The organism is Paracoccus spongiarum, from assembly GCF_030732095.1.
Lineage (GTDB): Bacteria > Pseudomonadota > Alphaproteobacteria > Rhodobacterales > Rhodobacteraceae > Paracoccus > Paracoccus spongiarum.
In genome coordinates this window covers 1-54,634 of the sequence record NZ_JAVAMQ010000015.1, presented here as the reverse complement: position 1 = coordinate 54,634, position 54,634 = coordinate 1, and the positions used below count along the sequence as shown (strand labels likewise).

At 70.4% G+C, this 54,634-nt stretch carries 52 protein-coding genes, 1 tRNA gene and 1 pseudogene (1 of these 54 cut by a window edge); 26 read left to right on the top strand and 28 right to left on the bottom strand.

The genetic code is table 11. The annotated features are described in order from the left end of the window. Positions 1-997, bottom strand: the 5' portion of a protein-coding gene (locus Q5Y72_RS14835) for an extracellular solute-binding protein (RefSeq protein WP_305964205.1). 449 nt of this gene lie to the left of the window's left edge; the window shows 997 of its 1,446 coding nt (coding positions 1-997); its start codon is at positions 995-997; its stop codon lies off the left edge, out of view. Positions 998-1,205: 208 nt separating this feature from the next. On the opposite strand from Q5Y72_RS14835, the gene Q5Y72_RS14830 reads away from it, so the two are divergent. The 7 genes from Q5Y72_RS14830 to Q5Y72_RS14800 are packed head-to-tail and all read left to right on the top strand — an operon-like array spanning position 1,206 to position 7,685. Continuing rightward, positions 1,206-2,210, top strand: coding sequence for a sugar-binding transcriptional regulator (locus Q5Y72_RS14830; RefSeq protein WP_305964204.1), 1,005 nt, complete (start codon positions 1,206-1,208; stop codon positions 2,208-2,210). Next, positions 2,207-3,091, top strand: coding sequence for a sugar phosphate isomerase/epimerase family protein (locus tag Q5Y72_RS14825; RefSeq protein ID WP_305964203.1), 885 nt, complete (start codon positions 2,207-2,209; stop codon positions 3,089-3,091). Before Q5Y72_RS14830 ends, Q5Y72_RS14825 begins: the two co-directional genes overlap by 4 nt. A 39-nt stretch (positions 3,092-3,130) precedes the next feature. Then, positions 3,131-4,111 carry a tagatose kinase gene (locus tag Q5Y72_RS14820; RefSeq protein ID WP_305964202.1) on the top strand — a complete coding sequence of 327 codons (981 nt, stop codon included), beginning with the start codon at positions 3,131-3,133 and terminating at the stop codon, positions 4,109-4,111. Further along, positions 4,108-5,406, top strand: coding sequence for a D-tagatose-bisphosphate aldolase, class II, non-catalytic subunit (locus Q5Y72_RS14815; protein WP_305964201.1), 1,299 nt, complete (start codon positions 4,108-4,110; stop codon positions 5,404-5,406). The genes Q5Y72_RS14820 and Q5Y72_RS14815 overlap by 4 nt, the downstream gene beginning before the upstream one ends. Continuing rightward, on the top strand, positions 5,396-6,160 hold the full coding sequence (locus Q5Y72_RS14810; RefSeq protein WP_305964200.1) for an SDR family NAD(P)-dependent oxidoreductase: 765 nt from the start codon (positions 5,396-5,398) through the stop codon (positions 6,158-6,160). The genes Q5Y72_RS14815 and Q5Y72_RS14810 overlap by 11 nt, the downstream gene beginning before the upstream one ends. 30 nt (positions 6,161-6,190) lie before the next feature. Beyond that, complete coding sequence (locus tag Q5Y72_RS14805) at positions 6,191-6,922, top strand: SDR family oxidoreductase (protein WP_305964199.1); 732 nt, start codon at positions 6,191-6,193, stop codon at positions 6,920-6,922. Between the two features lie 31 nt (positions 6,923-6,953). Then, positions 6,954-7,685, top strand: a complete 732-nt coding sequence (locus Q5Y72_RS14800) for an SDR family oxidoreductase (RefSeq protein ID WP_305964198.1) — start codon at positions 6,954-6,956, stop codon at positions 7,683-7,685. 84 nt (positions 7,686-7,769) lie between these two features. On the opposite strand, the gene infB is transcribed toward Q5Y72_RS14800, so the two are convergent. Genes infB through rimP form a run of 4 tightly spaced genes read right to left on the bottom strand, consistent with a single transcriptional unit; the run spans position 7,770 to position 13,255 of the window. After that, complete coding sequence (gene infB / locus Q5Y72_RS14795; protein ID WP_305964197.1) at positions 7,770-10,334, bottom strand: translation initiation factor IF-2; 2,565 nt, start codon at positions 10,332-10,334, stop codon at positions 7,770-7,772. Between the two features lie 8 nt (positions 10,335-10,342). After that, positions 10,343-10,963: an RNA-binding protein gene (locus Q5Y72_RS14790; protein ID WP_305964196.1), complete on the bottom strand. Its 621-nt coding sequence runs from the start codon at positions 10,961-10,963 to the stop codon at positions 10,343-10,345. Between the two features lie 18 nt (positions 10,964-10,981). Further along, positions 10,982-12,610, bottom strand: a complete 1,629-nt coding sequence (nusA, locus tag Q5Y72_RS14785; RefSeq protein WP_305964195.1) for a transcription termination factor NusA — start codon at positions 12,608-12,610, stop codon at positions 10,982-10,984. Positions 12,611-12,613: 3 nt separating this feature from the next. Then, positions 12,614-13,255: a ribosome maturation factor RimP gene (rimP, locus tag Q5Y72_RS14780; protein ID WP_305964194.1), complete on the bottom strand. Its 642-nt coding sequence runs from the start codon at positions 13,253-13,255 to the stop codon at positions 12,614-12,616. Positions 13,256-13,457: 202 nt separating this feature from the next. Here rimP and Q5Y72_RS14775 point away from each other — a divergent pair, with 202 nt between their 5' ends. Continuing rightward, complete coding sequence (locus Q5Y72_RS14775; protein WP_305964193.1) at positions 13,458-14,465, top strand: hypothetical protein; 1,008 nt, start codon at positions 13,458-13,460, stop codon at positions 14,463-14,465. 12 nt (positions 14,466-14,477) lie between these two features. Here Q5Y72_RS14775 and tspO read toward each other — a convergent pair whose 3' ends face one another. Both tspO and pip read right to left on the bottom strand, forming a co-directional pair. After that, positions 14,478-14,939, bottom strand: a complete 462-nt coding sequence (gene tspO / locus Q5Y72_RS14770) for a tryptophan-rich sensory protein TspO (protein ID WP_305964192.1) — start codon at positions 14,937-14,939, stop codon at positions 14,478-14,480. After that, the gene (pip, locus tag Q5Y72_RS14765) at positions 14,936-15,934 is read right to left on the bottom strand and encodes a prolyl aminopeptidase (RefSeq protein WP_305964191.1); all 999 of its coding nucleotides are present in this window, start codon (positions 15,932-15,934) and stop codon (positions 14,936-14,938) included. The genes tspO and pip overlap by 4 nt, the downstream gene beginning before the upstream one ends. Before the next feature lie 48 nt (positions 15,935-15,982). Between pip and ubiG the strand changes: the two genes are divergently transcribed. Continuing rightward, entirely contained in the window at positions 15,983-16,717 is a 735-nt protein-coding gene (gene ubiG / locus Q5Y72_RS14760) for a bifunctional 2-polyprenyl-6-hydroxyphenol methylase/3-demethylubiquinol 3-O-methyltransferase UbiG (RefSeq protein ID WP_305964190.1), read from the top strand. A gap of 1 nt (position 16,718) precedes the next feature. Here the strand turns inward: ubiG and Q5Y72_RS14755 are convergent, their stop codons facing one another. From Q5Y72_RS14755 to Q5Y72_RS14740, 4 genes are read right to left on the bottom strand one after another with little or no spacing between them, the layout of a single operon-like run. Continuing rightward, entirely contained in the window at positions 16,719-17,192 is a 474-nt protein-coding gene (locus Q5Y72_RS14755) for a MarR family winged helix-turn-helix transcriptional regulator (protein WP_305964189.1), read from the bottom strand. A gap of 4 nt (positions 17,193-17,196) precedes the next feature. After that, a complete protein-coding gene (locus Q5Y72_RS14750; RefSeq protein ID WP_371930840.1) occupies positions 17,197-18,036 on the bottom strand; it encodes a carbon-nitrogen hydrolase family protein in 840 nt (279 codons plus the stop codon). A 14-nt stretch (positions 18,037-18,050) separates the two neighbouring features. Continuing rightward, the gene (gene grxC, locus Q5Y72_RS14745) at positions 18,051-18,326 is read right to left on the bottom strand and encodes a glutaredoxin 3 (protein WP_305964187.1); all 276 of its coding nucleotides are present in this window, start codon (positions 18,324-18,326) and stop codon (positions 18,051-18,053) included. A 31-nt stretch (positions 18,327-18,357) separates the two neighbouring features. Next, on the bottom strand, positions 18,358-19,128 hold the full coding sequence (locus Q5Y72_RS14740; RefSeq protein WP_305964186.1) for a ComF family protein: 771 nt from the start codon (positions 19,126-19,128) through the stop codon (positions 18,358-18,360). On the opposite strand from Q5Y72_RS14740, the gene Q5Y72_RS14735 reads away from it, so the two are divergent. Together Q5Y72_RS14735 and hemH are read left to right on the top strand one after the other, a co-directional pair. Continuing rightward, the gene (locus Q5Y72_RS14735; protein WP_371930839.1) at positions 19,127-19,966 is read left to right on the top strand and encodes a methyltransferase domain-containing protein; all 840 of its coding nucleotides are present in this window, start codon (positions 19,127-19,129) and stop codon (positions 19,964-19,966) included. The genes Q5Y72_RS14740 and Q5Y72_RS14735 overlap by 2 nt on opposite strands. After that, positions 19,963-20,991, top strand: a complete 1,029-nt coding sequence (gene hemH / locus Q5Y72_RS14730; protein WP_305964184.1) for a ferrochelatase — start codon at positions 19,963-19,965, stop codon at positions 20,989-20,991. The genes Q5Y72_RS14735 and hemH overlap by 4 nt, the downstream gene beginning before the upstream one ends. Before the next feature lie 104 nt (positions 20,992-21,095). Here the strand turns inward: hemH and Q5Y72_RS14725 are convergent, their stop codons facing one another. Then, entirely contained in the window at positions 21,096-21,746 is a 651-nt protein-coding gene (locus Q5Y72_RS14725) for a L,D-transpeptidase (protein WP_305964183.1), read from the bottom strand. A gap of 219 nt (positions 21,747-21,965) precedes the next feature. On the opposite strand from Q5Y72_RS14725, the gene dalA reads away from it, so the two are divergent. Continuing rightward, positions 21,966-22,478, top strand: a complete 513-nt coding sequence (dalA, locus tag Q5Y72_RS14720; protein ID WP_305964182.1) for a divisome-associated lipoprotein DalA — start codon at positions 21,966-21,968, stop codon at positions 22,476-22,478. Between the two features lie 90 nt (positions 22,479-22,568). Here dalA and Q5Y72_RS14715 read toward each other — a convergent pair whose 3' ends face one another. From Q5Y72_RS14715 to hslO, 6 genes are read right to left on the bottom strand one after another with little or no spacing between them, the layout of a single operon-like run. Beyond that, positions 22,569-23,084, bottom strand: a complete 516-nt coding sequence (locus tag Q5Y72_RS14715) for a L,D-transpeptidase family protein (protein WP_305964181.1) — start codon at positions 23,082-23,084, stop codon at positions 22,569-22,571. Positions 23,085-23,111: 27 nt separating this feature from the next. Next, positions 23,112-24,371: a class I SAM-dependent RNA methyltransferase gene (locus Q5Y72_RS14710; protein WP_305964180.1), complete on the bottom strand. Its 1,260-nt coding sequence runs from the start codon at positions 24,369-24,371 to the stop codon at positions 23,112-23,114. Next, on the bottom strand, positions 24,368-26,212 hold the full coding sequence (locus Q5Y72_RS14705; RefSeq protein ID WP_305964179.1) for an ABC transporter ATP-binding protein: 1,845 nt from the start codon (positions 26,210-26,212) through the stop codon (positions 24,368-24,370). The genes Q5Y72_RS14710 and Q5Y72_RS14705 overlap by 4 nt, the downstream gene beginning before the upstream one ends. Further along, complete coding sequence (locus Q5Y72_RS14700) at positions 26,209-27,375, bottom strand: CCA tRNA nucleotidyltransferase (RefSeq protein WP_305964178.1); 1,167 nt, start codon at positions 27,373-27,375, stop codon at positions 26,209-26,211. The genes Q5Y72_RS14705 and Q5Y72_RS14700 overlap by 4 nt, the downstream gene beginning before the upstream one ends. Then, positions 27,372-27,965 (bottom strand): CoA pyrophosphatase, encoded by a 594-nt coding sequence (locus Q5Y72_RS14695; protein ID WP_305964177.1) that lies wholly within the window; start codon positions 27,963-27,965, stop codon positions 27,372-27,374. Before Q5Y72_RS14695 ends, Q5Y72_RS14700 begins: the two co-directional genes overlap by 4 nt. Further along, positions 27,962-28,990, bottom strand: a complete 1,029-nt coding sequence (gene hslO, locus Q5Y72_RS14690; RefSeq protein ID WP_305964176.1) for an Hsp33 family molecular chaperone HslO — start codon at positions 28,988-28,990, stop codon at positions 27,962-27,964. The genes Q5Y72_RS14695 and hslO overlap by 4 nt, the downstream gene beginning before the upstream one ends. A gap of 185 nt (positions 28,991-29,175) precedes the next feature. On the opposite strand from hslO, the gene Q5Y72_RS14685 reads away from it, so the two are divergent. After that, positions 29,176-29,628: an NUDIX domain-containing protein gene (locus tag Q5Y72_RS14685; RefSeq protein ID WP_305964175.1), complete on the top strand. Its 453-nt coding sequence runs from the start codon at positions 29,176-29,178 to the stop codon at positions 29,626-29,628. Positions 29,629-30,051: 423 nt separating this feature from the next. Here the strand turns inward: Q5Y72_RS14685 and Q5Y72_RS14680 are convergent, their stop codons facing one another. The 3 genes from Q5Y72_RS14680 to Q5Y72_RS14670 all read right to left on the bottom strand — a co-directional run bounded on the left by Q5Y72_RS14680 (position 30,052) and on the right by Q5Y72_RS14670 (position 33,404). Then, positions 30,052-31,344 (bottom strand): PP2C family protein-serine/threonine phosphatase, encoded by a 1,293-nt coding sequence (locus Q5Y72_RS14680; RefSeq protein ID WP_305964174.1) that lies wholly within the window; start codon positions 31,342-31,344, stop codon positions 30,052-30,054. Positions 31,345-31,462: 118 nt separating this feature from the next. Then, positions 31,463-31,996 (bottom strand): molybdopterin adenylyltransferase, encoded by a 534-nt coding sequence (mog, locus tag Q5Y72_RS14675; RefSeq protein ID WP_305964173.1) that lies wholly within the window; start codon positions 31,994-31,996, stop codon positions 31,463-31,465. 181 nt (positions 31,997-32,177) lie between these two features. Further along, positions 32,178-33,404, bottom strand: a complete 1,227-nt coding sequence (locus tag Q5Y72_RS14670; RefSeq protein ID WP_305964172.1) for an argininosuccinate synthase — start codon at positions 33,402-33,404, stop codon at positions 32,178-32,180. 113 nt (positions 33,405-33,517) lie between these two features. Between Q5Y72_RS14670 and ilvA the strand changes: the two genes are divergently transcribed. Continuing rightward, the gene (ilvA, locus tag Q5Y72_RS14665) at positions 33,518-34,759 is read left to right on the top strand and encodes a threonine ammonia-lyase IlvA (RefSeq protein ID WP_305964171.1); all 1,242 of its coding nucleotides are present in this window, start codon (positions 33,518-33,520) and stop codon (positions 34,757-34,759) included. 67 nt (positions 34,760-34,826) lie between these two features. Here the strand turns inward: ilvA and Q5Y72_RS14660 are convergent, their stop codons facing one another. Next, the gene (locus tag Q5Y72_RS14660) at positions 34,827-35,546 is read right to left on the bottom strand and encodes an LrgB family protein (RefSeq protein WP_305964170.1); all 720 of its coding nucleotides are present in this window, start codon (positions 35,544-35,546) and stop codon (positions 34,827-34,829) included. 21 nt (positions 35,547-35,567) lie between these two features. Next, on the bottom strand, positions 35,568-35,951 hold the full coding sequence (locus Q5Y72_RS14655) for a CidA/LrgA family protein (protein ID WP_305964169.1): 384 nt from the start codon (positions 35,949-35,951) through the stop codon (positions 35,568-35,570). A 189-nt stretch (positions 35,952-36,140) separates the two neighbouring features. On the opposite strand from Q5Y72_RS14655, the gene Q5Y72_RS14650 reads away from it, so the two are divergent. The 4 genes from Q5Y72_RS14650 to Q5Y72_RS14635 all read left to right on the top strand — a co-directional run bounded on the left by Q5Y72_RS14650 (position 36,141) and on the right by Q5Y72_RS14635 (position 42,175). Continuing rightward, positions 36,141-39,593 carry a chromosome segregation SMC family protein gene (locus tag Q5Y72_RS14650; RefSeq protein WP_305964168.1) on the top strand — a complete coding sequence of 1,151 codons (3,453 nt, stop codon included), beginning with the start codon at positions 36,141-36,143 and terminating at the stop codon, positions 39,591-39,593. Between the two features lie 71 nt (positions 39,594-39,664). After that, positions 39,665-40,123 (top strand): RidA family protein, encoded by a 459-nt coding sequence (locus tag Q5Y72_RS14645; RefSeq protein ID WP_305964167.1) that lies wholly within the window; start codon positions 39,665-39,667, stop codon positions 40,121-40,123. Continuing rightward, complete coding sequence (locus tag Q5Y72_RS14640) at positions 40,120-40,875, top strand: glycerophosphodiester phosphodiesterase family protein (protein WP_305964166.1); 756 nt, start codon at positions 40,120-40,122, stop codon at positions 40,873-40,875. The genes Q5Y72_RS14645 and Q5Y72_RS14640 overlap by 4 nt, the downstream gene beginning before the upstream one ends. Positions 40,876-41,035: 160 nt before the next feature. After that, a complete protein-coding gene (locus Q5Y72_RS14635) occupies positions 41,036-42,175 on the top strand; it encodes a GNAT family N-acetyltransferase (RefSeq protein WP_305964165.1) in 1,140 nt (379 codons plus the stop codon). A gap of 194 nt (positions 42,176-42,369) precedes the next feature. On the opposite strand, the gene Q5Y72_RS14630 is transcribed toward Q5Y72_RS14635, so the two are convergent. After that, positions 42,370-42,855: a peroxiredoxin gene (locus Q5Y72_RS14630; protein ID WP_305964164.1), complete on the bottom strand. Its 486-nt coding sequence runs from the start codon at positions 42,853-42,855 to the stop codon at positions 42,370-42,372. 117 nt (positions 42,856-42,972) lie between these two features. Between Q5Y72_RS14630 and Q5Y72_RS14625 the strand changes: the two genes are divergently transcribed. The 5 genes and pseudogenes from Q5Y72_RS14625 to dinB all read left to right on the top strand — a co-directional run bounded on the left by Q5Y72_RS14625 (position 42,973) and on the right by dinB (position 48,692). Then, complete coding sequence (locus tag Q5Y72_RS14625) at positions 42,973-44,172, top strand: NAD(P)/FAD-dependent oxidoreductase (RefSeq protein ID WP_305964163.1); 1,200 nt, start codon at positions 42,973-42,975, stop codon at positions 44,170-44,172. 82 nt (positions 44,173-44,254) lie between these two features. Then, positions 44,255-44,812: pseudogene (locus tag Q5Y72_RS14620) on the top strand (RsmD family RNA methyltransferase); the annotation flags it as partial. 360 nt (positions 44,813-45,172) lie between these two features. Continuing rightward, positions 45,173-46,840: an ABC transporter ATP-binding protein gene (locus Q5Y72_RS14615; protein WP_305964225.1), complete on the top strand. Its 1,668-nt coding sequence runs from the start codon at positions 45,173-45,175 to the stop codon at positions 46,838-46,840. After that, a complete protein-coding gene (gene ygfZ / locus Q5Y72_RS14610; protein WP_305964162.1) occupies positions 46,837-47,571 on the top strand; it encodes a CAF17-like 4Fe-4S cluster assembly/insertion protein YgfZ in 735 nt (244 codons plus the stop codon). The genes Q5Y72_RS14615 and ygfZ overlap by 4 nt, the downstream gene beginning before the upstream one ends. Beyond that, entirely contained in the window at positions 47,568-48,692 is a 1,125-nt protein-coding gene (dinB, locus tag Q5Y72_RS14605) for a DNA polymerase IV (RefSeq protein WP_305964161.1), read from the top strand. Before ygfZ ends, dinB begins: the two co-directional genes overlap by 4 nt. A 241-nt stretch (positions 48,693-48,933) precedes the next feature. Here dinB and efp read toward each other — a convergent pair whose 3' ends face one another. Beyond that, positions 48,934-49,497 (bottom strand): elongation factor P, encoded by a 564-nt coding sequence (gene efp, locus Q5Y72_RS14600; protein WP_305964160.1) that lies wholly within the window; start codon positions 49,495-49,497, stop codon positions 48,934-48,936. A 359-nt stretch (positions 49,498-49,856) separates the two neighbouring features. Here efp and Q5Y72_RS14595 point away from each other — a divergent pair, with 359 nt between their 5' ends. Then, a complete protein-coding gene (locus Q5Y72_RS14595) occupies positions 49,857-50,183 on the top strand; it encodes a DUF6280 family protein (protein WP_305964159.1) in 327 nt (108 codons plus the stop codon). Positions 50,184-50,443: 260 nt separating this feature from the next. On the opposite strand, the gene Q5Y72_RS14590 is transcribed toward Q5Y72_RS14595, so the two are convergent. Together Q5Y72_RS14590 and Q5Y72_RS14585 are read right to left on the bottom strand one after the other, a co-directional pair. Next, positions 50,444-51,415: a 1-phosphofructokinase family hexose kinase gene (locus Q5Y72_RS14590; protein ID WP_305964158.1), complete on the bottom strand. Its 972-nt coding sequence runs from the start codon at positions 51,413-51,415 to the stop codon at positions 50,444-50,446. Then, on the bottom strand, positions 51,412-51,819 hold the full coding sequence (locus Q5Y72_RS14585) for a metallopeptidase family protein (RefSeq protein WP_305964157.1): 408 nt from the start codon (positions 51,817-51,819) through the stop codon (positions 51,412-51,414). Before Q5Y72_RS14585 ends, Q5Y72_RS14590 begins: the two co-directional genes overlap by 4 nt. Positions 51,820-51,897: 78 nt before the next feature. Here Q5Y72_RS14585 and gltX point away from each other — a divergent pair, with 78 nt between their 5' ends. Further along, positions 51,898-53,220, top strand: a complete 1,323-nt coding sequence (gene gltX / locus Q5Y72_RS14580; protein ID WP_305964156.1) for a glutamate--tRNA ligase — start codon at positions 51,898-51,900, stop codon at positions 53,218-53,220. Here the strand turns inward: gltX and Q5Y72_RS14575 are convergent. Next, positions 53,204-54,343, bottom strand: coding sequence for an FAD-dependent oxidoreductase (locus tag Q5Y72_RS14575; protein WP_305964155.1), 1,140 nt, complete (start codon positions 54,341-54,343; stop codon positions 53,204-53,206). The genes gltX and Q5Y72_RS14575 overlap by 17 nt on opposite strands. Before the next feature lie 103 nt (positions 54,344-54,446). Here Q5Y72_RS14575 and Q5Y72_RS14570 point away from each other — a divergent pair. Then, positions 54,447-54,523, top strand: a tRNA-Met gene (locus Q5Y72_RS14570). The last annotated feature ends 111 nt before the right edge of the window (positions 54,524-54,634 follow it).

Here is a 54,634-nt window from a genome sequence, read left to right as displayed (position 1 = left end):
CGACATTGCCGACCACCTTGGATTTCGATTCGTCCGATGCGATCCATGCGGCGTTCTCGCCATAGACCAGCCCCTGCGCGGCCCGGCCCGCGGCGAAGGTCGTGGCCACCTCGGTCCAGGTCGACTGCACCGATTCGGGGGGCGCGATGTCACGCATCGACAGCCACCACTTCAACGCTTCCTTCGATTCCGGCGAATTCATGGTGCCGCCGTTCTCAACCGAGGCGGCATAGTTGTTCGCCGCGTCGATGCCCCAGTTGTAGACGCCATAGGTCGGCGCGACCGATTCGAAGAATTCGTACCAGGATGCCGGGTGTCCGGTATGGGCCTGCGCGGTCGTGCCCCACAGGTCCAGCCCCTTGTCCTTGCCCCACTGGGTGAAGAACTGCGCGATCTCGGCATAATCGGCATGGTTGGTGGCGGGGGCAAGGTCCTTGCCGGTCTTTTCCTTGAAGGCGGCCTGCACCTCGGGGTCGTTGAACAGGTCGGTGCGATACAGATAGACCTTGATGAAGGCCTCCATCGGCACGCCGTAAAGTTCGCCATTCGCGCCGCGGAAATTGTCGGCGAAGGTGGTGAAATTCGCCTCGTCGTAATTTGCGGCCTTCAGGTCGGGCTTGTCGGCAAGCGCCTTGGTCAGGTCGACCAGGAAGTTGCGCGCCATGTAGGCATAGACGATGTCCTGTTCGATGTAGATCATGTCATAGATGCCGGTGCCGGCCTCCATGTCCTTGATCGCCTTGTCATACATCTGATCCCACGAGGTCGTCTCGACATCGACGCGGATGCCGGTCAGTTCCTCGAACTTGGGCGCCAGCACGTCCGAGATGAAGTTCGAGGGCGGCGTCGATTCGGTGACGCCGCGCAGCGTCACGCCATCGAACTTCGCCCCGGCCTCTTTCCACCAATCCTCGTTTCCGATCTGCAATTCCTGCGCAAAGGCGCCGCCCGTCGCCACCGCGAGGCTCAGCAGCGATGCGCCGAATACATGTCTCATTCCCATCTCATCCTCCCTGAAATCATTTGGGGGACCGCGTGTCCGCACCACGCCGGGCTGTCCGCCCATGCGCTTTCCCCGACGGCACTATGCAAATGTATCGTCCGTGATGCAAGTGTTATTTTTCAGATGTATGTCTTGCCATTCATTTGTATCGTATGCCACTGTCTGGACGAATCGACTGGCGACCGGATGGGGAGGGACGGCATTGCCGCAGGCGCGCGACACGCAGGACGACAGCGACGCCTTTGCGGTCGAGGTGTGCTGGCACTACTACGTCAACGGCATGACCCAGGCCGAGATCGCCAGCCAGATGGACGCCACGCGGCTGCGCGTGAACCAGGCGATCCAGCGCGCGAAATCGCTGGGCATCGTGCGGGTCGAGATCGATTCTCCCTTCGCCGCCCGGTTCGAGCTGCAAGAGGCGCTGCGCCGCGAACTGGGCCTGCGCCGCGTCATCATCGCGCCGGCCCGGCGCGATCCGCATGACTATCACGGCCCGGTCGGCGCGGCGCTGGCGATCTTCCTGACCGAAAGCCTGCGCAACCGCCGCTGGTCCTCGATCGGCGTGTCCTGGGGCATGACGCTGGATCAGGCGGTCCGCAGGCTGCCTCCGCAATCCTGGCCCGATCTCGAGATCGTCTCGATGATGGGCGGCACCATGAAGGGCGCCTCGTTCAACTCGTTCAGCATCGCCTCGGGCTTCGCGGGCGCGCTGGGGGCCAGCTATGCGCTGCTGGCCGCGCCGATCTTCCTGTCCGAGGGCGTGGATCGCGCCCGCTTTCTGGCGCAGGACAATTTCCTGCAGCACTTCGACAGGTTCCGCAGGCTGGACGCGGCGATCCTGACGGCCAGCGACGTGTCGGGCCGGTCCTTCCTGGTGGCAAACGGCATGCCGCACGAAGGCTCCGCCGACGAGCTGATCGCGGCGGGCGCCATCGGCGACGTGCTGGGCCGGTTCCTCGACCGCGACGGCAACGCGGTCGATCACCCTCTGTCGGGCCGCACCATCGGTGTCGAGATCGAGACATTGATGGCCGTGCCCGAAAAGATCCTTGCGGCTGCCGGGCCGCACAAGGTCCGCATCATCCGCGCGGCCTCGCGTCGCGGGCTGGTCGATACGCTGGTCACCGATGACGTGACCGCGGAACTGATCCTTCAGGACGGCGCCGCCGACCCCGCGCCCTCCGCATCGCCGGGAGGCATGACATGAGACGACTTGGCATCCATTCCTTCGTCTGGACCGACGGGCAGAGCCAGGAGGGGCTTGAACGGGCGCTGGAAAGCTCGGCCCGGCATGGTTACCGGATGATCGAATTCGCCTATCTGCGACCCGAGAGGTTCGACCTGGACCGGCTGGCACGGATCGCCCGCGACCACGACATCGAGATCGTGGTGACGATGGGCCTGCCGGCGGATGCGGATGTGTCCTCGACCGATCGCGATGCCGTCGCCCGCGGCACGGCTCTGCTGGCCGATGCGGTGCGCGCGGTGCGCGACATCGGCGGCATCCGGCTGGGTGGCATCCTGTATTCGCGGCACGGCAAATACGACCGGATGCCGACCGACGACGGCTGGAAGAACAGCGTCGAGGCGATCGCGAAAACGGCCGAACTGGCGCGCGACTGCGCTGTGCAGATCGTCCTCGAGGTGGTGAACCGCTTTGAATCGAACCTCATCAATACCACCGCGCAGGGGCTGAAATTCCTGCGCGATACCGGGCGCGACGACGTGTTCCTGCATCTTGACAGCTTCCACATGAATATCGAGGAACCCGACCCCGCCGCGGCCATCCGGCTTGACGGCGACCGGGTCACCTATTTCCATGTCGGCGAGAATTACCGCGGCTTCCTTGGCACCGGCACGATCGATTTCGATGCGATCTTCCGCGCGCTGGTCGAGATCGGCTATGACCGCGACATCGTGTTCGAAAGCTTCTCGCGCGCGATCGTGGACGAGGGCCTGTCGCTTGCCTGCGGCATCTGGCGCGACACCTGGACCGACAACGATCCTCTGGCCGCCCATGCCAGGCGCTTCATCGAGATGAAATGGGACGAGGCGCAGCGCCAGAAGCTGACCCTTGCCAGCGCCTGATCCGCCGTGACGCAATCGCCACCCGAAAGGACAGGGCCGATGTCCAACATCCTTGCCCCCGACGCCCTCGGACCGACCATCTGCGCGGGCGAGATCCTGGTCGAGATCATGGCGACCTCGGTCGGCGAGGGGTTCTCGGCGCCGGTCGAAATGATCGGCCCCTACCCAAGCGGCGCCCCGGCGATCTTCATCGACCAATGCGCCCGGGTGGGCGGCAGCGCGGCGATGATCGGCGCGGTCGGGCGCGACGATTTCGGCAGGGTCACCCTCGACCGGCTGGCCGCGGACGGGGTCGACATCTCGGCCGTCGCCGTCGATCCCGACCATCCGACCGGCACCGCCTTCGTGCGCTATCGCCCCGATGGCGACCGCGATTTCGTCTACAACATCACCCGTTCGGCCGCCGCGCGCTTTGGCTGGACCGATGCGGTCGAGGCGCTGGCGGCGCGGGCCGGGCATCTGCACGTCATGGGCTCGGCGCTGGTGATGGCTGGCGCCGCCGAGGTGATCGAGGCCGCCGCGCGCCTCGTGAAGGCGCGCGGGGGCACGCTGTCGCTGGACCCGAACCTGCGCAAGGAACTGGCTTACGGCGCCGACACCGAACGACGGTTTGCCGAAATCGTCGCGATGACCGACCTTCTGTTGCCCTCGGGGGACGAATTGCAGCGCGCGTCGGGCGTGGAGGGCCGCGACGCCGCGCTGGCGAGGCTGTTCGCGATGGGGGTGCGCGAGGTCGCCCTCAAGCAGGGCCGCGCGGGCGCGACGGTCCATCGGCCGGACCTGCCGCCCGTCCATGCCGAGGCCTTCGCGGTGGACGAGATCGATCCGACCGGCGCCGGCGACTGTTTCGGGGGCGCCTATGTCACCTGCCGGCGTCTCGGCCTGAGTGTCGAGGACGCGCTGACCTATGCCAATGCCGCCGGGGCGCGCAACGTGACCATGCGCGGGCCGATGGAGGGGGCGGGGACCCGCGCCGATCTGGACCGCTTCATCGCCGCCACGCCCCGGCGCGCGCCATGACCGCGGTGCTGGATCATCTGGCCGCGCTGCACCGCGACGGCAGCCCGCAGGGCATCACCTCGGTCTGTTCGGCCCATCCTCTGGTGTTGCGCGCTGCGCTGCGGCACGCGCGCGACCGCGGCAAGCCGGTGCTGATCGAGGCGACCTGCAACCAGGTGAACCATCGGGGTGGCTATACCGGCATGACGCCTGCCGATTTCGCGGCGCTGGTCCACCGCATCGCCGCGGAAGAGGGCTGTCCCGCCGGGCTGGTGCTGCTGGGCGGCGATCATCTGGGCCCGAACCCGTGGCGACACCTGCCGGCCGAAGCCGCCATGGCCGAGGCCGGACGCATGGTCGCGGCCTATGCCGGCGCGGGCTTCGGCAAGATCCACCTCGATGCGTCCATGGGCTGCGCGGGCGAGCCCGCCGCGCTGGACGACCTGACGACCGCGCGCCGCGCCGCGCGCCTGGCGCAGGTGGCCGATGATGCGGCGCAGGCGGCCGGCGCTGCGATGCCGCGCTTCGTCATCGGAACCGAGGTGCCGCCGCCGGGCGGCGCCGATCACGTCCTCGACGGCATCGTTCCGACCTCGCCCGAGGCTGCGCGCCGGACTATCGCCATCCACCGCGAGGTGTTTTCGGCGGCCGGGCTTGATGACGCCTTTGGCCGCGTCCTGGCGGTCGTCGTGCAGCCGGGGGTCGAATTCGGCAACCACAACGTCATCGCCTATGACAGCGCCACCGCGCAGCCGCTTGCCGCGGTCCTGCGCGACGCTCCGCAACTGGTGTTCGAGGCGCATTCGACCGATTATCAGGGCGTGGCCGCGCTGGCTGCGCTGGTGCGCGACGGCTTCGCGATCCTGAAGGTCGGCCCCGAGCTGACATTCGTCCTGCGCGAGACGCTGTATGCGTTGGACCTGATCGCGGCCGAGCTTCTGCCCGATTACGGCTCTCGCCGGCTGCGCGATGCGGTTGAGGCGCAGATGCTGGCATCGCCCGATCACTGGCAGCGCCATTACGGCGGCGATCCGGCGCAGCAACGACTGCTGCGCCACTATTCGCTGTCGGACCGGGTGCGCTATTACTGGGTGCAGCCCGCGATCGAGGCGGCCGTCGCCGCGCTGGTCGCGGGTCTTCGCGGACGGCAGGTGCCGCTGCCGCTGTGGCGCCAGTTCCTGCCCGACGCCGCCGACCTGGCCGCTGCCCCGCTGGACCCGCAGGCCCTGCTGATCCGGCGCGTCACCGCCTGCCTTGCCGGCTATGACGCCGCCTGCACCCCCAAGGATGAGAGGATGATCCATCATGTCGCTTGACCGCTTTCGCCTGGATGGAAAGGTCGCGCTTGTCACCGGTGGCAATCGCGGCATCGGCCTTGCCATCGCGACGCTGTTCGGCGTGGCCGGCGCGCGTGTGATGCTGACCGGCCGCGCCGAGACCGACGGGATGCGCGAGCTTCTCGCCAGCGCGCCCGACCGCTTTGCCTGGGTGGCCGGGGATGTCACCGATCCCGCCGTACCGGACGCGCTGGTGCGCGCGACGCTGGATCGTTTCGGCCGGCTGGACGTGCTGGTCAACAATGCGGGCGTCGCCGCGAACGGGGATTTCCACGAATTCGACGACGCGCAGCTGGCCCATATCACCGAAACGAACCTGATCGCGCCCTTCCGCATCGCCCGCGCGGCGGTCCGGGCGATGCTGGATCAGGGCGGCGGGTCGGTGGTCAATATCGGCTCGATCTCGGGCCATGTCGCCAACAAGCCGCAATTGCAGGTGGCCTACAACGCCTCGAAGGCCGCGATCCACCAGATGACGGTGACGATGGCCTTCGAATATGCCGCGCGGGGCATCCGCGTGAACGCGCTGGCGCCGGGCTATGTCGTCTCGGACATGACGGCGGGGGGCATCGCGAATGCCGAGTGGAACCGCGTCTGGACCGAGAACACGCCCATGGGCCGCTTTGCCACGCCCGACGAGATGGCCACATGCGCGCTGTTCCTGGCGTCGGACGCGGCCTCCTATGTCACCGGCGCGGTGCTGAAGGCCGATGGCGGCTATACCACCCATTGATCGCAGGACGATGCGAAAGGACAGATGCAGATGAGCACGACATTCGAAGGCAAGGTGGCGGCGATCACCGGGGGCGCGTCGGGCATCGGCCTCGCCACGGCCGAGGCGCTGCTGGCCCAGGGTGCGCGCGTGGTCCTGGTGGATCGCGACGCGGCGGCGCTGCGCGATCTGGTCGCGCGCCACGGGGCGAACTGCCTCGCGCAGGTCACCGATCTGCTGGACCCGGCCAGCTGCAACGAGATGGTGCCGCAGATCCTGGCCCGGACCGGGCATATCGACATCCTGCACTGCAACGCCGGCAGCTATATCGGCGGCGACCTGTCCGAGGTGGCCGACCCCGCCGCGATCGACCGGATGCTGAACCTGAACGTCAATGCGGTCATGAAGAACGTTCACGCGGTCATCCCCCACATGACCCGGCGGGGCAGCGGCGACATCGTCGTGACCTGCTCGGTGGCGGGCCATTCCGCGATCCCGTGGGAACCGGTCTATTCCGGGTCGAAATGGGCGATCACCTGCTTTGTCCAGACCATGCGGCGCCAGCTGATGCGGCATGGCATCCGGGTGGGACAGGTGTCGCCGGGCCCGGTGATCTCGGCCCTGCTGGCCGACTGGCCCGAGGAGAATTTGCGCAAGGCCAAGGAAAACGGCGCGCTGATCGAGCCGTCCGAGGTCGCCGAGGCCATCCTGTTCATGCTGTCGCGCCCGCGCAATGTGACGATCCGCGACATGATCGTGCTGCCCTCGAATTTCGACATCTGACGCAGGCCGACGCGCGGCAGAGGAGGAGTGGATGACCGATCTCAGCGGGCTGACCGCCCTGATCACCGGGGCCGCGGGCGGCATCGGCACCGCCCTGGCCGAGGGTTTTGCCGCGGCCGGCGCACGGCTTGCGCTTGTCGACCGGCAGGACCCGCAGGACCTGGCCTGCCGGCTGGGCGCGGATCACCGGGCCTTCACCGTCGATCTGGGCGACCCGGCGCAGATCGCGGCCTGCATCGACGAGGTCGGCCGGACGATGGGCCTGGACATTCTTGTCAACAATGCCGGCCTCGGGATCGTCTTCCCGCTGGAGGCGGTCGATGTCGAGGCCTGGGACCGCACCCTGCAGATCAACCTGCGGGCACCCTGGCTGGCGGCGGCAGCCGCGCTGCCTTGGCTGAAACGCTCGGGGCGGGGGCGGATCATCAACCTGGCCTCGCAGGCCGGGATCGTGGCGATCGCCGAACATGCGGCCTACGGGGCCAGCAAGGCCGGGCTGATCAACCTGACGCAGGTGATGGCGGTGGAATGGGCGCGGCACGGCATCACCGCCAACGCGATCGCGCCGACCGTGGTCGAGACGCCGATGGCGCTGGTCGGCTGGTCGGGCGAAAAGGGCGAACAGGCCCGGCGCGAGATCCCGGTGGGCCGCTTTGCCCAACCGCGCGAGATCGCGGCAGCGGCGCTGTATCTGGCCTCGGCCGATGCGGGCATCATCAATGGCGCCACGCTGGTCGCGGATGGCGGCTACACGATCCGCTGAACCGCGCCGCCGCCCCGTGACATGCGAAGGCCGCCCGCGAGGCGATCGCGGACGGCCCTGCCGGTCTTGTCCCGGGCGCGCGGCCTACAGCGTGCGCTCGACTTCCTCGCGCTCGAAGATCTCGATGACGTCGCCGGGGCGGATGTCGTCGTAATTCTCGAAGGCCATGCCGCATTCCTGGCCGGACTGCACTTCCTTGACCTCGTCCTTGAAGCGCTTCAGCGTCTTCAGCGTGCCTTCGTGGATCACCACGTTGTCGCGCAGCAGGCGGACGCCGGCCGACCGCCGGGCGATCCCCTCGGTGACCAGGCAGCCCGCGACCTTGCCGACGCCGGTGACCTTGAAGACTTCGCGGATCTCGGCATAGCCGATGAAGTTCTCGCGGACTTCGGCAGACAGCAGGCCCGAGGCGGCGGCCTTGATGTCGTCCACCAGGTCGTAGATCACCGAGTAGTAGCGGATCTCGACGCCCTTCTGGTTGGCGCTGTTGCGGGCCGGCGCGTTGGCGCGGACGTTGAAGCCGATCACCGGGGCATTGCTGGCCTCGGCCAGCCCGATGTCGGACTCGGTGATCGCGCCGACGCCGTAATGCAGCACGCGCACGCGCACCTCGTCGTTGCCGACCTTTTCCAGCGCCTGCACGATCGCCTCGGCCGAGCCCTGCACGTCGGCCTTGACGACCACCGGCAGTTCCGCGACGCTTTCATCCGCCTTGGCCTTGGCCATCAGCTGTTCCAGCGTGGTCGCCGCACCGGCGGCCGCGCGCTTGTCCTTCGAGGCCTGCTCGCGGTAGTCGGCGATCTCGCGGGCCTGCGCCTCGGTCTCGACCACGTTCAGCACGTCGCCGGCCTCGGGTGTGCCGTTCAGGCCCAGGACCTCGACCGGGACCGACGGGCCGGCTTCGTCGACGCGGTTGCCCTTGTCGTCGATCAGCGCGCGGACCTTGCCCCATTGTTCGCCGACCACGAAGATGTCGCCGCGCTTCAGCGTGCCGTTCTGGACCAGCACGGTCGCGACCGGGCCTCGGCCGACATCCAGCTGGGCCTCGATCACGGCGCCCTGTGCGGCGCGTTCCGGGTTGGCCTTCAGTTCCAGGATCTCGGCCTGAAGGGCGATCGCCTCCAGCAGGTCGTCAAGCCCCTGTCCGGTCTTGGCCGAGACCTCGACATCCTGCACGTCGCCCGACATCTTCTCGACCACGACCTCCTGGTGCAGCAGCGAGGTGCGCACCCTGTCGGGATCGGCGTCGGGCTTGTCGACCTTGTTGATCGCCACGATCATGGGCACCTTGGCGGCCTTGGCGTGGTTGATGGCCTCGATGGTCTGCGGCATCACCGCGTCGTCGGCGGCGACCACCAGCACGACGATGTCGGTGACCTGGGCGCCGCGCGCCCGCATCGAGGTGAAGGCCGCGTGGCCGGGCGTGTCGAGGAAGGTCAGCACCGCCCCCGACTCGGTCGTCACCTGGTAGGCGCCGATATGCTGGGTGATGCCGCCCGCCTCGCCCGACACGACATTGGCGTGGCGGATGGCGTCCAGCAGCGAGGTCTTGCCGTGGTCGACATGACCCATGATAGTGATGATCGGCGGGCGGGGATGCAGATCCTCGTCCTTGTCATCGACCGACACGATCACCTGCTCGACATCGCTGTCGCTGACGCGCAGCACCTTGTGGCCGAATTCCTCGATCACCAGTTCGGCCGTGTCGGCGTCGATGGGCTGGTTGATGGTGACCATCATGCCCATCTTCATCAGCGACTTGACCACGTCGGCGGCGCGTTCGGCCATCCGGTTGGCGAGTTCCTGCACCACGATGGTTTCCGGCAGGCGAACCTCGCGCACCTGCTTTTCGGGACGGACCGACTGGCCCATCGCCTTCTGGCGGGTGCGTTCCTGCTTGCGCTTCATGGCGGCCATGCTGCGCTGGCGGCCGCCCTCGCCGTTGAGCGCCTGGTTCAGCGACAGCTTGCCGCCGCGGCGGTTGTCGTCCGTCTTGGTCTTGGCGGTCTTGTCGCGATCGGCGCGTTCGGTGCGTTCCGGCTTGCGCGCCACGCCGGTGCTGACGCCCTTGGTCTCGGCGCGCGAGGCCGCGGCCTCGATCGCGGCCTGATCGGGCGCGGCGGGCCTGGCGGTCGCGGCGGCGCCCGGCTTGGGACGCTCCTGCCGCGGCTCGGCCTTGCGGCGGGCCTCGTCGGCGGCGTCCTGCACGGCCTGCCCCTCGGCCAGCGCCTTGGCCTTCTGGGCCTCTTCGCGTTCCTGTTCTTCGCGGGCCTTGGCCTCGATCTCGGCGCGGCGACGCTCGCGTTCCTCCTCGCGGGCCTTTTCCTCGGCCAGACGCTGTGCCGCGTCATCGGCCTCGCGCGCCTTGGCGGCGGCAAGGGCCTTCAGGCGGCGCTCCATCTCGGCTTCCGAGATCCCGGCCGGGCGCTTGGACGGATCGCTGGCATGTTTCGACACCAGCGGCGACTTGGCCTTGTCGACCACGCCGGTCTGCGCGGCGCCGGTCTTGGGCACCACGACGCGCTTGCGCTTGGTCTCGACGACCACATTCTTGGTGCGGCCGTGGCTGAAGCTTTGCTTAACCTGACCCGGACGGCCGCCGGTGCCACCGCCAAGGCCAAGGGTCGATTTTCCGTCTTTGTCGCTCATCTGCGTCTTCATTCCTTCCCGACGGCCGCATTGCCGTCGTCATGCCCGCGCAGACCCGTCAGTCTGCCGGCTTCCAAGATCACCTTGTCCGTCAGGCCACCCGCCGCAAGCGCGCCGTGTATGACATGATCGCGCCCGAAGGACAAACCCAATTCTGACGCGGTCAGGCAGCCGAACCAGCGTCCGCCGGTGGGCGTCCACAGCTTGCCCTTGCCGCGTTCCGATCCGTCGCTGGCCTGCAGCAGCACCTTTGCGCGCCCCTCCGCGAGCCAGCCCTTGACCTTCTCGAACCCGGCCACGGCGCGGCCCGACTTGCGGGTCAGCGAGACCAGTTCGACCAGCCGTTTCGCGATCCCTGCCTCGACCAGATCGGTCAGGCCCTCGGGCACGCGGACCGGGGCCCTGGCCGCGCGCGCGAACAATCCCCTGGCGGCCGCCTTGTCCAGAGCCGCGCGGTCCGCCGCCACCCAGATGCCGCGACCGGGCAGCTTGTCGGCAAGGTCGGGCGCGATCTGGCCGTCCGGCCCGACCACAAAGCGGATCAGCCCCCGCTTGGGCTGCACCTCGCCGGTGACGATGCAGCGCCGTTCCGGTTCGTCACGATCCTTCAGCTGGCCCCCGCGACCCATGCGCACCGATCCGGGGCATCACGCCCCGGCCTCCTCGCTGGGCTCGTCACCGGTCTCGCCGTCCGTGTCCTCGGGGGCGGCGTCAAGTTCGGTGGGATCGACCCAGCCCAGCATGACGCGCGCGGTCATCACCATCGTCTGGGCCTCCTCGAGGCTGACCTCGAAAGGCTCCAGCAAGCCGTCGTCCTTGACGCGCTGCCCGTTCGAGGTCGTCCAGCCGCCGGCCAGTTCCCAGTCGGCGCAGGTCGCGAAGTCTTCCAGGGTCTTGATGCCGTCCTTGGCCAGCGCCTCAACCATCTGGGGTGTCAGCCCCTCGAATTCAATGAGGCTGTCCTCGGCCCCAAGCGCGCGGGCACTATCCAGCGCCGCCTTGGCGCGGGCTTCCAGCACGTCGCGGGCGCGGGCCTGCAGCTCCTGCGCGGTGCCCTCGTCCACGCCGTCGATGGACAGCAGCTCGTCCTGATCGACATAGGCCACCTCCTCCAGATCGGTGAAGCCTTCGGCGACCAGCAACTGCGCGAAGAACTCGTCGAGATCCAGCGCCTCCATGAACAGCTGGGTGCGGGTGTTGAACTCGGCCTGACGGCGCTTGGATTCCTCTTCCTCGGTGAGGATGTCGATGTCGAGGCCGGTCAGCTGGCTGGCCAGCCGCACGTTCTGGCCGCGCCGGCCGATGGCCAGGGACAGCTGCTCGTCGGGGACCACCACCTCGATCTTGCCGGCTTCCTCGTCGATGACGACCTTGCTGACCTCGGCAGGTTGCAGGGCGTTCACCAGGAAGGTCGCCTGATCCTCGTTCCAGGGAATGATGTCGATCTTCTCGCCCTGCAACTCGCCGACGACGGCCTGCACGCGGCTGCCGCGCATGCCGACGCAGGCGCCCACGGGGTCGATCGAGTTGTCATAGCTGATGACGGCGATCTTGGCGCGCGAACCCGGATCGCGGGCGACGGCCTTGATCTCGATGATGCCGTCATAGATCTCGGGCACCTCCATCTTGAACAGCTCGGCCATGAATTGCGGGTCGGTGCGCGACAGGAAGATCTGCGGGCCGCGGGTCTCGCGGCGGACATCCTTGACATAGGCGCGGATGCGGTCGTTCGGGCGATAGCTTTCGCGGCCGATCTTCTCGTTGCGGCGCAGGATCGCCTCGCCGCGGCCGACATCGACGATGATGTTGCCGTATTCCTCGCGCTTGACGACGCCGTTGATGATCGTGCCGGCCCGGTCCTTGAATTCCTCGTACTGGCGGTCGCGCTCGGCCTCGCGGACGCGCTGCAGGATCACCTGCTTGGCCGATTGCGCGGCGATCCGGCCCAGTTCGACCGGCGGCACCTCGTCCACGATCTCGTCGCCGACCTTGGGATCGTCCAGATAGGGGCGAGCCTGCGCGACGGTCAGTTCGGCCTGGTAATTCTCGACGGCGTCATCCTCGACCACGGTGCGGACGCGGGTGAAGGTCGCGTTGCCGGTGCGGCGGTCGATCTTCACGCGGATGTCCATCTCGGCGCCATAGCGGGACTTGGCGGCTCGTGCGAGGCTGTCCTCCATCGCCTCGATGACCAGCTCGGGCTCGATCATCTTCTCGCGTGCCACCGCCTCGGCGGTCTGCAGCAGCTCCAGCTGGTTGGCAGAGGTGATCGCCATCACTTACTCCTTCGTATCGGCGCCCTCGGCGCCCTCGTTGTCTTCTGTCTCACCATCGGAGTCGGCTTCGGCCTCGATCGCGTCGAAGGCGTCCTCGTCCAGGTGGTCGATCTCGATCCCGGCCTCTTTCTTCTGGCGCAGCATCTCGCGGATCAGCTCGTCGGTCAGCACCAGCTTGGCGTCGCTGAGCCAGTCGAAGTTCAGCCCGATGGTCTGCACCGCGCCGCCCTCCTCGATGTTCAGCAACACCTCGTCGCCTTCGACGCCTGCCAGGATGCCCTTCCACCGCTTGCGCCCGTCGATGGCCTGGTTGGTCTCCAGCTTGGCCTCGTAGCCCTCGAAGGCCTCGAAATCCTTCATCCGGGTCAGCGGGCGGTCGATGCCGGGGCTGCTGACCTCCAGATGGTAGTTGTCCTCGATCGGGTCCTCGACATCCAGCGTGGCGCTGACCGCGACCGAGATGTCGCCGCAATCATCGACGTTGATGCCGCCCTCGGGTCGGTCGGCCATGATCTGAAGCGTCGCCGTCTTGCCGCCCTGCAGGCGGACGCGCACCAGTTCGAACCCCAGATCCTCGATCACCGGGGCGATGATCTCGGCGAGGCGCCGGTCGATGGCGGTCTTGGCGATCAGGTCGTTGGACATGACATCCTTGCAGATACGAAAAAGGGCCCGCAGCGGGCCCATGCGAAAGCGTCCGGTGGGCAGGGGGTGGAAGCCTGCGCCGCTGTTGGCTTGCATATAGACGCCGTCTGCGGGAAATGCAAGCATGTGTCGACAGGTGCCGGCCAGACAGGACGATCCGACCCCTCGCCATGACCCATGACGACCCCTGCGAAGTGATTTCATGACCCGTATCGACGTTGCACTCCCGCCCGGAACCGCGGCCGGCTGGGCGCCGATTGTGGGCCTTGGCCATCTGGCCGCGCGCCTCTTCGGCGGGCGCGTGGTGGAGTACCCGGCCGCCTATCCCGGCAAGGTCCGCAAGCTGTGGGGCATGCGCCCGCGTGGCCGGGGCCGCGAGGATGCCGGCCTGCTGGCCCTGCTTTACGGCCCCTCGGACATCACCAAGCTGCGGCAGAGCGGCGCGTTCCGGGGCGACTACCGATTCGTGGTCGGCTGGATCATCGATTCGTTCTGGGAGGACCGGAATGTCCGCGGGATCGAGTTCCAGGGCATCGACCATCTGTTCATCATCCGCGAGGAAGAGCGTGCCTACTACCGCCGTGCGACCGGGCGGCCGGTGACCGCGCTGAACTGGGGCGCGGACGTGCTGGGGCAGGGCACCGACCGGGCCGACCGGCCGGTGGACCTGCTGCGTCTCGGGCGCCAGCCGCAGGACTGGGACGACGACGACCGCACCGCGGCCGCCGCGGCCGAGTTCGGGCTGCGCTTTGCGGGGCGGCCGCCCTATCACGCCGATCTGGCCCAGAACCTGCGCGCGATCATGGCCTCCTACGGGACCGCCAAGTTCCTGACCGCCCACACCAACCTCGTTTCGGCCGAGCCGAACACCCACCCGACCAAGGAATACATCACCGCCCGCTGGACCGATGCGCTGGCCGCGGGCTGTTCGATCGCCGGGGTCCAGCCCGGGCGCGACAGTACCTATCGCAACCTGTTCTGGCCGGGCGCGACGCTGGAATTCGACCGCGTGGACCTGCGCCACAACCTGGCCGCCATCGCCGAGGCGGTCGCCGCCTGGACACCCGAACAGGCCCGCCAGAATCACCGCATGGCCCTGCGGCGGCTGGACTGGCGCCATGGCCTGCGGAAGATCGCGGACGCCATGTCGGTCGAGGCACCGGCGCTGGATGCGGACCTGGCCGAGATCGCGCGCCGCGCCGCCACCTGACGGGCGGCCGGATCAGCGCGCCCCGGCGCCCGGGTTGTCGCGCCAGACGCGCCAGTTCAGCGCCGCCGCGATGCACACCCAGACGACATAGGGCAGCAGCATCGCCCCGGCCACGGCGTCCAGCCGCCAGAAGGCCAGCGTGGTCGCCACCACCGCACACCACAACAGCACCATCACCACCATGCCGCCCGCCATCCGGTGCGCGCCGAAGAAGACCGGCGTCCACAGCGTGTTCAGCGCGATCTGCGCCGCCCAGACGGCCAGCGCGGGCCCGGCCTCGGGGCGCTGCGCGATGCGCGTCGCGGCCCAGGCGGACAGCAGGTAGATCGTCGTCCAGGCCAGCGGAAAGACCCAGTCGGGCGGGGTGAACCAGGGCTTCCTGAGGCCGTCATACCACGGCCCCGGCTTGAAGATCGCGCCGGTCGAGGCCGCCGCGCCGCTGGCCACAAGAAACGCCAGGAATGTCAGGATCATGGGGTTCCTTCGCCGGTTTCGCGACGGTCCTCGTCGCGGATCATGTCCATGACCGAGACCAGCTCGGCCGAGATGCGCGGCTCGGACAGGGCGTGGCCCGAGGCGGGCACGATGCGCAGGTCGCAGCCCGGCCAGCCCTGCGCCAGTTCGTGCGCGGTGGCGGGCGGGCAGACCATGTCATAGCGACCCTGCACGATCACCGCGCGCAGATGCTCGATCCGGTACCGGTCGCGCAGCAGCTGGTTGTCCTCGAGAAAGCAGCCATGCCGGAAGTAATGGTTCTCGAGCCGCGCGAAGGCGCGGGCGTAATCGGCCGGCGCGTGGCTGACCGGCGCCGCCTGAAGCCCCGCCAGCGCGTTTTCCCACATCAGCCAGGGCAGCGCGTAGCGGCCCTGTCGGCCGGTGTCGCCGCAGAACAGGCGGCTGTGGTAGGCCGCGATCATGTCATGGCGCTCGGCCTCGGGGATCGGCTCCTGGAACCGCGCCCAGAGGTCGGGAAAGAACCGCCCCGCGCCGCCGCCATAGAACCAGTCCAGCTCGCTCTGCCGGCCCAGGAACACGCCGCGCAGCACCAGCCCGCTGACCCGAGCGGGATGGGACTCGGCATAGGCAAGCGCAAGAGTCGCGCCCCAGCTGCCGCCGAACAGCAGCCAGTCCTCGATCCCCAGCTCGTGGCGGATCCGCTCGATATCGGCGATCAGGTGCTGGGTGGTGTTGGCCTCGACCGAGGCCGTGGGGCGCGAGCGGCCGCAACCGCGCTGGTCGAACAGCACGCTGCGGTAATGCGAGGGGTCGAAGAAGCGGCGCATGAACGGGCTGCAGCCGCCGCCCGGACCGCCATGCAGCACCAGCACCGCGCGGCCATCGGGCCTGCCGCCCTGCTCGACATAGAGGCTGTGGCCGTCGCCGACATCCAGCATGCGCTGGTCATAAGGCTCGGCCGCCGTGTGAAGGCGGCCATGTGTCGCGGAGATTTGCCCTGCCATTCTGTCCATCCTGCCAGTATAGGACCAAGGCGGGGCGCCCGCCAGAAGGACCATCGCATGAGCAGCATCGATCCGGCCGAAATCGCGAAATTCGAGGCCATGGCGGCGGAATGGTGGGATCCGGTCGGCAAGTTCCGGCCGCTGCACCTGATGAACCCGCTGCGGCTGGACTATGTCGCCACGCAGATCGCCGCCGACCTCGGGGCAGACCGGCGCGGGCCGAACCCCTTCGCCGGGCTGCGCATCCTCGATATCGGCTGCGGCGGCGGTCTGGTCGCCGAGCCGATGTGCCGGCTGGGCGCGGATGTCACCGGCGCCGATGCGGCCGAGGCCAATATCGAGGTGGCGCGGCTACATGCCCGCCAGATGGGCCTGACGATCGACTATCGCGCCACCACGGCCGAGGCGCTGGCCGCGCAGGGCGAGGTCTTCGATGTCGTCCTGGCGCTTGAGATCGTCGAGCATGTCGCCGACCCGGCCGGGTTCGTCGCGACCTGCCGCGATCTGGTGCGGCCGGGGGGGCTGGTCATCGTCTCGACCCTCAACCGCACCGCCCGCAGCTTTGCCGCGGCGATCGTCGGGGCGGAGTGGCTGCTGCGCTGGCTGCCGCGCGGAACGCATGACTGGCGGCGCTTCATAACCCCGGACGAACTGGCCGCGATGGCGGGGGGCGCCGGGCTGGCCGTCGTCGACCGGCGCGGCATGGTCTTCGATCCGCTGCGCTTCGACTGGCACCTCTCGGACCGCGATCTCGCGGTAAACTACATCCTGACGGTGCGCCGGCCGGACTGAGCTAGGCCGGCCCGCCTTCCAGCCGGATCCGCAGCTCGCGCAGCACAGGCAGGGCGCCGCGCACCCGTTCGGCGCCGATGTCGCGCACCACATCGGCGATCAGCGGCATGAAGGCGGCGATCGCCGCGTCGCGGGCGGCGCGGCCGGCCGGGCTGATCGACACGAACTTGCGCCGCGCATCGTCCCAGTCGGGGCGAATATGGATGTGGCCGGCCCATTCCAGCCGCGACAGGGTGTTGGTCATCGCCCCGCGGGTGACGTGGAACGCCTCGGCCAGCTGGGCGGGGGTGCGTTCCTCGTTGACATGCGCCAGCAGGTTCAGCACCGAAAAATGCGAGATCTGCATGCCGCGCGGCAGCGCCTTGCTGATCAGGTTGCGCGACAGCTGGTCCGCGATCAGGACTTCCGCGAAAAGGCTGGCGGCCAGGCGGTCGTTCGATTGCGGCTTGTCGATGTCGGTCACGGGCTTGTTCACGGGCTCAGGGACCTTCGAAGGCCCGGTCATGGGTCAGGGACGGAATGCGCGACCGTGCCCTGTCCACCGCCCCGAGGTCAAGCCGAACAATGGTCACACCCGGTGTCACGCCGCCATCGGCCAGGACCCGGCCCCAGGGATCGACGGCCAGCGAATGGCCGTGGCTGCGGCGCGGCGGGCGGTCGGGGCTGTGGGGGGCGGGATGGGTGCCGCATTGCGCGGGCGCCAGCACGAAGCAGCCCGTCTCGATGGCGCGGGCACGCAGCAACACCTCCCAATGGGCCTCGCCGGTGGTCGGGTTGAAGGCCGAGGGCACCGTCAGGATGCGCGCGCCCGCCTGTGCCAGCCGGCGGTAGAGATGCGGAAAGCGCAGGTCGTAGCAGATCGTCATGCCCAGGTGCAGCCCGTCCATCCCGGCCAGCACCGCCCGGTTGCCGGGGCGATAGGCGGCGCTTTCGCGATAGGTCTCGGTCTCCGAGATCTGCACGTCGAACATGTGCAGCTTGTCGTATCGGGCCACGATCCCGCCCGCGGGGTCGATCAGGACGCTGCGGTTCACGAAGCGGTCATCCGCATCGCCCGATTTCAGCGCCAGCGAGCCGATCAGAAGCCAGATCCCCGCCGCGCGCGCCTCGGCGCGCAGCGCCGACAGGGTGGGGTCGGTCGCCTCGGGGTGCAGCACCTTCTGTTGGCGGGCGCGGTCGGGCGACAGCAGGTTGGTGGCCTCGGGCGTCAGTACCAGCCGGGCGCCCTCGGCGGCCGCCGCGCGGATCAGGGGGATGGTGCGGGTCAGGTTCTCCAGCGGATCGTCGCCGACCGTCAGCTGGACGAGGCCCGCCCGCAGTTCCGCCGCGTCGCTCATCCGGCGGATCCGGCCAGCAGCGGGTCCAGCCTGCCGCTGCGATCGAGCGCATAGAGGTCGTCGCAGCCGCCGACATGGACATCGCCCACGAAGATCTGCGGCACGGTGCGGCGGCCCCTGGCGCGCTGCATCATCTCGGCCCGGCGCTGCGGTTCGGCGCCCACGTCGATTTCCTCGAAGGCGACGCCCTTCTCGCGCAGCAGGGATTTCGCCTGGATGCAGAAGGGGCAGCTGCGGGTGGCGTAGATGACGATGGTCGGGGTCGCGGTCATGTCGGGTCCTGTGCGTGGTCTCTGCCCCGATCTAGGCATCCTTGACGGCGCGCGCCAGCACCGCGACCGAAATCGGTCCCGAACCCGCCGCCAGCAGCGCCTCGGCCGCGGCCGCCAGCGTCGCCCCCGAGGTCATCACGTCGTCGATCAGCAGCACCGCGCGGCCCTCGACATGGCGGGCGCGGCGGGGATTGACCGAGATCGCCCCCTCGAGATTGGCGAAGCGGTCGCTGACGCTGCGATGGTCCTGCCCCTCGGTATAGCGGTGGCGGATCAGAAGGTCGGGCTGGTGGTCAAGCCGCCGCGCCCGCGCCAGATGGGTCGAGACCAGTGCCGCCTGGTTGTAGCGCCGCTTCAGGTGGCGACGCACATGCAGCGGCACCGGCGTCACCACCATGCCGGGCCGGATCAGCGGCGCCGCCGCCCGCGACAGCCAGGCCGCCAGCGCCGGCGCGAGGTCCGGCCGGTCGCCATGCTTCAGCGCCAGCACAAGCTGACGGCCGGTGCCGCCATAGACCATCGCGGCCCGGCCGTGCCGCCAGGGCCGCGCGACCGACATGCAGTCGTCGCAGATGAGCGATTCGTCATGCCCGCCGGTCCCGTCATCGGGCTGCGGCGCCCCGCAGCGCGAACAGCAGCTGCCGGTGATGAACTGCGTGTCGCGCCAGCAGTCGGGGCACAGCTCGACCCCGCCGTCGCCCGACACCGTGACCGGCTGTCCGCAGCCAAGGCATTGCGGCGGATACAGCAGGCGCAGCGCGCCTTTCATCGCCGCGCGAAGCACCCTATGTTCCTGCACCATGATCACCCCTTCACCCGTGCCGCAGCCCCGAATGACCGACCGCACGGCGTTGCTGCGCCAGCGCGAACGGGCCCTTCGCCAAGGCCATGCCGACGTGCTGCACCGGATCGCCGCCGACGAGATCGAGGATAGGCTGAACGAGATTAACAGATCGTTTATGCGGCCCGCCATCGTCACCGGTTTTCCCGATTTCTGGGCGGCGCGCTTTCCCCGCGCGCGGGTGGTGCCCGACGCGGCCACCCTGGCGCTGGACGCCGAAGCCCACGACCTGGTGATCCATGCGATGGCGCTGCACTGGGCCGACGACCCGGTGGGCCAGCTGATCCAGTGCCGCCGCGCCCTGGTCGAGGACGGGCTGTTCCTCGGCGCCTGCGCGGGCGGCCAGACCCTGCACGAACTGCGCGCCGCCCTGACGCGCGCCGAGGCCGAGGTCTCGGGCGGGCTGGCGCCGCGGGTACTGCCGATGGGCGATATCCGCGACCTGGGCGCGCTGCTGCACCGGGCCGGGCTGGCGCTGCCGGTCGCCGATCTGGTGAGCCAGCGCGCCAGCTATCGCGACCTGTTCCACCTTGCCCGCGACCTGCGCGCGATGGGCGAGGGCAATGCGATGGCCGCCCGCCTGCGCCGGCCGACGCGCCGCGCGGTGCTGGCCCGCGCCGCCGCGATCATGGAACAGGACCATGCCGACCGCGACGATCCGTCCCGTGTTGCCGCCACCTTCGATCTGGTCTTTCTGACCGGATGGGCGCCATCCGACACCCAACCCAGACCGCTGCGCCCCGGCTCGGCACAGACCCGCCTTGCCGACGCGCTGAACGACATCAGGAAGACCCCATGAAGCCAGCCCACGCGCCCGCCGACCATCCCGCGATCCCTGCCGCAAGGATCGGCATCCTGATCGCCAATCTCGGCACGCCCGAGGGTTATGACTACTGGTCGATGCGCCGCTATCTGAACGAGTTCCTGTCGGATCGCCGGGTCATCGACCTGCCGCGCTGGAAATGGCAGCCGCTGCTGCAGACCATCATCCTGACCAAGCGGCCCTTCACCTCGGGTGCGAACTACAGGCTGATCTGGAACGAGGAGAAGGGTGAAAGCCCGCTGATGACGATCACCCGGGACCAGACCGAGGCGCTGCGCGCCCGCGCCCATGCCGAATGGGGCGAGGCGGTGATGGTCGAGTTCTGCATGCGCTACGGCAAGCCCTCGACCGAGGAGGTGCTGGATCGCATGGTCAAGGCCGGCTGCCGCCGGATCCTGTTCCTGCCGCTTTACCCGCAATATGCCGGCGCCACCTCGGCCACCGCCAACGACCAGCTGTTCCGGGCGCTGATGGCACAGACCTGGCAGCCCTCGGTGCGGACCTGCGACCCCTATTTCGACCGGCCCGACTATATCGCCGCGCTGGCCGGCAGCGTGCGCCGGACCCTGGGCGACCGCGTGCCGGGCAAGCTGGTGGCGTCCTATCACGGCATGCCGAAACGCTATCTGATGCAGGGCGACCCGTATCACTGTCAGTGCCAGAAGACCTCGCGCCTGCTGCAAGAGGCGCTTGGCTGGCCGGACGGCATCATCGACACCACCTTCCAGTCAGTCTTCGGCCGCGAGGAGTGGCTGCGCCCCTACACGGTCGAGCATGTTGCCGAACTGGCGCAGGCCGGCCAGACCGACATCGCCGTGATCTCGCCCGCCTTCGCCTCGGACTGCATCGAGACGCTGGAGGAAATCAACGGCGAGATCCGCGAAAGCTTCGAGCATGCGGGCGGCAGGGACTTCACCTACATCCCCTGCCTCAACGACGATCCGGCCCATGTCGAGGTGATGCTGAACGTCATCCGCGACAATCTGGGCGGCTGGATCTAGCGGCGCCAAAAGGCCGGCCCGCGCGGCCTGTCCGGGTCGCGGCGCGCGACATCAACAGAGGGGGCCGCCGGCCCCCCTGTCCTTTCCTTTTCCGCGCGGCAGGATCAGATCAGCAGGACCTGCGTGCCGATCTTGGTCAGGTCGTAGAGTTCCTTGATATGCTCGTTATACAGCCCGATGCAGCCGTTCGAGGATTTGCGGCCGATCTTGCGGGTATCGTGGGTGCCATGCAGGCGGTAGTACTGCCAGCTCAGCCACAGCGCGTGGGTGCCAAGCGGGTTGTCGGGGCCCGGCGGCACGAAGTCCGGCCACTCGGGGTTGCGGGCCTTCATCTCGGGCGTCGGGGCCCAGCTGGGGCCCACGACCTTCTTGATGATCTCGGTGCGGCCGGTGCGGGTCAGGTCCTTGCTGACCGGGATCGACGAGGGATAGAGGCGATAGACGCTTTCGTCCTCGGACCAGAAATGCACCGCGCGCGACGTCAGGTCGCACAGGACCGCGCCATTTGTCAGGTTATCGAAATAGGGCCGCCAGTCCTGCGCCCGGAAGCTGGAGATGTTGTGGCGCTGGTTGGCCTCGGCCTCGTATTGCACGGCGCCGGCATCGGGCGTGGCGCCGGGGGTGGCGCCGACGATCGGCTGGCCCGTATAGGGGTCGATCTGCTGCCCCATCGCCGGCAGCGCAAGGCCCGCCGCACCCAGGGCGGCGGCCGAACCAAGAAACGCCCGGCGGTTGAAGGCGGGGGTTCTGCTCATCACATATGTCCTTCGTTGACAGCCGTTCTCGACAGACGGCCTTGACTGCTCCGCCTCGCGCGGACTGCTGCCGACATACGCCAATTCCGGCCTTCACTCAATTCAAACTGCCGTCAGCGGCACAGGCGCAACACCGGACCGCCTCACGAAGTGTTGGGTTTGTAGCATGGCGCGGCATTCGATACATCTGCGGCCAAATGCACACGAGGGATGCCGAAAATGATGAACTTCAAGGTACTTGCGGCGCTTTCGCTGATCGCGCTGGCGGCCTGCCAGCCGCAGACGCCGGTTCAGCTTGGCCCGGATGGCCAGCCGCTGCCGGTCGCCTATCGCATCGACGAACGCGAGGCGGCGGAAATTCCCGGGCGTGTGTTGCAGCAGATCAACACCCTGCGGGCGAACATCGCGCTGCCGCCGGTGATGGCAAATCCGCAGCTTGATGCGGCGGCGCTGGCCCATTCGCGCGACATGGCCGCGCAGAACCGCGCCTGGCACTGGGGCTCGGACGGGTCGTCGCCCCTCGATCGCGCGCGGCGGCAGGGCTATTTCGGCACCCTCGTCGGCGAGAACATCTCGGAGACCTACGAGAACGACATCCAGACGCTGAACGCCTGGATGACGACGCGGGACACCCGCGACGTGATCATGGACCCCGCCGCGCGCAACCTGGGCTTCGCCTGGTATCAGGAGCCTTCGGGCAAGGTCTGGTGGACGCTGCTGGTGGGCAGCTGATCGCCCCGCCGCGGTCGCCGCAACGCAAAAGCCCCGGTCCGGACCGGGGCCTTCTTCATGGATGGCGCCCGTCGCGGGCCGGGGCAGACCTCAGGGATTGATGATGACGGGCACGCCGCCCCTCACCATCGCATAGACGTCCTCGATCTCGTCGTCCTTGATCGCGATGCACCCCGCCGTCCAGTCGCGCATCTTCGGGGCCTTCACGTTGCCCTCGGGGCCCCAGCCGTGAATGAAGATGTCGCCGCCCGGAGCCAGGCCGAAGGAGTCGGCATAGGCCTTGTCCTCTTCGTTGGGGTAGGAAATGCCGACCGACAGGTGATAGGCGCTGCGCGGGTTGAAGCGGTCGATGAAATAGATGCCCTCGGGGGTCTTGCCGTCGCCCTCGAACTGCTTGTCGCCGATCGGTTCGTTGCCCAGCCCGATGTCATAGGACTTCAGCACGGTCTGGTTGTTCAGCAGATACATCCGCCGCTGGCCCTTGTTGATGACCACTTGGGTCACAGCCGGGCCGTCATAGGTCTTGAACTTGGATTTCGGGGCGCCGCATGCCGCCAGCAACGCCAGCAGCGAAAGGGTCACGGTCCGACGGGTCGCGTTGTACATCACTGCCTCGGATGGTTTCTTGTCTTGTTATCCAGCAGGATTACCACGGAATCCCGGATCGGACCAGTTTCGCCGGAATTCTGCGGCCAGTTCGACATGCGGCGACCAGCGGAACTGGTCGACGATCCAGAGCCGCGTCAGGGCCAGCCCGCCTTCGGCCAGAATCCGCGCATCCCTTGCGAAATTGACCGGATCGCAGGCCACGAAGGCGACCGTGGCCACCGGCGAGGCGGCGATGTGGCGGCACTGCGCCTCGGCCCCGGCGCGGGGCGGGTCGATCACGATTGCGTCAAACGCGGCAAGGTCGGCCGGCTGCAGCGGGCGGCGGGCCAGATCGCGAATCTCGGTGGCGACGCGGTGCAGCCCGCCGGCGCCGCGCCACCCGCCATCCAGCGCGGCCAGTGGCGCGGCCAGCCCCTCGACCGCATGGACCGATGCGGCCTCGGCCAGCGGCAGCGTGAAGGTGCCGCAGCCCGCGAACAGATCGACGATCTGCCGGGCGCCAGGGGTGATCTCGCGCAGCGCCGCCAGCAGGGCGGCCTCGCCCTCGGCGGTGGCCTGCAGGAAGGCGCCGGGCGGCGGCACGACCTGCGCCCGGCCCATCGGCAGGGCGGGCGCGCGGCGGGTGATCGGCTGGCCGTCCCAGTCCAGCCGCGCCAGATCGCCCTCATCGGCCAGCCGGGCCAATGCCTCGAACAGGCCGGCATCCAGCGGCTTGCCGCCCCGCGCGGCCACGTCCAGCCCCGCGGGACCGTGGATCACCGTCAGCGTCACCTCGGCCCCGCGCGAGGCGCCCGCCGCCACGATCCGCCGCAGCAGGGGCAGGGCGGCCGTGATCTGCGGGCGCAGCACATGGCAATCGGTCAGATCGACGATCACCTCCGAGGCGCGGGCGTGGAAGCCGACCAGCGCGCCCTTTTTCGTGCGCCGCCCCGACAGCACCGCCCGCCGCCGCGACCGGGGCGGCGAGACGTGGACCCCCGCGACCGGCGCGGCCAGCCCCTGCGCGGCCAGTGCGGTCTCGACGACCTGCCGTTTCCACGCCGTCGTGAAGCCGTCCGAGGCGTGCATCAGCGAACAGCCGCCGCAGGCGCGGTAATGGCCGCAGACCGGCCGCACCCGGTCGGCCGAGGGCGTCAGGATGCGCGGGCTGGCGATGCGGCCATCGACGGCCTCGCCTTCGATCACCTCGCCGGGCAGGCACAGCGGCGCCAGCGCGCGGCCCTGATCGCCCAGGGCCACGCCGTCGCCGCGCCGGCCCAGCCTCTCGATCCGCCACAGGCTCACTCGGCGGCCTCGTCGGTGCCAAGAAAGCCGCCAGACTGCCGGTTCCAGTAGCGCGCATAAAGCCCGCCGCGTGCCAGCAGCGCGTCATGGCTGCCCTGCTCGACGATCCGGCCGTCATCGATGACGATGATCCGGTCCAGCTGGGCGATGGTCGACAGCCGGTGCGCGATGGCCAGCACGGTCTTGCCCTGCATCGCCCGGCCCAGCGCCTCCTGCACCTGCGCCTCGACCTCGCTGTCCAGCGCGCTTGTCGCCTCGTCCAGCACCAGGATCGGCGCGTCCTTCAGGAAGGCGCGGGCCAGCGCGATCCGCTGGCGCTGGCCACCCGACAGCTTGACGCCGCGCTCGCCCAGATGCGCGTCATAGCCGCGCCGGCCGGCGTGGTCCTGAAGCCCGAGGATGAAGTCATGCGCCTCGGCGGCGCGTGCGGCCGCCTCGATCTCGGCCGTGCCGGCGCCGGGGCGGCCATACAGGATGTTGTCGCGGGCCGAACGGTTGAACATCGCGGTTTCCTGCGTGACCATCGCGATCTGCCGGCGCAGGCTTTCCTGCGTGACCTGCCGGACGTCATGGCCGTCGATCCGCACCGCGCCCCGTTCCACGTCGTAAAGCCGCAGCAGCAGCGCGACCAGCGTCGATTTCCCGGCCCCCGAGGCGCCGACGATGCCGATCTTCTCGCCCGGTGCGATGGCAAGGCTGAGGTCCTGCAGGCCGCCCGCGTCGCGGCCATAGCGAAAGCCCACATGGTCGAAATCGACCCGCCCGGCCACGCGGTCCAGCCGCAGGGCATGGGGCGCGTCGGTCAGCGCATGGGGCGGCGACAGCGTGGCCATGCCGTCCTCGACCTCGCCGATGCTGCCCCAGATGCCCATCAGCGCCATGCTGACCCAGCCGGTCATCTGGCTGAGCCGCATCGAGATCGCGCCCGCCGCCGCGATGTCGCCCGCCGTCGCCTGCCCCTGCCGCCACAGCAGGATCGCGCCGCCGACCAGGATCACCGGCAGCACGCCGGCAACGATCATCAGCGACAGCCGGAACCAGGTCGACACCACCCCGAAATCCAGCGCCCTTTCGCGGAAACCGGCCATGGCGCCCAGGGCCGCGCGATCCTCGTGGTCGGCATGGGCGAACAGCTTGACGGTCTTGATGTTGGTGATCGTGTCCACCACCTGCCCGGTCACCATCGCGCGGGCCGAGGCGCGGGCGCCCGACTTGGACCGGATGCGCGGCAGGAAGAACCGGATCAGCGCGAAATAGGCCAGCAGCCACAGCATCAGCGCCAGCGCGCCCCAGCCATCGACCGCCAGCAGGAACGCCGCCGACCCGATCACCGAGGCCAGCGCGAAGGCCACCACGTTCACCATCTCGCTGGCGACATCGGTGACGGCGCGGGCGGTCTGCATCTGCTTCTGCGCCAGCCGCCCGGCAAAGTCGTTGTCGAAGAAGGTCACCGCATGGCCCATGGTCCAGCGGTGCAGGCGCGACAACACCAGCGGCAGGATGTTCGGGCCGATGATGACGTTGGAACTGGCCGTCGACAGCCCGAATATCGCCGGGCGCAGGACCAGAAAGAACAGCACGAACAGCGCCACGGTCCAGCCGTTGTCGGCCCAGAACGCGCCCGGCGTGCTGGCCGTCACCGCGTCCACCACCATGCCCAGCAGCATCGCCGAGACGACATCCGCCGCCCCGCCAAGCGCCGAGGCAACGGCCGCGACCCCGAGGCCCGGCCAGGCGCCCGACAGGCACCAGCCGAAGAACGCCATCAGCGTCGTCGGCGGCGGTCCCTCGGCCGGGCGGAAGGCGTCGACCATGCGCCCGAAACGCTGATGCAGGCTCATGGGGTGTCCTTTCCGGCGCTGCGGGCGATCCGGGCCAGCGTCGCGGCGGGCAGCGCGAAGCCCGACTCGATCCAGGCGTCCTCGGCGACCTTGAGGCCACGGCCCAGCGCCGCCCCCGTCAGGTCCGGTTGCAGGTCGGCGGCGGTCAGGGGCAGGCGCTGCCCGGAGGCGCGTTGGCGCACGGCCTCCCAGCCCGGACGCGGCGCAGCCGCGCCGTCGTCGCGGGTCTGGACCAGCAGCGCCGCGGCCCGGGCCAGCCGAGGCTCCAGCCGATACGCGATGCGCTCGAAGGACCAGCCCTGCCGCAGCGCGGTCACGAGGCTGCGATGATCGCGCGCCTCCTGCCGCGACAGCCGCAGCGGCCGGGCCAGATCGTCCTGCGACAGGGCCGCCAGCCGCGCCTGCCAGCCGGCCCCGCCGCCAAGCGACTCCAGCGAGGCCAGCCGGCCGGGCGTGGCGCCGGGCAGCAGCAGGTCCAGAACCCCGGTTCCCCGCATCAGCAGGATCGCGGCCAGCGGCGCGGGCGCGGACAGCAGCTTGCGCATCTCGTGGCCGACCCGTTCGCGCGCGATCTGCGCCAGCCCGTCCTTCAGGGCGGCGCAGGCGGCGATCGCCTGCGGATCGGCCTCGCGCCCGTAATGCGCGAAGAACCGGAAGAAGCGCAGGATGCGCAGGTAATCCTCGCGGATGCGGTCGGGCGCCGCGCCGACAAAGCGCAGCCGCCCGGCGCGCAGGTCGGGCAGGCCGCCCATCGGGTCGATGATGCGCCCCGCGCGGTCGGCGTAAAGCGCGTTCATGGTAAAGTCGCGGCGCCGGGCATCCTCGGCCAGGTCGTCCGAGAAGGCGACGATGGCGCGGCGGCCGTCGGTGCGAAGATCGCGCCGGAACGTGGTGACCTCGAAGCCGCGACCGTCGGCGATCAGCGTGACCGTGCCATGGTCGATGCCTGTCGGCACCGCCGCCAGCCCGGCGCGTCCGGCCAGCCGGGTCACCGTGGCGGGGTCGGCATCGGTCGCGATGTCCATGTCGTCGACGGGCTGGCCCAGCAGCCCGTTGCGGACCGCCCCGCCGACCAGATAGCCGCGATGACCGCCGGCCTCGATCGCGTCCAGCACCGCGACAAGCCCCGGATCGCGCAGCAGATCGGCGGGCAGCCCGGTCACGCCCCCAGCCTCTGCGCCAGGCCCAGCAGGATGCGCGCGGTCGCGCCCCACAGGTAATAGGGACCGTAGGGCGCCACGTGATAGCTGCGCCAGTCGCCGCGCCAGCGCCGCCGTTCGATCCGGTAGCGGGCAGGGTCGGCGACATGGGCGAAGGGCAGGGTGAACACCTCGTCGACCTCGCCCGGTTCGGGGACGGGGTGAAAATCGGCCCGGATCAGCCCCAGCACCGGCGTCACCGCAAAGCCGGTGACGGTGCGATGCGCGGGCAGGCGGCCCAGCAGTTCGACACCCGCCGGATCAAGGCCCACCTCCTCGCGCGCCTCGCGCAGCGCCGCCGCGACCTCGTCGGCATCGCCGGGATCGACCTTGCCGCCCGGCAGCGCGATCTGGCCGGGGTGATGGCGCAGCCCCGAGGCGCGCTTGGTCAGCAGCAGGTCGCCGCTGTCGGCGTGAAAGGCGGCCAGCACGCCCGCCGGGCGCAGCGTGACGCCCTGCGGCGCGGTGCCGGGGTTCAGGTCGAAATCCGAACTGGGCGCGGCGGGCCGCGACAGCGCCTCGCGCAGCCGGTCCTCGGACCAGCGCGGGCTCACTCGGCGGCCCTGCCCGAGGCTTCGCCGCCGATCGGGCGGCCCTCGGCGTCGCGGGTCGCCTCGAATCCGAGGCTTTGCGGGTCGAACTCGTAATGGGCGCCGCAGAACTGGCAATCTGCCGTGACGATGCCCTCGTCGGTGGTCATGTGGGCGATGTCCTTGGCCGAATAGATCGCCAGCGTGTCGCGCACCCGGTCCGACGTGCACGAGCAGCCGAATTCCACACGCTGCGCGTCGAAGACCCGCGGGGTTTCCTCGTGGAACAGCCGCAGCAGCAGGTCGGTGGGGCCGACCGTGGGGCCGATCAATTCCAGCGTCTCGACCGTGTCCAGCAGCAGGTTGGCGCGGTTCCAGTCCTCGGATTCGGCACCCTGCAGGATGTCTGCCGCCTCGATCAGCCCGCCTTCGCCGCTGCCGCCCTCGGCCGGATCGGCGGGCCGGGCGGGCAGCGTCTGCAGCATCACGCCCCCGGCCCGCCAATGTTCGGGCTGGCCGCTCAGCTGCGACCGGCCGCTGGCCAGCTGGAACCGGGTCGGCAGCTGTTCGGACTGGGCGAAATAGGTCTGCGCGCAGGACGACAGCGATCCGCCGGCCAGCGGCGTGATGCCCTGATAGGGCTGGCTACCGGGCCCCTGGTCGATGAGGATGGCGAAATAGCCCTCGCCGATCTGCTCGAAGGGTGGGCGGTCGTCCAGCCGCTCGCGGTCGAAACTGGCCCATGCGCGGATGCGGGCGGGCCGGTCGTCGGCCTCGGGCGCGTAGTAGTCGGCGGCGATGGTGCGCGCGGCGCCGCTGCCGCGCACCTGCAGGCTCAGCTTCCAGCGCAGCTTCACGGTCGGGCCGATCAGCGCGGTCAGCAGCGCCAGTTCCGCAACCAGCGCGCCGACCACGGGCGGATAGTCGTGGCGCGACAGGATGTGGTCCAGCACGCCGTCCAGCCGCGCGACGCGGCCGCGGATCGACGAGCGGTCCAGCTGGAAGGGCAGGACCGTGTCGTCCCAGGCGATCTGGTTGATCATGCTCATGGCAAATCCTTGAAGTCTTTGGGCGCCGCGCAGGGGCGGGCCGGGTCGCGCCCAATATAGGAAATCCGGCGGCGATCCCAAGGGGCCGATTGCGGGGTGCGGGCCGCGGCTGCGCGGCGCGGGCGGGCTTTGCAGCCGCGCCGGGCTGCGCTAGACCGGTCCTGCACCGCCCCGCAGGAGACGCGATGATCCCCCGTTTCGGCCCCGCGCCACGACCGGGCCAGTCCTATCGGCTGCGTCCCGGCGCCTATGCGGTCCTGCTGCGCGGCGGCCAGGTGCTGCTGACCCATCAGGACGGACCCGAGCCCGAATACCAGCTGCCCGGCGGCGGCATCGACGCGGGCGAGGGCGCCGTCGCGGCCCTGCACCGCGAGGTGCGCGAGGAGACCGGCTACCGGATCGGCGCGCTGCGCGGGCTTGGCGCCTATCGGCGCTTCTGCTTCATGCCCGAATACGACCTGATGGCCGAAAAGCTGTGCGGCGTCTGGCTGGGCCGCCCGATCCGCCGCGATGGCCCGCCGACCGAACCCGGTCACCGCGCCGTCTGGATGGCGCCCGCCGCCGCGCTGGCCTGTCTGGCCGATCCGGGCGCGCGGTTCTGGATGGCCCGCGCGCTGCGCCTGCGATCCGTCCTTTAGGCCTGATCGTCCGCGTCCTGTCGCGCCGCGTCCTGTCGCGCCGCGTCCTGCCGCGCCATGTCCTGTCGCAAAAGGCCGGCACCGCGACATGCCGCTGGGCCCCGCGCCTCGGGTCGCGGCGCCCGAGCGCGATCGCCTGCCGTGCTGTCTCGCCACTCCGCCGCCGGCACCCCGGGTCCGGCATCCCGACGCCGCCGCGCCGGCGACGACTGGTTGAAACGCCCTGATCCGGACCGAAGGGGCCAGGCTGAGAGGTCGGGACCGGCAATGCCGGGTCATCCTTCGGTTGGCCTTCAGGCCGGGCCGCCAGCCGGGCGGCGGCCCTTCGCATAGCCCGACGCCCGACCGCGCGCGCGGCCGGGTCATGCGCGATCGGGCCCCTCGTCGCGGTTGCGCGCCTGCCGCCGGTCTGCCGGCCCGGACCTACCTGCCGTGGATGGGCACCGGTTCGGCGGGTTTCAGATATTCGATCAGCACGGCCGACATGTCGTCGGGTCGTTCGCCCCGGCAATATTCCGACACCGACCACGCCATCGATTCGAGGAAGGCGTGACCGCCCAGGAAGGCATTGGTCCGCATGATCGCCTCCAGCCCCTCTTCGCCCAGCTGCCGGCCGCCGGGGCTTGCGGCCTCGGTTATCCCGTCCGAGGCGATCAGCAGCCGCGCGCCGGGGTCCAGCTGGAACTCGATCTCGTCGAAGATCGGGTTCTCGAAAACGCCGATCGGCATCCCCCCCTGCCCGATCGCGCGGATCCTGCCGTCGCCGCCCTGCAACATCGGGTGCGGATGACCGGCCTGGACCATCCGCACAAGCCCCGTGACGTGGTTCAGTTCGGCATAGATCATCGTGAAATAGGTGTCGGTGCTCATCTCCTCCAGCATCATGTTGTTGAAGAAATGCGCCAGCGCGGCGGGCGGCACCGCGTCGCTGCCGGCCTGCGCCGCGCGCAGCGCGACGTTCTGGTCAGAGGCGCCGGAGAGATGCACCGACAGCTGCGCGGTCAGCAGTGCCGCCGTGACCCCGTGACCCGACACGTCCAGCGCGTAAAGCCCGATCCGATCCGTGCCGATCGGAAAGAAGCCGACCAGGTCGCCGCCGATATGTCCCGCCGGCCGCAGCAGCAGCGACAGCTCGAAATCCCCGAAGCGGCCGGATCTTTCGCGCACCAGCCCCTGTTGCAGCTTGCGCGCCTCCATCAGGTCGCGCTCGATTGCGGCCTGCGTGTCGCGCAGCTTGTCCAGCGCGGCGCGCAGCTGCGCGTTGCTCGCGCGCAGTTCGGCCTCGACACGCAGCACGCGCTCGCCCACCCCCAGCCGCGCCAGCAGCTTGTGGCCGTTGATGGGCAGGGTGACGAAATCATCGGCGCCGGCGTCCAGCCCCTGCAGGATCTCGTGTCCGGCCTCGCTGCCCGCGAGGACCAGCAGATAGCACTCCGCGGTGCGCTCCAGCGCGCGGAAATCATGGCAGAAGGCGGCGCCACCGATGTCGGGCAGGTCCCAGTCGCAGATCACCACCTCGAAGGATCGCGCGGCGCACAGCGTCAGGGCGCGCCGGCCGCTGGCCGCTTCGGTGACCTGATAGCCGGCATCGCGCAGCCGTTCTGCGAGTTCGCGGCGCAGGGCGACGCGCGGCTTGACCAGCAACAGCCGGCGGGGCGCGGTGGCGCCCCGGTCTGCGGTCTCGCCGCTGCGTATCTTGCGATTCTCGGCCTTCATGATTGCGCTTCTACCGCGCGGGCGGTAAAGGCGCCGTAAATCGCCCCCCCAGCGGCGCGGTTGCTTGCGTCAAATTTTCAGTTTCTGCAAGAATGTTGACGGCCGGCCCGACCGTCGTTCAGCCGGCCTTGGGCCTGAACGCCCTGATCCGTGCCGGGTCGGTCTCGATCCGCCCCGCGCCCAGCAGGTCGAGGCAATAGGGCACCGCCGCAAAGACCGCATCGAGGCAGGTGGCGATGGCCGAGGGCTTGCCGGGCAGGGTGATGATCAGTGTCGCGTCCCGGCTGACCGCGGTCTGTCGCGACAGGATCGCCGTCGGCACCTCACGCAGCGAGGCGCGGCGCATCTCCTCTCCGAAACCCGGATATTCGCGATGGGCGACGTCCGTCACCGCCTCGGGTGTCTGATCGCGCGGCGCGGGGCCGGTGCCGCCGGTCACCAGGATCAGGTCGGCGCCATCCTCGACCAGCGCGCGCAGCCGTGCCGCCACGCCCTCGCGGCCGTCGGGAACGATGTGGCGCGCGATCTCGACCGGCGAGGTGATCACCGCGCGCAGCCAGGCCTCGGCGCCCGGCCCGCCCTTGTCCTCGTATTCGCCCCGCGCGGCGCGGTCGCTGACGACAAGGATGGCGATGCGGGCGGGGGTGGCCATGCGAAACTCCTGGACATGCGGGTGCCATCCTGCCGCGGATGGCCGACGTTGAAAAGCCGCGCGCCGCGCACCCGGCGGGCGCAGGGGTGCCAGCCGCGATGACAGCGGGGGGTCCGGGGGGCCGGCCCCCCGGCCGCCGCGGGCCGCAACCGACCCGGCCGGCCTGCGCCGCGCGCCGGTCTCAGCGCGTGCGCGCGTTGCGGTTCGCCACCAGCTTCAGGCGCAGCGCGTTCAGGCGGATGAAGCCCGCCGCATCCTTCTGGTCATAGGCGCCGGCGTCGTCCTCGAAGGTGACATGCGCCTCGCTGTAGAGCGAGTGATCCGACCAGCGGCCGACGCAGGTGGCCAGGCCCTTGTACAGCTTCAGCCGCACCGTGCCGGTCACATGCTCCTGCGACCGGTCGATGGCCGCCTGCAGCATCTCGCGCTCGGGGCTGAACCAGAAGCCGTTGTAGATCAGCTCGGCATAGCGCGGCATCAGGCTGTCCTTCAGATGGCCCGAGCCGCTGTCCAGGGTGATCTGCTCGATGCCGCGATGGGCCTCCAGCAGGATGGTGCCGCCCGGCGTCTCGTAGATGCCGCGCGACTTCATGCCGACAAAGCGGTTCTCGACGAAATCCAGCCGGCCGATGCCGTGCCGGCCGCCCAACGCGTTCAGCCGCGTCAGGATCGTGGCCGGCGACAGCGCCTGCCCGTCGATGGCCACCGCATCGCCCTTCTCGAAGGTGATCTCGACGAATTCGGGCTGGTCGGGTGCGTCCTCGGGGTTGACGGTGCGCTGGTAGACATGGTCGGGCGCGGCCTCGGCGGGGTTTTCCAGCGCCTTGCCCTCGGACGAGGTGTGCAGCAGGTTCGCATCCACGCTGAACGGCGCCTCGCCGCGCTTGTCCTTGGCGATCGGGATCTGGTTCGCCTCGGCGAATTCCAGCAGTTTCGTGCGCGAGGTCAGGTCCCATTCGCGCCATGGCGCGATGACCTTGATCGCCGGGTCCAGCGCATAGGCGCTGAGCTCGAAGCGCACCTGGTCATTGCCCTTGCCGGTCGCGCCATGCGCCACCGCGTCGGCGCCGTGCTGATGGGCCAGTTCGACAAGCCGCTTCGAGATCAGCGGCCGCGCGATCGAGGTGCCCAGCAGATACAGCCCCTCGTACAGCGCATTGGCGCGGAACATCGGGAACACGAAGTCGCGCACGAATTCCTCGCGCAGATCCTCGATATGGATGTTGTCGGGCGCGATGCCCAGCAATTCGGCCTTGGCGCGCGCCGGCTCCAGCTCCTCGCCCTGGCCCAGATCGGCGGTGAAGGTGATGACCTCGCAGCCATATTCGGTCTGCAGCCATTTCAGGATGATCGAGGTGTCGAGCCCCCCGGAATAGGCGAGGACGACTTTCTTCGGCGCGTCGGACATGCATGGCCCCTTCTGATGACGGGCCGGGAATAGGCGGAAATCGCGGGCCTCACAAGGGCCGCAAGCCCATCGGGCGCTTGCCAAGCCCGGCCTTTCGCGGCATGCGCTTGCAAATGGAAAACTTTGTCGCCTCCGTCGCCCGCGCCGAGGCCGCGCTGCGCGACCTGTTCGAACCGACGCCGCTGCAGCGCAACGACCACCTGTCGGCCCGGTTCGGCGCCGAGATCTGGCTGAAGCGCGAGGACCTGACCCCGGTGCGCAGCTACAAGCTGCGCGGCGCCTTCAACGCCATGCGCAAGCTGGTGCGCCCCGGCGCGGCGGCGCATTTCGTCTGTGCCAGCGCCGGCAACCACGCCCAGGGCGTGGCCTTCGCCTGCCGCCATTTCGGGGCGCGCGGCACCATCTTCATGCCGGTGACGACGCCGAAGCAGAAGATCGACAAGACGCGGGTGTTCGGCGGCGACGCCATCGAGATCGTCCTGACCGGCGATTATTTCGACCAGACGCTGGCCGCCTCGCAGGCCTTCGCGGCCGATCACGGCGCCGAATTCCTGTCGCCCTTCGACGCCCCCGACATCATCGAGGGGCAGGCGACGGTCGCGCGCGAGATGCTGGCCCAGATCGGCACCCCGCCCGATCTGGTGGTGCTGCCGGTCGGCGGAGGCGGCCTGTCGGCGGGCGTGGTGGCCTACATGGCCGAGACCGCGCCGCAGACCGCCTTCGCCTTTGCCGAGCCGCTGGGTGGCGCCAGCCTCCGGGCGGCGCTCGAGCATGGCGCGCCGGTGGCGCTACCGGCGGTCGACAGCTTTGTCGATGGCGCCGCCGTCGCCCGCATCGGCGCGCTGCCCTTCGAGGTGCTGCGCCGCTTCAGCCCCGCCGACGTCCATCTGGCGCCCGAGGACCGCATCTGCCGGACCATGCTGGACATGCTGAACGCCGAGGGCGTCGTGCTGGAGCCGGCCGGGGCGCTGGCGCTGGACGTGCTGGGCGATCTGGGCGACCTGTCGGGCAGGACGGTGGTCTGCGTCTGCTCGGGCGGGAATTTCGACTTCGAGCGGCTGCCCGAGGTCAAGGAACGCGCGCAGCGTTTTGCCGGGCTCAAGAAATACTTCGTGCTGCGGATGCCGCAGCGCCCCGGCGCGCTGCGCGATTTCCTGCAGCTGCTGGGCCCCGATGACGACATCGCGCGCTTCGAATACCTGAAGAAATCGGCGCGCAACTTCGGCTCGGTGCTGATCGGGATCGAGACGACGCAGCCCGAAAACCTGATCGCGCTGGCGGCGCGGCTGGACGGGGCGGGCTTCACCTATCGCGACATCACCGGCGACGGCATCCTGGCCGAACTGCTGGTCTGATCGCGGCCGGTCCCCCGCCCGACCCGCGCCCGCCGCGCTCCGGTCCCGAACCCGGCCTGCGCCCCGGTCAGCCGGCGAACAGCCGCAGCGCCAGCGGCGCGATGATCGCCGTCAGCACTGCGTTCAGCCCCATTCCGATGCCCGAAAAGGCGCCGGCGGTCTCGTTGACCTGGAAGGCCCGGGCGGTGCCGATGCCATGCGCCGCCACGCCGACCGAAAAGCCCCGCGCCCGCCAGTCGCGGATCTGCAGCGCGTTCAGCAGCGGGGTCACGATGATCGCCCCGAAGATGCCGGTCAGCAGCACCAGCGCGGCGGTCAGCGTGGGCTGGCCGCCCAGCCTCTCGGCGATGCCGATGGCCACCGGCGCGGTGGTCGATTTGGGCGCCAGCGAGGCCAGCACCGATCCCTCGATCCCGAAGGCCCGCGCGATCGCCAGCGCCGAGACGACCGCCACACCCGACCCGGCCAGCAGCCCCGCCAGCATCGGCAGCGCGGCCTTCCGGACGCGCGGCAGGTTGTCATACAGCGGCAGCGCCAGCGCGACCGTTGCCGGCCCCAGCATGAAATGCACGAACTGCGCGCCCTCGAAATAGGTGCGGTAGTCCGTGCCGGTCGCCCACAGCAGGACCGCCAGCAGGATCACCGCGACCAGCACCGGATTGGCCCAGCTTTGCCGCCCGGCCGCGCGAAAGCAGGCATCGCCCGCCAGATAGGCCAGCAGCGTCGCCGTCAGCCACAGCAGCGGCCCCTGGGCGAGATAGGACCAGATCAGCAGCGGATCATTCATGCCCGTCATCCCTCGGCCCCCTCATCCTCCGGCCCCCTCATCCTTCAGGGCGGTGGGGTCCTCGGCCCCGGTCCGGCGCGCCACCGCCTGGAACACCCAGGCCCCCGCCGCGATGGCCAGCAGCGTCGATCCGGCAAGCGCCAGCGCCAGCCCGACCCCGTGCTGGCGCAGCAGGTCCCAATGCGCGACGATGCCGACGCCCGCCGGCACGAAGAACAGCGACAGGTGCTGCAGCAGGCCCAGCGTGGCGGGCCGGATCCGGTCGGCCAGCGCGGGCCGCGCAAGGCAGGCCGCGACCAGCAGCACCAGCCCCACCACCGGCCCCGGCAGGGGCAGGTCCAGCGCCCGCGAGGCGACCTCGCCGACGAGTTGAAAGCACAGGATGGTGGCCAGCGTTCCGATCATGCGGGGGACGCTATCCCGCCGGCCCGCCCGATTCCATAGCGGGCCGGTGCATCCCCGTCAGTCGCTGGTTGCATGGCGCGCATCTTGTGGGGGTGGCGCCAGACTTATCCACATCTTGTGGTTTCGGTTGACTTGCGCGCCGCGTCGCCCGACACTTGGCGAAACGAGCAGCAGCAACAGGACGCCAAGGTGCGATTCGACCGACTTCGCCTCAACGGCTTCAAGAGCTTTGTCGACCCCACCGATCTGGTGATCCGCGAGGGCCTGACCGGGGTGGTCGGCCCGAATGGCTGCGGCAAGTCGAACCTGCTCGAGGCGCTGCGCTGGGTCATGGGCGAGAACCGCCCGACCGCGATGCGCGGCGACGGCATGGAGGACGTGATCTTCGCCGGCACCACCCGCCGCTCGGCGCGCGGCCATGCCGAGGTGTCGCTGAGCGTGGACAACCGCGACCGGCTGGCGCCCGCCGGCTTCAACGAGGCCGACAGCTTCGACATCGTGCGCCGGATCACCCGAGACGCGGGCAGCGCCTACAAGATCGCCGGCAGGGATGTGCGGGCGCGCGACGTGCAGATGCTGTTCGCCGACGCCTCGACCGGCGCGCACAGCCCGGCGCTGGTGCGGCAGGGCCAGATCAGCGAGCTGATCAACGCCAAGCCCCGCAACCGGCGCCGCATCCTCGAGGAGGCGGCGGGCATCTCGGGGCTCTATGCCCGCCGGCACGAGGCCGAGCTGAAGCTGAACGGGGCCGAGGGCAACCTGACACGGGTCGACGACACGCTGGACCAGCTGAGCGCGCAGGCCGCCAGCCTCGCCCGGCAGGCCCGCGCCGCCGCGCGATACCGCGAGATCGGCGCCGCGCTGCGGCTGGCCGAGGGGGTGCTGCTCTACCGCCGCTGGGCCGAGGCCGATGCCGCGCGGCTGGCGGCCGCCGAGGCGCTTGCGCAGGCCGTGGCCGCGGCGCGGTCGGCCGAGGCGGCGTCGTCGCGCGCGACCGCCCATCGCGACGCGGCCGAGGCCGCGCTGCCCGCGCTGCGCGAAGAGGAACAGGTGGCCGGCGCGATCCTGTCGCGGCTGGCGGCCGAACGCGAGGCGCTGGACGAGGCCGAGGCACGGGCCGCCGACCAGCTGCGCGCGATCCTGTCGCGCATCGCCCAGCTGGACCGCGACATCGACCGCGAGGAGGCGCTGAACCGCGATGCCGGCGAGGTCGTGCAGCGGCTCGGCTGGGAACGGACCGAGCTGGACCGGGCCGGGCAGGGGCACGAGGCCCGGCTGGACATGGCCGCGGCGCAGGCCGACGAGGCCGCCGAGGCGCTGCGCGAGGTCGAGGCGCGGCTGGCCGAACTGACCGACGAATCCGCCCGGCTGGCCGCCCGGCACCAGTCGGCCGAGCGGCTGGCCGCGGACCTGCGCGCCATGCTGACCCGCGCCGAGGCCGCCGCCGCCGAGGCCGAGGCCGCCGCCTACCGCGCCGCCGGGACCGGCGCCGCCGCCGCCGAGGCCCTGCGCGGGGCCGAGGCGGCGCAGGACATCGCCCGCGACCGCGCCGAGGCCGCGGAAGAGGCGCTGGCGGCATCCGAAACGGCGCGGGCCGAGGCCGAGACCGGCGAGGCCGCCACCCGCTCGGCCCGCGCCGAGGCCGAGGGCGAGGCGGCCGCGCTGGCTGCCGAGATGGCGGCGCTGCGGCGGCTGGTGGAACGCGGCCAGTCGGGCGGCCGGGCGCTTCTGGACCGGGTGCAGGTCGCCCGCGGCCACGAGGTCGCCTTCGGGGCGGCGCTGGGCGACGATCTGGCCGCCGGCCTGGCCGAGGATGGCGCCAGCGGCTGGCACGACCTGCCGGGATGGGACAGCCCGCAGCCGCTGCCCGCGGGCGCCGCGCCGCTGGCCCCCCATGTCTGCGGCCCGACGGTGCTGGCGCGGCGCATGTCGCAGGTCGGGCTGGTCGCCGACGCCGCCGCCGCCGCCGCGCTGCAAGCGGCGCTGCGGCCCGGCCAGCGGCTGGTGACGCCGGCGGGCGACCTGTTCCGCTGGGACGGCATGCGGGTGATGGCGGGCGAGGCCGCGTCTTCGGCCGCGCTGCATCTGCAGAAGGTGAACCAGCTGGCCGGCATCGTGGCGCAATCCGAGGCCGCGCAGGCCCGCGCCGCGGATGCGGCCGACCGCCACGAGGGCGCAAGGGCCGCCCTGGCCGCGGCGGCGGGCGCCGAGAAATCCGCCCGCGACGCCCGGCGCGAGGCCGAACGGCTGCTGTCGGATGCCGTCCGCGCGGCGACCCGCGCCGAATCCGACCTGTCGATGGCCAGCAGCCGGCTGGACAGCGCGCGGGCCGAACTGTCGCGTCACCGGGCCGACGCCGAGGATGCGCGGGCCCGCCTGCTGCAGGCCGACCGCGCACTGGCCGACCTGCCCGATCGCGGCGACGCGGCCGCGGCGCTCGAACATGCCCGCACCGGGGTCGAGGCGGCGCGCATCGCCACCATGACCCGCCGCGCCGCGCTGGACGAGCTGCGCCGCGAGGGCAATGCCCGCATCCGGCGCCTGCAGGAGATCGCGAAGGAGGAATCGGGCTGGACGCTGCGCCTGCAACAGGCCGGCACGCGCGCGGCCGAACTGGCCGCCCGCAGGCAGGCGGCCGCCGCCGATCTGGACGAGGCCGAGGCGCAGCCCGCGCTGCTGGCCGACCGCCGCGAGGCGCTGGCCGTCCGCGCCGCCGAGGCGCAGGGGCGCCATGACCGCGCCCGGCAGGCGCTGTCGGCCGCCGACGAGGCCGCCCGTGCCGCCGCCCTGGCCGAACGCGAGGCCGAGCGTCTGGCCTCGGAGGCGCGCGAGGCCCGCGCCGCCCGCGAGGCCCGCGCCGAGGCTGCCCGCGACGGCGAGGCCGCCGCCCGCGCCCGCATCCTCGACGAGACCGAGGGCACCCCGCAGGCGCTGCTGGCCAGCCTTGGCGACGGCGCCACCGACACGGCCGTCGCCGCGCTCGAGGACCAGATCGCCCGGCTGCGCGGCCAGCGCGACGCGCTTGGCGCGGTGAACCTGCGCGCCGACGAGGACAAGCGCGCGCTTGAGGAGGAACGCGACCTGCTGGCCGCAGAAAAGGCCGATCTGGAAGAGGCGATCCGCAAGCTGCGGGCCGGCATCGGCAGTCTGAACCGCGAGGGCCGCGAACGGCTTCTGGCGGCCTTCGACACGGTGAACGCGAATTTCTCGACCCTGTTCACCAGCCTGTTCGGCGGTGGCGAGGCCCGTCTGGTGCTGGTCGAATCCGATGATCCGCTGGATGCCGGGCTGGAGATCATGTGCCAGCCGCCGGGCAAGAAGCTGTCCACCCTGTCGCTGCTGTCGGGGGGCGAGCAGACGCTGACCGCGATGGCGCTGATCTTTGCCGTGTTCCTCGCCAATCCCGCCCCGATCTGCGTGCTGGACGAGGTTGACGCGCCGCTGGACGATGCGAATGTCAGCCGCTTCTGCGACCTTCTGGACGAGATGACGCGCCGCACCGACACCCGCTTCCTGATCATCACCCACCATGCGGTGACGATGGCGCGGATGGACCGGCTGTTCGGGGTGACGATGGTCGAACAGGGGGTCAGCCAGCTGGTCAGCGTCGATCTGAAGCGCGCCGAGGCTCTGGTCGCCTGATCCGGCCCGCGCTAGGCTGGCGGCCGAATCCCGGCCCGTCTGCGGGCCGTCCCTGACAGATGAGGACCGCCATGAGCATCGAAGCCACCCTGACCGCCAAGGGCATCACCCTGCCGGACGCGCCCGCGCCCGCCGCCAATTACGTGCCCTTCGTCCGCAGCGGCAATCTGGTCTTCGTCTCGGGCCAGATCAGCGCCGACGAGAACGGCCTGATCAGGGGCCGGCTGGGCGAGGGCATGTCGGTCGATGAGGGCGTCGCCGCCGCGCGCCGCTGCGGGTTGTCGCTGATCGCGCAGCTGAAGGCGGCGGTGGGCGATCTGGACCGCGTGGCGCGGGTGGTCAAGCTGACCGGCTTCGTGAACTCGACCGGCGATTTCATCGACCAGCCCAAGGTCATCAACGGCTGCTCGGACCTCATGGTCGAGGTGTTCGGCGAGGCCGGCCGCCACGCCCGCGCCGCCGTCTCGGCGCCCTCGCTGCCGCTGGGCGTCGCGGTCGAGATCGAGGCCGTCTTCGAGATCGCCGGATGACCGCGCTGCCCGATGCCTTCCTGCGCCTGCCCATCGCCCATCGCGGGCTGCACGGACCGGGCGTGCCCGAAAACAGCCTTGCCGCCGCGCAGGCCGCGATCGAGGCGGGCCACGGGATCGAGCTGGACATCCAGCCCGCCGCAGGGGGCGTGCCGATGGTGTTTCACGACTATGACCTCGCCCGGCTGGCGGGCGATCAGGCCTATATCGCCGATCTGGACCCCGAGACCCTCGCCGAAAAGCGCCTGTCGGGCAGCGACGAGGCGATCCCGACGCTGGCCGCGTTCCTGCGCCTCGTGGCGGGGCGGGTGCCGCTGCTGGTCGAGATCAAGGACCAGGACGGCCGGCTGGGCGCCGGGATCGGCGAGCTGCACCGCCATGTCGCCGACCAGCTGCGATCCTATGAGGGGCCGGTGGCGGTGATGTCCTTCAACCCCCATGTCGTCGCCGCCCTTCACGCGCTGATGCCCGACCTGCCGGTTGGCCTGACCTCCTGCGGCTTTCCGCCCGAGGACTGGCCGATGCTGGACGAGCCGACGCGCGCCCGGCTGGCGGATCTTGCGGATTTCGAAAGCTCGGGCGCCTGCTTCGTCTCGCATGACAAGGGCGATCTGGCCAATCCGCGCATCGCCGCCCTGAAGGCTGCGGGCGTGCCGATCCTGTGCTGGACGGTGCGCTCGGCCGCCGAAGAGGCGCGGGCGCGGCAGCTGGCCGACAACATCACCTACGAGAACTACCCGGCGGGGGCCTGAACCCGGGGCCCGGACCGAGGCGCGCGGGGGGGGGGGGGCGAGGCGCGCAGCGGGGGGGCGCGCGGCCGGGCCCGGGCAGCCGCAAGGCTGCGGCAACAGCGCGCGGCCCGCGCTCGCGCGACGGCTGGCAATTCCGCCGCGACCGCCTAGATTGGGCCGCATGAGCCTTGATCTGACGATGACCACCCATCCCGCGATCAGCGCCATTCCGGCCGCGGACTGGGACGGGCTTGGCGATGGCAACCCGTTCACCTCGCACCGCTTTCTTCTGGCGCTGGAGGAGTCGCGATCGGTCGGCACCGGCACCGGCTGGCAGCCCCTGCACCTGACCATCCAGCGCGGCGCCACCATGCTCGGCGCCGTGCCGCTCTATGCCAAGTCGCACAGCCAGGGCGAATACATCTTCGACCACGCCTGGGCGCAGGCCTACCAGCGCGCCGGCGGCCGCTATTACCCCAAGCTGCAGGCGACGGTGCCCTTCACCCCGGCGACCGGGGCGCGGCTGCTGGCGCGCGACCCGGCGATCCGGCAGGCGCTGCTGGCCGGGATGTGCCAATTGGCCGAGCGCGGCGGCGCCTCGGGCGTGCATGTCACCTTCTGCACCGAGGCCGAGGCACGGCTGGGCCCCGAGGCGGGGTTCCTGCCGCGCCTCACCCAGCAGTTCCACTGGCTGAACCGCGGCTATGCATCCTATGACGACTTCCTGGCGCAGCTGTCCTCGCGCAAGCGCAAGGCGCTGCGCAAGGAGCGCCAGCGCGCGCAGGATTTCGGCGGCCGCATCCTGCGGCTTACCGGCGACGACCTGCGGCCTGCGCATTGGGACGCCTTCTGGGCGTTCTACCAGGACACCGGCAGCCGCAAATGGGGCCAGCCCTACCTGACCCGCGCCTTCTTCGACCGGCTCCAGCAGGACATGCGCGACGACGTGATCCTGGTGCTGGCCGAACGCGACGGCCGGCCGATCGCCGGGGCGCTGAACTTCCTGGGCCCGGAGGCGCTGTACGGACGGTACTGGGGCTGCATCGAGGATCATGCCTTCCTGCATTTCGAACTGTGCTACCATCAGGCCATCGACATCGCGATCGAGCGGCGGCTGGCGCGGGTCGAGGCCGGCGCGCAGGGCGAACACAAGCTGGCGCGCGGCTATCTGCCGGTGCCGATCCACTCGCTGCACTGGGTGCGCGACGCGGGCTTTCACCGCGCGCTCGAGGACTACCTGCAGCAAGAGCGGGCGGCGATGGGGTCGGACATCGACCTGCTGACGGAATGGGGGCCCTTCCGGCGCGCGGATCGCGTCTGAAGCCGGGCGCCGGGGTCGGGCGGCCAGGGCAAGGGGCCGCGCGGGCCGCACGCGCCGCACCCGGCGGCGGATGCCGGCGCCGGCTTGCGTCCCGCGACGGCCGGGGGGCTGTCTGCCCCCCGGACCCCCCGATCACGCAGGGGCGGCCGGTCGCGCCCGCGCGGTGCCTGCCCGCCCCGGCAGGCGCGGGGAGGTCAGGCCTTTTCCAGCAGCGCCTCGCCGGCGCTGACGCTGCACTGGCCGGGCGAATCCTCGACATCGATCACCTCGACCCGGCCGCCGGACAGCAGCGCGGCAAAGCGCCGGCAGCGCCCGAACAGACCCGCCGGCGGCGCATCGAAATCCAGCCCGAGGGCGCGGGTCACGCTGCCATCGGCATCGGCCAGGACCTCGATCCCGGCCTCGGTGGCGCCGGTCTCGCGCGCCCATGCGGCGCAGACGAAGGGATCGTTGACCGTCAGGCAGACGATCCGGTCGATGCCCTTGGCGCGGAACCGGTCGGCGGTGCGCACGAAGCTGGGCATGTGCGCATTCGTGCAGGTCCCGGTGAAGGCGCCCGGCAGGCCGAACACCGCCACCCGGCCCGCGGCGAGGCTGGCCGTGTCGACCGCCTCGGGGCCGTTCTCGCCCACCCGCAACAGGCTGCCCTGCGGAAAGTTGTCGCCGACCGTGATGCTCATTGCTGCGCTCCATGAATTGCAACGGATTCGCGGCGACTATAGGTTGCACCCCGGCGATGGGCCAGAGCCGCGGGCGGGCCGCCCGGCCACGGCCCGGGGCACGGAAGGAGGCTGGGGATGCGGATCGTGATCCTGGGAGCGGGGCAGGCGGCGGCCTCGCTGGCGGCGCGGCTGCGCGCGGCGGGCCATGCGGGCCCGGTGACCCTGATCGGCAGCGAGCCGGTCGCCCCCTATCAGCGCCCGCCGCTTTCCAAGGACTACCTGCTGGGCCGGATGGGCCTCGACCGGCTGATGCTGCGCGGCGCCGACTGGTGGGCCGCGCAGGGCGTGACGCTGCGCCTCGGCGAAACCGCGACCGCCATCGACCGCGACGCGCGCATCGTCACGACCGATCGGGGCAGCCATGCCTATGATGCCCTGGTCCTGACCCTGGGCGCCCGGCCGCGCCGGTTGCCCGCCGGGATCGGCGGCCACCTGCCCGGCGTGCATGTCATTCGCAGCCTGGCCGATATCGAGGCGCTGGCCCCCGGATTGCAGCCCGGCCGCCGGCTGGTCGTGATCGGCGGCGGCTATATCGGCCTCGAGGCGGCGGCCGTCGCGCGCAAGCTGGACCTCTCGGTCACGCTGATCGAAGCCGCGCCGCGCATCCTCGGCCGGGTCGCCGCCGCCGAGACGGCCGGCATGATCCGCGACCTGCACCGCAGCCACCGCGTGACCATCCTCGAAGGCACCGCCATCGCCGGCATCACCGGCACCGACCGCGCCACCGGCGTGCGGCTGGCCGACGGACGCGACCTGCCCGCCGACCTCGTGGTGACCGGCATCGGCGTCACCCCCGAGACCGCGCTTGCCGAACGGTCCGGACTCGGGATCGACAACGGCATCGCCACCGACGATCGCGGCCGGACGTCCGACCCGGCGATCTGGGCGGCCGGCGACTGCGCCAGCATCCCGTGGCAGGGCGGCCGGCTGCGCCTGGAAAGCGTTGGCGGCGCCATCGACATGGCCGAGGCGGTGGCCGACAACATCCTTGGCGCCGACCGTGCCTATGCGCCGCGGCCCTGGTTCTGGTCAGACCAGTTCGACGCGAAGCTGCAGATCGCGGGGCTGGGCACCGGCCATGACCGGATCGTGACCCGCCCGGCCGAGGGCCCGCATGGCGGCTCGGTCTGGTACTACCGCGGCGCCCGGCTGATCGCGGTCGACGCGCTGAATGACGCCCGCGCCTACATGATCGGCAAGCGGCTGATCGAGGCCGGCCGCTCGCCCGATCCTGCGGCTCTGGTCGCCGCCGCCGATCTCAGGGCGCTGCTGTGACTTGCCCTGGCGCAAATATCCTCGGGGGGTCCGGGGGGCAGACAGCCCCCCGGCCGTCGCGGGACGCATCCGGGACCGGCCCATGAGGATCGTGGCCGGCCGCCTGCGCGGCCTGAAGCTGGCCGAGATCGGGCAGGGCGACGCGGCCGCGCATCTGCGCCCGACCACCGACCGGGTGCGCGAGGCGATCTTCAACCTGCTGGTGAATGGCAGCCACAGCGCCAGCCACGGCAACCCGGTGACGGATGCGCGGGTCCTCGACCTCTTCGCCGGCAGCGGTGCCCTTGGGCTCGAGGCGCTGTCGCGCGGTGCGGCGCAGGTCGATTTCGTCGATGACGGCGCAGTCGCCCGGGCGCTGATCCGCGCAAATGTCGATCGTGCGCGGGCGCAGGCCGTCACCGCGATCCGGCGCGGTGACGCGACCCGCCTCGGCATCCATCGCGGCCCGCCCTACACGCTGGTCTTCCTCGACCCGCCCTATGGCAAGGGGCTGGGCGAGGCCGCCATCGCCGCGGCGCTGGCCGGCGGCTGGATCGCCCCGGGCGCGCTGGTCGTCTGGGAGGAGTCGCGCGCCCCCCTGCTGCCCGCCCCGCTGGTCCGGCTGGACCAGCGCAGCTATGGCGACACGGTGGTGACCCTGGCCCGCATGGCCGGCCCGGTCCCCGCAGGCGCCGCGCCGGCAGACGCCACCCCCTCAACCTCCGGCCCCTCCACCTCCGGCCCCCCAACCTCCGGCCGCGCAGGCACCACCCCCCCTGCCGCCCGCCCGGCAGACCCGACCGCCGCAGCAGGGCGCCGCGCGCACCCGCCCCGGACGCAGGACCCCGCAGCCCGCCCGTCCGCCGGCCCCGGCTTGCCCGCGCCCCCCCGAAGGCGCTAAGCCTTGGCGGGCATCCGCAATCCGCGCCAGCGAGGTCCTGCCGCCGTGACCCCGACCCCCTCCTCGTCCGCGCTGTTCCGGCGGCTCTGGTCCGACTACCTGCGTATCCATCGCGGCGGCATGGTCGTGGCCTTCCTGCTGATGACGCTCGAGGGCTCGACGCTGGCGCTGATCTCGTGGATGCTGAAGCCGCTCTTCGACCTGGTCTTCGCGGGCCGCCAGCCGGGCGCGATCTGGTGGGTCGGCGGGGCGATCTTCGCCACCTTCCTGCTGCGCGCGGTGACGCTGGTGGCCAGCCGGTCGCTGCTGACGCGGATCTCGCTGGGCATCTCGACCCGGATGCAGACCGACCTGCTGGCCCATGTCATGCGCCTCGACGGCCGCTTCTTCCGCGACAACCCGCCCGGCGCGCTGATAGAGCGCATCCAGGGCGACACCATCGCGGTGCAGGGCGTCTGGGCCACGCTGCTGACCGGGGCCACGCGCGACGCGATCTCGCTGGTGCTGCTGTTCGGGGTGGCGCTGTCGGTGGACCCGTCCTGGACGCTGGCGGCGCTGGTCGGGGCGCCGCTGCTGATCGTGCCCACCGCGCTGGTCCAGCGTTACGTCCGCCGCAAGATGCGCCAGAACCGGGTCAATGCCAGCGCCCGCGCCACCCGGCTGGACGAGGTGCTGCACGGCATCGCCGCGATCCGGCTGAACCGCGCCGAGGACGACCAGACCCGCCGCTTTGCCGCCATCGTCGAGCGGGTCCGGCAGGCCGAGGTCAAGGTCGCCGCGACCAGCGTGGTGATCCCGGCGATGACCGACATCGTCACCGGCATCGGCTTCGTCGCGGTCCTCGCGCTGGGCGGGCGCGAGGTGATGGAGGGCCAGCGCAGCGTCGGAGACTTCATGTCCTTCTTCACTGCGCTGGCGCTGGCCTTCCAGCCGATGCGCCGGCTTGGCGGGCTGGCGGGCAGCTGGCAGACCGCGGCGGCCAGCCTCGAACGCATCTACGAGGTCTTCGACACCGCGCCCGGCATCCGCTCGGGTCCGCGCCTGGCGCCGCCCGACAGCACCGCGATCACCCTGTCGGACGTGGCGCTGTCCTATGACGGCCAGCCGGTGCTGCGAGGCCTCGGCTTCACCGCCGCGGCCGGGCAGACCACCGCGCTGGTCGGTCCCTCGGGCGCGGGAAAATCGACCGTCTTCAACCTGCTGACCCGGATGGTCGATCCCGACAGCGGCCAGGTGCTGCTGGGCGGCGTGCCGGTCGCGGACTACGACCTCGGGGTGCTGCGCGACCAGTTCTCGACCGTGGCGCAGGAATCGGCGCTGTTCGACGAAAGCCTGCGCGACAACATCCTGATGGGCCGCCCCGACGCCGACCCGGCGGCGCTTGCGGCCGCGCTGGACGCCGCCCATGTCAGCGATTTCGTGGACCACACCGCCCGCGGCCTCGACAGCACGGCCGGGCCGCGCGGCTCGGCGCTGTCGGGCGGCCAGCGCCAGCGCATCGCCATTGCCCGCGCGATCCTGCGCGATGCCCCGATCCTGCTGCTGGACGAGGCGACCAGCGCGCTGGACAGCGCCAGCGAACGGCTGGTCCAGGACGCGCTGGACCGGCTGTCGGCGGGCCGCACCACGCTGGTGATAGCGCACCGGCTGTCGACGATCCGCAAGGCCGACAAGATCGTGGTGATGCAGGCGGGCAGGGTTGTCGAAGAGGGCAGCCATGACCAGTTGATGGCCCGGGGCGGCGCCTATGCCCGCCTCGTCGCGCTGCAATTCGGAGACACGCCATGACCCGCCAGATCATCCGCCTGACCGGCGAGGATCGCCTTGATTTCCTGCAGGGGCTGGTCACCAACGATGTCCGCCACGCCCCCTGCTGGGCCGCGATGCTGACCCCGCAGGGCAAGTATCTGGCCGATTTCCTGATCATTCCGCAGGACGGGGCGCTGCTGCTGGATGTCGATGCCGGGCTGGCCGACGACCTGATGCGGCGGCTGTCGATGTATCGGCTGCGCAGCAAGGTCGCGCTGGAGCCGGTGGCGATGACCGTGGCGCGCGGCACCGGCGCCGCGCCCGACGGCGCCATTGCCGACCCGCGCCACCCGGCGCTGGGCTGGCGGCTCTATGGCGGCGGCGATGGCGGCACGGGCGGCGATGACGGCACCGACTGGGATGCGATCCGGGTGGCCCATTGCATCCCCGAAACCCTGGTCGAACTGATCCCGAACGAGACCTTCATCCTCGAAGCCGGATTCGAACGCCTGCACGGCGTCGATTTCCGCAAGGGCTGCTATGTCGGGCAGGAGGTCACCGCCCGGATGAAGCACAAGACCGACCTGCGCAAGGGCCTGACCACCGTGGCGGTCGAGGGCGCGGCCCCGGTCGGCACCCCGATCCTGCGCGAGGGGCGCGAGGTCGGCACGCTGTTCACGCAGTCCGGCGGCCGGGCCATCGCGCATGTCCGCTTCGACCGGCTGGGCGCGGGAATGGTGGCGGGCGACGCCCGCATCCGGCCGGAATGACGCGCGGGGCCGACAGGGCCCCCGATGCGGCGCCCGACGCGACCCCGCCGCCGCGCAGGATCATCCATATCGACATGGACGCCTTCTATGCCTCGGTCGAACAGCGCGACAATCCCGACCTGCGCGGCAAGCCCGTGGCGGTCGGCGGCTCGTCGCTGCGCGGGGTTGTGGCGGCGGCCAGCTATGAGGCGCGGGTGTTCGGCGTGCGCTCGGCCATGCCCTCGGTCACGGCGGCGCGGCTGTGCCCGGACCTGATCTTCGTGAAGCACCGCTTCGAGGTCTATCGCGCCGTCAGCCAGCAGATCCGCGACATCTTTGCCGACTACACCCCCCTGGTCGAGCCGCTGTCGCTGGACGAGGCCTATCTGGACGTGACCGACCACCTCTGGCCCGGCCAGACCGCCACCGCTGTCGCGCGCGAGATCCGGGCCCGCATCCGCGAGGCGACCGGACTGACCGCCAGCGCCGGGGTCAGCTACAACAAGTTCCTGGCAAAGCTGGCCTCGGACCAGAACAAGCCCGACGGGCTCTGCGTCATCACCCCCGACAAGGGGCCGGGTTTCGTGCTGGCGCTGCCGGTCGGCAAGTTTCACGGCATCGGCCCGGCAACGGCGGCCAGGATGCAGGCCATGGGGATCGCCACCGGCGCCGACCTGCGGGCGCAGGATCTGGACTTCCTCACCCGCCGCTTTGGCAAGTCCGGGCGCTATTACTGGAACATCGCGCGCGGCATCGACCAGCGGCAGGTGCGCCCCGACCGGATCCGCAAATCGGTCGGGGCCGAGAACACCTATTTCACCGATCTGGCGACGCTGGATCAGGCCTGCGAGGCGCTGGCGCCGCTGGCCAACAAGGTCTGGCGGCATCTGGACAGCCGCGAATTGCGCGGCCGCACGGTGACGCTGAAGGTGAAATTCGCGGATTTCCACCAGATCACCCGCGCCCGCACGCTGCCCCGCCCGGTCGCCTCGCAGGCCGAGATGCTGGGCATTGCCCGCGACCTCGCCGCATCCGTGCTGCCCGATCCGCGCGGGGTGCGGCTGCTGGGGATCACCCTGTCGGGCTTTGATCACGACGACGACCACGACCCCGCACAGCTGGCGCTGTTTCCCGATCTCTGATCGCGGCCCCGCGCAACACCCGGCGTGCGCAAGCGGTGTACAGCCTGTGCACATCCGGTGACTTTGCAGTGGACGCCCGGTGACGCGCTTTTCGCAGCATTTGCAGGGTTTTTCGCGCCGGCGCCAGAACTCCCGTTGCGCGGTGCCGCCCTGCAACGCCCGGCGCCGTTGCGGGACGGAAAAACGCCCCGCGGCCGGGCCACGGGGCGTCGATGTCAGTCGCTTTCGGCGGGCGCTTCGGTCAGGCCCGTTCGCTGTATTCGAAGACCTCGGTGTTCACGATGATGTCCTCGCCTTCGCCGACGAAGGGCGGGATCATGATCCGCACGCCATTGTCGAGGATCGCCGGCTTGTAGCTGTTGGCGGCGGTCTGCCCCTTCACCACCGGCTCGGTCTCGACGACCTTGCAGGTGACCTTCTGCGGGATCGACACCGACAGCGCCTCCTCGCCGTAATATTCGATCGTGGCGGTCATGCCGTCCTGCAGGAAGGGGCGGCGGTCGCCCAGCAATTCCGCGTCCAGTTCGGTCTGCTCGAAGGTCTCGCTGTCCATGAAGACCAGCTTGCCATCGGATTCATACAGGAATTGCTGGTCCTTCTGGTCCAGCCGCACCCGTTCGACCTTGTCCTCGGACCTGAACCGCTCGTTCAGCTTGCGGCCGTCGCGCAGGTTCTTCATCTCGACCTGGGCAAAGGCGCCGCCCTTGCCGGGCTTGACATGGTTGACCTTCACGGCGGCCCACAGGCCCCCGTCATGCTCCAGCACGTTGCCGGGGCGGATTTCATTGCCATTGATCTTGGGCATGGACGGATCTCTTCCGAGTTTGCGGGGATTTCGACCGTCCGGGCGTTGAACGGCTGTGCCGCGCCCCTATATCGGGGCCTGCAGACAGAGGCAACCGGAACGGTTTTGGCGGCTTGTCAAGGCGGCGGGGGCGGCAAGACATCGCGCATATTCGTGTGCAGGCGCAAATTTCTTCTGATTTTTGCACGGATTGCAGCTATTGCATGGCAGCCATGCGTGCGCGGTAATATCGAATCGGCTCGGTTGTGGTCTATTGCAGGCGGCACCGTCGAAGAAACGGAACTAACACGCGGGCCAGACGTAGGTCTTTCCCGCAGGGGCCTTGGCGACGCCGGGGTCAGGCAGATTGGACGAATGACATGCGCGATTTTGTGGACGGCTCGGCTTTCAACTTCGAACAGGGGCAACGCGCGCGCAAGCTGTTTGCGGCCGTGGTTCTGGCGGCGCTGGACGATGCCATCGCCGATGACCGGAAATACGGCAACGGGCCCGAACAGATTGCACGCTGGGCACGCTCGCGCGATGGCCGCGAGGTGCTGTCCTGCGCCGGCATCGACCCCAACGAGCGGGTCGTGAAGGGGCTGATGGAGTTCGTGTCGAAGGGTGTGCGCACCTCGGTCGCGCTGTCGCGCGAGGAAAGCGAACGCCGCATGGCCGCCGAGGCCGAAGAGGCCGAAGCCGCCTGACCCCGGTATCCGGAAGGCATATCTCGGAAATGACACCATGGACCGCCTCGGGCGGTCCATTTCGTTTGGCGTGGGCCTTGCGACAACATGCGTCCCCGGTCGCGCGATGTGTCGGGCTGCGCGGATGACCCTGAATAACGCCGGATTTGATCCCTTCGCCCCGCCCGGATCAGCCGGTCTCTCGCGGACCACCGCGCAGCGGGGAAGCGGTCCGGGACCGACCGGCGGTCCGGTGCAGCGCGGTCGGCCGCCTCGTCCCTTCAGGCCAAACGTGTCACAACGCGGCGGTCATAAAACCGCGCCACATCCGCGGCATGGCACAGATCGGTCGCGGGCGTCATCACCGCTGCCGAGGCCGCCGCCGCCCCCAGCGCCAGCGCCTCGGGCACCGGCCAGTCGCGCGCCATCGCCAGCACGAAGCCTGCGACAAAGCTGTCGCCCGCGCCGACGGCGCTGACCACGGGCACCCGCGCGGCCTCGGCATGCCAGGCGCCGTCCGGCCCGGCGATCACCGATCCGTCCGCGCCGCGCGCCACGATCACCGACTTCGCGGCGCCATGCCGCACCAGCCCCGCCGCGAAAGCCGCGCTGTCGCCGCGCAGGGGCAGGGGGCGGCCCGCCAGCCCCTCGGCCTCGTGGCTGTCCATCCGCAGCACATCGACCGGGATCGACGATCCGGCCAGCGCCCGCAGCGCCTCGCCCGAGGTATCGACCAGCAGCCGGGCGCGGCCGTCCTTCAGCCGCACGGTCAGCATCTGTTCGAAGCCCGGCGCGACGCCGGGCGGGTTCGACCCCGACACGACCACCCAGCCGCCGGCCAGCGCCCTTTCGGTGATCGCCGACATCATGTCGGCCACATGGGTGGTGTGCCATTCCGGCCCCGGCAGCACAAAGCGGTACTGCCCGCCGGTCGCGCGGTCGGTAACGGCCAGCGATTGCCGCGTTTCGCCCGGCGCGGTCAGCCGCACCAGCGACAGCCCGTCGGCCTTCAGCATCTCGGCGATGCGGGTGCCGGTCGCGCCGCCAAGCGCCACCATCGCCGTCGAGGCCCCGCCCATGATCTTGATGGCGCGGCTGACATTGATGCCGCCTCCGCCCGGATCGACCACCGGCTTGTCGCAGCGCAGCTTGAGGTCGGGGCGGACCTCGTCGGCGGCGGTCGACAGGTCCAGCGCCGGGTTCAGCGTCACCGTCAGGATCGGCGCCTGCGCGGCGACGGCGGCAAGGCTCATTCCCACCACCGGTCGACGCGGGCGATGTCGTCGTCGGACCAGCCGAAATGATGCGCCAACTCGTGCGTGACGACATGCCCGACCAGCTGGCCCAGCGTGACATCGCCCCGCGCGGCCCATTCATCCAGCAGCGGGCGTCGATACAGCCAGACGATATCAGGGCCTTCGGGCTGGTCGCTGACCGATTTCTCGGTGACCGGAATGCCGTCGTAGAGGCCGGTCAGCTCGAACGGGTCGTCGATCTGCAATTCGTCCAGAACGTCCTCGGGCGCGAACTCGGCCACCCGGATGGCGACATCGCGCGCATGCCCCGCGAATTCCGGCGGAAGGCTTGCCAGCGCGTCGCGGGCGAGCGCCTCGATCCCGGCCGCGTCCGGGGCGGTCAGAGCCTGTAATTCCGTCATCCGCATCTCCTGCCTGTTGCCCCTGATATGGACAAAAAACGCAGGCTGTGAAAGAGCAGCAGCCAACAGGAGATCGCGATGACCACCACCCGCTTTGCACCTTCGCCCACCGGCCACATCCATGTCGGCAACCTGCGGACCGCGCTGTTCAACTATCTGATCGCGCGCAAGGCGGGCGGCAGCTTCATCCTGCGGCTGGACGATACCGACCAGGAGCGCAGCAAGGAGGAATATGTCGATGGCATCAAGCGCGACCTTGACTGGCTGGGTCTGCACTGGGACCGGGTCGAACGGCAGTCGCTGCGGCTGGACCGCTACGCCGAGGCCGCCGGGGCGCTGCGCGGCAGCGGCCGGCTGTACGAGGTGTTCGAGACGCCGGTCGAGCTGGACCTGAAGCGCAAGAAGCAGCTGAACATGGGCAGGCCGCCGGTCTATGACCGCAGCGGGCTGGGCCTGACCGACGCCGACCGCGACCGGCTGCGGGCCGAGGGGCGCGAGGGCTACTGGCGGTTCCGGCTGGACCACGAGCGGATCGAATGGGCAGACGGCATCCTTGGCGACATCTCGATCGACGCGGCCTCGGTCAGCGACCCTGTGCTGATCCGCGCCGACGGGCAGGTGCTTTATACCTTCGCCAGCAGCGTCGATGACACCGACATGGGGGTGACCCATATCGTGCGCGGCGCCGATCACGTCACCAATACTGCGACCCAGATCCAGATCATCAAGGCGATCGGCGGCACACCGCCCGCCTTTGCCCATCACAGCCTGTTGACCGGCGCGAAGGGCGAAGAGCTGTCCAAGCGCATCGGCGCGCTGTCGCTGAAGGATCTGCGCGAGGCCGGCATCGCGCCCGAGGCGCTGCTGTCGCTGATGGCGCGGCTGGGGTCGGGCCTGCCGGTCAGGCTGGCCAGCCTCGACGAGATCGCCGAAGGCTTCGAGCTGTCGCAGTTCGGTGCCTCGCCGACCAAGTTCGATGTCGAGGATCTGTGGCCGCTGACCCGCGAGCGCAACCAGTCCCAGCCCTTCGAGGCGGTCCGCGACCGCATCGCGGCGCTTGGCGTACCGGCGGATCATGCCGAACGGTTCTGGCGCGTCGCCTCGCAGAACATCACCCGGATCGAGGATCTCGGCGATTGGTGGCGCATCTTCAGCGAAGGCGCCGAGCCGCAGATCGACCCCGAGGATGCCGGCTTCGTCGCCGAGGCGATGCGCCTGCTGCCGCCGCCGCCTTATGACGAGACCAGCTGGTCCGCCTGGACAGGCCGCGTCAAGGAGGCGACCGGCCGCAAGGGCAAGGCGCTGTTCATGCCGCTGCGCAAGGCGCTGACCGGCCAGGCGCATGGCCCCGACATGTCCGACGTGATGCCGCTCTTGCAGGTGGTCAGGGCGCGCGGCTGATACCGCCGGGCTTTCGCCTGCGCGGCGGATCCGACAGCATCGCCATGAAACGCCGGTCGATCCGGTCCTTCCAGCGCCAGACCCAGGGGCCGCCCAGGGCGATGCCCCATTTGTCGGCCACCGCATCGCCGCCCGCCGCGATCAGCCGCAGCCAGTCGCGCTGCGGCCTGTAGGCGCGCATCCGCCCGGTGCCGGCCAGCGCCGCCCGGAGGTTGTGATCCAGAACCGGCGCCTGCCGCACCGCGAAGACACCGGCCTGCGGGCGCGGCGCCCCGGCCAGCACGGCGCAGTCGCCCACGCCGAACACCGCCGGATGCGAACTGCGCAGCGTCGCATCGACGCGCATCCGGTCGCCCTGCATCGCCAGCCCGGACCGGCCCAGCCAGCCCCCGACCTGCCCCCCGGTGGCCGCGACGACCAGACGCGCCGGGATGGCGCCACCGTCCCGCAACCACAGCCCCTCGGGACCGACCCGGGCGACCGCCCGGCCGGTCACCAGCGCGATGCGCCCCGACCTCGCGCGGGCCAGCACCAGCCGCCGCGCGCGGGGCGACAGCTCGCGCAGCATGGCCGGCGCGGCCTCGATCACCGTGATCGCGATGTTCGGCAGGCGCCTGCGGGCGGCCAGCGCGATCTCGATGCCCGCAACTCCGCCCCCGATGATCGCAAGGGCTCCGCCGCCCGTGTCCGCGAACCGCTGCCAGCCGGCGAGAAAGCGCGCCGCCGGCTTGACCGGCAATCCGTGATCCGCCAGCCCCGGCACATCGCCGGCGCCGGCCTCGACGCCGATATCCACCGACGCCAGATCGAAGGCCAAGGGGGCCCCGCCCGCAAGCATGACCCGCCGCCCCCGCAGGTCCAGCCCGGTCGCGCGGTCAAGGATCAGCCGCGCGCCGGCCCTGTGCGCCAGCCGCGCGAGGTCGATCTCGATCTCGCGACGATCATAGAGGCCGGCCACATGACCGGGCAGCATGCCCGAATATTCGGCCACCGTATGGGGCGTCACCAGCGTCAGCCGCGCCGCCGGGGCAGGGCGCTGCCCCCACCGCCGCAGCAGCAGCGCATGGCTGTGCCCGCCGCCGATCAGCACGAGATCCGCAGCCGCGGATGGGGCGTGCGCCATGGGAAAATCCCTTCCATTCCCGCCTGCGACCCGGCCATGCAGGCATCCCCAAGAAAACCGCTTGACGCTCCCCGCACCACCCCTTACATCGCCCCTCACCCGTGGCGGAGTAGCTCAGCTGGTTAGAGCAGAGGAATCATAATCCTTGTGTCGGGGGTTCAAATCCCTCCTCCGCTACCATTCGTCCGGGTAGATCAGCGAACCACCTTGAACACGATCGGTGGCGCATTCGATACCCGCAAATTGTGGTGTGTGTGGCGGCGCACTAGCTTCTGGACTAAAGCGCACTCG

What these genes read in the sequence shown, in the direction of transcription:
- Q5Y72_RS14625 (WP_305964163.1), top strand. Translation starts at nt 42,973, where the DNA reads ATGCGGATCGTGATCCTGGGAGCGGGGCAGGCGGCGGCCTCGCTGGCG.
- Q5Y72_RS14670 (WP_305964172.1), bottom strand. Translation starts at nt 33,404, where the DNA reads ATGTCCGACGCGCCGAAGAAAGTCGTCCTCGCCTATTCCGGGGGGCTC.
- rimP (WP_305964194.1), bottom strand. Translation starts at nt 13,255, where the DNA reads ATGTCCAACGACCTGATCGCCAAGACCGCCATCGACCGGCGCCTCGCC.
- nusA (WP_305964195.1), bottom strand. Translation starts at nt 12,610, where the DNA reads ATGGCGATCACCTCTGCCAACCAGCTGGAGCTGCTGCAGACCGCCGAG.
- Q5Y72_RS14740 (WP_305964186.1), bottom strand. Translation starts at nt 19,128, where the DNA reads ATGGTGCAGGAACATAGGGTGCTTCGCGCGGCGATGAAAGGCGCGCTG.
- Q5Y72_RS14825 (WP_305964203.1), top strand. Translation starts at nt 2,207, where the DNA reads ATGAGACGACTTGGCATCCATTCCTTCGTCTGGACCGACGGGCAGAGC.
- Q5Y72_RS14655 (WP_305964169.1), bottom strand. Translation starts at nt 35,951, where the DNA reads ATGATCGGAACGCTGGCCACCATCCTGTGCTTTCAACTCGTCGGCGAG.
- Q5Y72_RS14725 (WP_305964183.1), bottom strand. Translation starts at nt 21,746, where the DNA reads ATGAGCAGAACCCCCGCCTTCAACCGCCGGGCGTTTCTTGGTTCGGCC.
- Q5Y72_RS14595 (WP_305964159.1), top strand. Translation starts at nt 49,857, where the DNA reads ATGCGCGATTTTGTGGACGGCTCGGCTTTCAACTTCGAACAGGGGCAA.
- Q5Y72_RS14805 (WP_305964199.1), top strand. Translation starts at nt 6,191, where the DNA reads ATGAGCACGACATTCGAAGGCAAGGTGGCGGCGATCACCGGGGGCGCG.
- hemH (WP_305964184.1), top strand. Translation starts at nt 19,963, where the DNA reads ATGAAGCCAGCCCACGCGCCCGCCGACCATCCCGCGATCCCTGCCGCA.
- grxC (WP_305964187.1), bottom strand. Translation starts at nt 18,326, where the DNA reads ATGACCGCGACCCCGACCATCGTCATCTACGCCACCCGCAGCTGCCCC.
- Q5Y72_RS14685 (WP_305964175.1), top strand. Translation starts at nt 29,176, where the DNA reads ATGATCCCCCGTTTCGGCCCCGCGCCACGACCGGGCCAGTCCTATCGG.
- Q5Y72_RS14630 (WP_305964164.1), bottom strand. Translation starts at nt 42,855, where the DNA reads ATGAGCATCACGGTCGGCGACAACTTTCCGCAGGGCAGCCTGTTGCGG.
- Q5Y72_RS14680 (WP_305964174.1), bottom strand. Translation starts at nt 31,344, where the DNA reads ATGAAGGCCGAGAATCGCAAGATACGCAGCGGCGAGACCGCAGACCGG.
- Q5Y72_RS14775 (WP_305964193.1), top strand. Translation starts at nt 13,458, where the DNA reads ATGACCCGTATCGACGTTGCACTCCCGCCCGGAACCGCGGCCGGCTGG.
- Q5Y72_RS14575 (WP_305964155.1), bottom strand. Translation starts at nt 54,343, where the DNA reads ATGGCGCACGCCCCATCCGCGGCTGCGGATCTCGTGCTGATCGGCGGC.
- Q5Y72_RS14715 (WP_305964181.1), bottom strand. Translation starts at nt 23,084, where the DNA reads ATGTACAACGCGACCCGTCGGACCGTGACCCTTTCGCTGCTGGCGTTG.
- Q5Y72_RS14735 (WP_371930839.1), top strand. Translation starts at nt 19,127, where the DNA reads ATGATCACCCCTTCACCCGTGCCGCAGCCCCGAATGACCGACCGCACG.
- pip (WP_305964191.1), bottom strand. Translation starts at nt 15,934, where the DNA reads ATGGACAGAATGGCAGGGCAAATCTCCGCGACACATGGCCGCCTTCAC.
- Q5Y72_RS14645 (WP_305964167.1), top strand. Translation starts at nt 39,665, where the DNA reads ATGAGCATCGAAGCCACCCTGACCGCCAAGGGCATCACCCTGCCGGAC.
- Q5Y72_RS14705 (WP_305964179.1), bottom strand. Translation starts at nt 26,212, where the DNA reads ATGAGCCTGCATCAGCGTTTCGGGCGCATGGTCGACGCCTTCCGCCCG.
- Q5Y72_RS14810 (WP_305964200.1), top strand. Translation starts at nt 5,396, where the DNA reads ATGTCGCTTGACCGCTTTCGCCTGGATGGAAAGGTCGCGCTTGTCACC.
- hslO (WP_305964176.1), bottom strand. Translation starts at nt 28,990, where the DNA reads ATGAGCATGATCAACCAGATCGCCTGGGACGACACGGTCCTGCCCTTC.
- Q5Y72_RS14615 (WP_305964225.1), top strand. Translation starts at nt 45,173, where the DNA reads ATGGTCGTGGCCTTCCTGCTGATGACGCTCGAGGGCTCGACGCTGGCG.
- ygfZ (WP_305964162.1), top strand. Translation starts at nt 46,837, where the DNA reads ATGACCCGCCAGATCATCCGCCTGACCGGCGAGGATCGCCTTGATTTC.
- mog (WP_305964173.1), bottom strand. Translation starts at nt 31,996, where the DNA reads ATGGCCACCCCCGCCCGCATCGCCATCCTTGTCGTCAGCGACCGCGCC.
- Q5Y72_RS14640 (WP_305964166.1), top strand. Translation starts at nt 40,120, where the DNA reads ATGACCGCGCTGCCCGATGCCTTCCTGCGCCTGCCCATCGCCCATCGC.
- dalA (WP_305964182.1), top strand. Translation starts at nt 21,966, where the DNA reads ATGATGAACTTCAAGGTACTTGCGGCGCTTTCGCTGATCGCGCTGGCG.
- Q5Y72_RS14635 (WP_305964165.1), top strand. Translation starts at nt 41,036, where the DNA reads ATGAGCCTTGATCTGACGATGACCACCCATCCCGCGATCAGCGCCATT.
- dinB (WP_305964161.1), top strand. Translation starts at nt 47,568, where the DNA reads ATGACGCGCGGGGCCGACAGGGCCCCCGATGCGGCGCCCGACGCGACC.
- efp (WP_305964160.1), bottom strand. Translation starts at nt 49,497, where the DNA reads ATGCCCAAGATCAATGGCAATGAAATCCGCCCCGGCAACGTGCTGGAG.
- ubiG (WP_305964190.1), top strand. Translation starts at nt 15,983, where the DNA reads ATGAGCAGCATCGATCCGGCCGAAATCGCGAAATTCGAGGCCATGGCG.
- gltX (WP_305964156.1), top strand. Translation starts at nt 51,898, where the DNA reads ATGACCACCACCCGCTTTGCACCTTCGCCCACCGGCCACATCCATGTC.
- tspO (WP_305964192.1), bottom strand. Translation starts at nt 14,939, where the DNA reads ATGATCCTGACATTCCTGGCGTTTCTTGTGGCCAGCGGCGCGGCGGCC.
- infB (WP_305964197.1), bottom strand. Translation starts at nt 10,334, where the DNA reads ATGAGCGACAAAGACGGAAAATCGACCCTTGGCCTTGGCGGTGGCACC.
- Q5Y72_RS14800 (WP_305964198.1), top strand. Translation starts at nt 6,954, where the DNA reads ATGACCGATCTCAGCGGGCTGACCGCCCTGATCACCGGGGCCGCGGGC.
- Q5Y72_RS14590 (WP_305964158.1), bottom strand. Translation starts at nt 51,415, where the DNA reads ATGAGCCTTGCCGCCGTCGCCGCGCAGGCGCCGATCCTGACGGTGACG.
- Q5Y72_RS14820 (WP_305964202.1), top strand. Translation starts at nt 3,131, where the DNA reads ATGTCCAACATCCTTGCCCCCGACGCCCTCGGACCGACCATCTGCGCG.
- Q5Y72_RS14815 (WP_305964201.1), top strand. Translation starts at nt 4,108, where the DNA reads ATGACCGCGGTGCTGGATCATCTGGCCGCGCTGCACCGCGACGGCAGC.
- Q5Y72_RS14790 (WP_305964196.1), bottom strand. Translation starts at nt 10,963, where the DNA reads ATGGGTCGCGGGGGCCAGCTGAAGGATCGTGACGAACCGGAACGGCGC.
- ilvA (WP_305964171.1), top strand. Translation starts at nt 33,518, where the DNA reads ATGGAAAACTTTGTCGCCTCCGTCGCCCGCGCCGAGGCCGCGCTGCGC.
- Q5Y72_RS14585 (WP_305964157.1), bottom strand. Translation starts at nt 51,819, where the DNA reads ATGACGGAATTACAGGCTCTGACCGCCCCGGACGCGGCCGGGATCGAG.
- Q5Y72_RS14660 (WP_305964170.1), bottom strand. Translation starts at nt 35,546, where the DNA reads ATGAATGATCCGCTGCTGATCTGGTCCTATCTCGCCCAGGGGCCGCTG.